This window comes from Micromonospora globbae, assembly GCF_036184225.1.
In the GTDB taxonomy this organism is placed as follows: Bacteria; Actinomycetota; Actinomycetes; order Mycobacteriales; family Micromonosporaceae; genus Micromonospora; species Micromonospora globbae.
The window spans coordinates 230,687-286,706 of record NZ_CP108084.1 but is presented as its reverse complement, the minus strand read 5'-3'; the positions used below and the strand labels follow the sequence as shown (position 1 = coordinate 286,706).

General features: G+C 74.5%; 49 protein-coding genes, 1 tRNA gene, 1 other RNA gene and 3 pseudogenes (2 of these 54 cut by a window edge). 28 read left to right on the top strand and 26 right to left on the bottom strand.

Annotation, left to right across the window (positions count from 1 at the left end):
- Positions 1-264: RNase P RNA component class A (rnpB, locus tag OG994_RS01315), an RNA gene on the bottom strand (it extends 150 nt beyond the left edge of the window).
- A gap of 144 nt (positions 265-408) precedes the next feature.
- On the opposite strand from rnpB, the gene OG994_RS01310 reads away from it, so the two are divergent.
- Positions 409-1,170: a sulfite exporter TauE/SafE family protein gene (locus OG994_RS01310; protein WP_328851952.1), complete on the top strand. Its 762-nt coding sequence runs from the start codon at positions 409-411 to the stop codon at positions 1,168-1,170.
- A 131-nt stretch (positions 1,171-1,301) separates the two neighbouring features.
- Here OG994_RS01310 and OG994_RS01305 read toward each other — a convergent pair whose 3' ends face one another.
- Positions 1,302-2,534, bottom strand: a complete 1,233-nt coding sequence (locus OG994_RS01305; protein WP_328851951.1) for an MFS transporter — start codon at positions 2,532-2,534, stop codon at positions 1,302-1,304.
- Between the two features lie 53 nt (positions 2,535-2,587).
- Between OG994_RS01305 and OG994_RS01300 the strand changes: the two genes are divergently transcribed.
- Positions 2,588-3,055, top strand: coding sequence for a MarR family winged helix-turn-helix transcriptional regulator (locus OG994_RS01300; protein ID WP_120330399.1), 468 nt, complete (start codon positions 2,588-2,590; stop codon positions 3,053-3,055).
- 222 nt (positions 3,056-3,277) lie between these two features.
- Here OG994_RS01300 and mctP read toward each other — a convergent pair whose 3' ends face one another.
- The 7 genes from mctP to OG994_RS01265 form a co-directional block, all read right to left on the bottom strand.
- Positions 3,278-4,927 carry a monocarboxylate uptake permease MctP gene (gene mctP / locus OG994_RS01295; RefSeq protein WP_328851950.1) on the bottom strand — a complete coding sequence of 550 codons (1,650 nt, stop codon included), beginning with the start codon at positions 4,925-4,927 and terminating at the stop codon, positions 3,278-3,280.
- Positions 4,927-5,169, bottom strand: a complete 243-nt coding sequence (locus OG994_RS01290; protein WP_120330397.1) for a DUF3311 domain-containing protein — start codon at positions 5,167-5,169, stop codon at positions 4,927-4,929. The genes mctP and OG994_RS01290 overlap by 1 nt, the downstream gene beginning before the upstream one ends.
- 192 nt (positions 5,170-5,361) lie before the next feature.
- Positions 5,362-6,579: a bifunctional RNase H/acid phosphatase gene (locus OG994_RS01285; RefSeq protein ID WP_328851949.1), complete on the bottom strand. Its 1,218-nt coding sequence runs from the start codon at positions 6,577-6,579 to the stop codon at positions 5,362-5,364.
- A 6-nt stretch (positions 6,580-6,585) separates the two neighbouring features.
- Complete coding sequence (locus tag OG994_RS01280; RefSeq protein WP_328851948.1) at positions 6,586-7,323, bottom strand: zinc ribbon domain-containing protein; 738 nt, start codon at positions 7,321-7,323, stop codon at positions 6,586-6,588.
- The gene (locus OG994_RS01275) at positions 7,313-8,149 is read right to left on the bottom strand and encodes a Nif3-like dinuclear metal center hexameric protein (RefSeq protein WP_407942591.1); all 837 of its coding nucleotides are present in this window, start codon (positions 8,147-8,149) and stop codon (positions 7,313-7,315) included. Before OG994_RS01275 ends, OG994_RS01280 begins: the two co-directional genes overlap by 11 nt.
- 118 nt (positions 8,150-8,267) lie before the next feature.
- Entirely contained in the window at positions 8,268-8,840 is a 573-nt protein-coding gene (locus tag OG994_RS01270) for a flavoprotein (RefSeq protein ID WP_120330426.1), read from the bottom strand.
- Positions 8,841-8,856: 16 nt separating this feature from the next.
- Entirely contained in the window at positions 8,857-10,086 is a 1,230-nt protein-coding gene (locus OG994_RS01265; protein WP_120330393.1) for a helix-turn-helix domain-containing protein, read from the bottom strand.
- 235 nt (positions 10,087-10,321) lie between these two features.
- On the opposite strand from OG994_RS01265, the gene OG994_RS01260 reads away from it, so the two are divergent.
- Both OG994_RS01260 and OG994_RS01255 read left to right on the top strand, forming a co-directional pair.
- A complete protein-coding gene (locus OG994_RS01260) occupies positions 10,322-11,002 on the top strand; it encodes a bifunctional DNA primase/polymerase (protein WP_328851946.1) in 681 nt (226 codons plus the stop codon).
- A gap of 1,658 nt (positions 11,003-12,660) precedes the next feature.
- Positions 12,661-12,918 (top strand): DUF3040 domain-containing protein, encoded by a 258-nt coding sequence (locus OG994_RS01255; protein ID WP_120330391.1) that lies wholly within the window; start codon positions 12,661-12,663, stop codon positions 12,916-12,918.
- A gap of 130 nt (positions 12,919-13,048) precedes the next feature.
- On the opposite strand, the pseudogene OG994_RS31505 reads toward OG994_RS01255, so the two are convergent.
- From OG994_RS31505 to OG994_RS01245, 3 genes and pseudogenes are all read right to left on the bottom strand, one after another.
- Positions 13,049-13,270 (bottom strand): annotated as a pseudogene (locus OG994_RS31505) (SWIM zinc finger family protein); the annotation flags it as partial.
- A 74-nt stretch (positions 13,271-13,344) separates the two neighbouring features.
- Positions 13,345-13,942 (bottom strand): annotated as a pseudogene (locus OG994_RS01250) (SWIM zinc finger family protein); the annotation flags it as partial.
- The gene (locus OG994_RS01245; RefSeq protein ID WP_328851944.1) at positions 13,939-17,076 is read right to left on the bottom strand and encodes a DEAD/DEAH box helicase; all 3,138 of its coding nucleotides are present in this window, start codon (positions 17,074-17,076) and stop codon (positions 13,939-13,941) included. The gene OG994_RS01245 and the pseudogene OG994_RS01250, both read right to left, overlap by 4 nt.
- Positions 17,077-17,139: 63 nt before the next feature.
- Here OG994_RS01245 and OG994_RS01240 point away from each other — a divergent pair, with 63 nt between their 5' ends.
- The gene (locus OG994_RS01240; RefSeq protein WP_328851943.1) at positions 17,140-18,012 is read left to right on the top strand and encodes a carbohydrate kinase family protein; all 873 of its coding nucleotides are present in this window, start codon (positions 17,140-17,142) and stop codon (positions 18,010-18,012) included.
- A gap of 9 nt (positions 18,013-18,021) precedes the next feature.
- Here OG994_RS01240 and OG994_RS01235 read toward each other — a convergent pair whose 3' ends face one another.
- The gene (locus OG994_RS01235) at positions 18,022-18,543 is read right to left on the bottom strand and encodes a DinB family protein (RefSeq protein WP_120330388.1); all 522 of its coding nucleotides are present in this window, start codon (positions 18,541-18,543) and stop codon (positions 18,022-18,024) included.
- 81 nt (positions 18,544-18,624) lie between these two features.
- Here OG994_RS01235 and OG994_RS01230 point away from each other — a divergent pair, with 81 nt between their 5' ends.
- Positions 18,625-18,831, top strand: a complete 207-nt coding sequence (locus OG994_RS01230) for a hypothetical protein (RefSeq protein ID WP_120330387.1) — start codon at positions 18,625-18,627, stop codon at positions 18,829-18,831.
- 41 nt (positions 18,832-18,872) lie between these two features.
- Here OG994_RS01230 and OG994_RS01225 read toward each other — a convergent pair whose 3' ends face one another.
- Entirely contained in the window at positions 18,873-20,015 is a 1,143-nt protein-coding gene (locus tag OG994_RS01225; protein WP_120330386.1) for a polysaccharide pyruvyl transferase family protein, read from the bottom strand.
- 208 nt (positions 20,016-20,223) lie between these two features.
- Here OG994_RS01225 and OG994_RS01220 point away from each other — a divergent pair, with 208 nt between their 5' ends.
- Positions 20,224-21,159, top strand: a complete 936-nt coding sequence (locus OG994_RS01220; protein ID WP_328851942.1) for a phosphotransferase — start codon at positions 20,224-20,226, stop codon at positions 21,157-21,159.
- Between the two features lie 102 nt (positions 21,160-21,261).
- Complete coding sequence (locus OG994_RS01215) at positions 21,262-22,005, top strand: SDR family oxidoreductase (RefSeq protein ID WP_328851941.1); 744 nt, start codon at positions 21,262-21,264, stop codon at positions 22,003-22,005.
- Positions 22,006-22,019: 14 nt separating this feature from the next.
- Here OG994_RS01215 and OG994_RS01210 read toward each other — a convergent pair whose 3' ends face one another.
- Complete coding sequence (locus tag OG994_RS01210; protein ID WP_328851940.1) at positions 22,020-22,811, bottom strand: alpha/beta fold hydrolase; 792 nt, start codon at positions 22,809-22,811, stop codon at positions 22,020-22,022.
- A 164-nt stretch (positions 22,812-22,975) separates the two neighbouring features.
- Here OG994_RS01210 and OG994_RS01205 point away from each other — a divergent pair, with 164 nt between their 5' ends.
- The 4 genes from OG994_RS01205 to OG994_RS01190 all read left to right on the top strand — a co-directional run bounded on the left by OG994_RS01205 (position 22,976) and on the right by OG994_RS01190 (position 27,783).
- Complete coding sequence (locus tag OG994_RS01205) at positions 22,976-24,889, top strand: transketolase (RefSeq protein ID WP_328851939.1); 1,914 nt, start codon at positions 22,976-22,978, stop codon at positions 24,887-24,889.
- A 57-nt stretch (positions 24,890-24,946) separates the two neighbouring features.
- Positions 24,947-25,750, top strand: a complete 804-nt coding sequence (locus tag OG994_RS01200) for an endonuclease/exonuclease/phosphatase family protein (RefSeq protein ID WP_328851938.1) — start codon at positions 24,947-24,949, stop codon at positions 25,748-25,750.
- Positions 25,751-25,981: 231 nt separating this feature from the next.
- Positions 25,982-27,208, top strand: a complete 1,227-nt coding sequence (locus OG994_RS01195; protein ID WP_328851937.1) for an epoxide hydrolase family protein — start codon at positions 25,982-25,984, stop codon at positions 27,206-27,208.
- A gap of 44 nt (positions 27,209-27,252) precedes the next feature.
- A complete protein-coding gene (locus tag OG994_RS01190; protein WP_120330380.1) occupies positions 27,253-27,783 on the top strand; it encodes a DUF4396 domain-containing protein in 531 nt (176 codons plus the stop codon).
- Positions 27,784-27,878: 95 nt separating this feature from the next.
- On the opposite strand, the gene OG994_RS01185 is transcribed toward OG994_RS01190, so the two are convergent.
- Positions 27,879-28,934 (bottom strand): saccharopine dehydrogenase family protein, encoded by a 1,056-nt coding sequence (locus OG994_RS01185; RefSeq protein WP_328851936.1) that lies wholly within the window; start codon positions 28,932-28,934, stop codon positions 27,879-27,881.
- 95 nt (positions 28,935-29,029) lie between these two features.
- Here OG994_RS01185 and OG994_RS01180 point away from each other — a divergent pair, with 95 nt between their 5' ends.
- The 6 genes from OG994_RS01180 (at position 29,030) to OG994_RS01155 (ending at position 33,832) form a co-directional block, all read left to right on the top strand.
- Positions 29,030-29,968, top strand: a complete 939-nt coding sequence (locus tag OG994_RS01180) for a helix-turn-helix domain-containing protein (protein ID WP_328851935.1) — start codon at positions 29,030-29,032, stop codon at positions 29,966-29,968.
- 99 nt (positions 29,969-30,067) lie between these two features.
- A complete protein-coding gene (locus OG994_RS01175) occupies positions 30,068-30,751 on the top strand; it encodes an arsenate reductase/protein-tyrosine-phosphatase family protein (RefSeq protein WP_328851934.1) in 684 nt (227 codons plus the stop codon).
- 59 nt (positions 30,752-30,810) lie between these two features.
- A complete protein-coding gene (locus OG994_RS01170; RefSeq protein WP_328851933.1) occupies positions 30,811-31,563 on the top strand; it encodes an MIP/aquaporin family protein in 753 nt (250 codons plus the stop codon).
- Complete coding sequence (locus OG994_RS01165; RefSeq protein ID WP_328851932.1) at positions 31,560-31,976, top strand: arsenate reductase ArsC; 417 nt, start codon at positions 31,560-31,562, stop codon at positions 31,974-31,976. The genes OG994_RS01170 and OG994_RS01165 overlap by 4 nt, the downstream gene beginning before the upstream one ends.
- Positions 31,977-32,125: 149 nt before the next feature.
- On the top strand, positions 32,126-32,272 hold the full coding sequence (locus OG994_RS01160) for a hypothetical protein (protein ID WP_328851931.1): 147 nt from the start codon (positions 32,126-32,128) through the stop codon (positions 32,270-32,272).
- A gap of 36 nt (positions 32,273-32,308) precedes the next feature.
- Positions 32,309-33,832, top strand: coding sequence for an FAD-dependent oxidoreductase (locus tag OG994_RS01155; protein WP_328851930.1), 1,524 nt, complete (start codon positions 32,309-32,311; stop codon positions 33,830-33,832).
- A 174-nt stretch (positions 33,833-34,006) separates the two neighbouring features.
- Here the strand turns inward: OG994_RS01155 and OG994_RS01150 are convergent.
- The 6 genes and pseudogenes from OG994_RS01150 to OG994_RS01125 form a co-directional block, all read right to left on the bottom strand.
- Positions 34,007-34,078 (bottom strand) — tRNA-Val (locus tag OG994_RS01150).
- Positions 34,079-34,159: 81 nt separating this feature from the next.
- Positions 34,160-34,624, bottom strand: coding sequence for a peroxiredoxin (locus tag OG994_RS01145; protein WP_120330373.1), 465 nt, complete (start codon positions 34,622-34,624; stop codon positions 34,160-34,162).
- A 107-nt stretch (positions 34,625-34,731) separates the two neighbouring features.
- Positions 34,732-35,169 carry a DUF3052 domain-containing protein gene (locus OG994_RS01140; RefSeq protein WP_328851929.1) on the bottom strand — a complete coding sequence of 146 codons (438 nt, stop codon included), beginning with the start codon at positions 35,167-35,169 and terminating at the stop codon, positions 34,732-34,734.
- Positions 35,170-35,281: 112 nt separating this feature from the next.
- Positions 35,282-37,732: pseudogene (locus tag OG994_RS01135) on the bottom strand (thiamine pyrophosphate-dependent enzyme); the annotation flags it as partial.
- A gap of 318 nt (positions 37,733-38,050) precedes the next feature.
- On the bottom strand, positions 38,051-38,530 hold the full coding sequence (locus OG994_RS01130; RefSeq protein WP_328851928.1) for a MarR family winged helix-turn-helix transcriptional regulator: 480 nt from the start codon (positions 38,528-38,530) through the stop codon (positions 38,051-38,053).
- A 33-nt stretch (positions 38,531-38,563) separates the two neighbouring features.
- The gene (locus tag OG994_RS01125) at positions 38,564-40,018 is read right to left on the bottom strand and encodes an MFS transporter (RefSeq protein WP_328851927.1); all 1,455 of its coding nucleotides are present in this window, start codon (positions 40,016-40,018) and stop codon (positions 38,564-38,566) included.
- A gap of 88 nt (positions 40,019-40,106) precedes the next feature.
- Between OG994_RS01125 and OG994_RS01120 the strand changes: the two genes are divergently transcribed.
- Entirely contained in the window at positions 40,107-40,886 is a 780-nt protein-coding gene (locus OG994_RS01120; RefSeq protein ID WP_120330422.1) for an AraC family transcriptional regulator, read from the top strand.
- Between the two features lie 118 nt (positions 40,887-41,004).
- Positions 41,005-42,660 carry an alkaline phosphatase D family protein gene (locus OG994_RS01115; RefSeq protein WP_328851926.1) on the top strand — a complete coding sequence of 552 codons (1,656 nt, stop codon included), beginning with the start codon at positions 41,005-41,007 and terminating at the stop codon, positions 42,658-42,660.
- A 68-nt stretch (positions 42,661-42,728) separates the two neighbouring features.
- On the opposite strand, the gene OG994_RS01110 is transcribed toward OG994_RS01115, so the two are convergent.
- Positions 42,729-43,133 carry a YjbQ family protein gene (locus OG994_RS01110; protein WP_192902225.1) on the bottom strand — a complete coding sequence of 135 codons (405 nt, stop codon included), beginning with the start codon at positions 43,131-43,133 and terminating at the stop codon, positions 42,729-42,731.
- Between the two features lie 189 nt (positions 43,134-43,322).
- Here OG994_RS01110 and aceE point away from each other — a divergent pair, with 189 nt between their 5' ends.
- Positions 43,323-46,067, top strand: coding sequence for a pyruvate dehydrogenase (acetyl-transferring), homodimeric type (aceE, locus tag OG994_RS01105; protein WP_328851925.1), 2,745 nt, complete (start codon positions 43,323-43,325; stop codon positions 46,065-46,067).
- Positions 46,068-46,287: 220 nt separating this feature from the next.
- Here aceE and OG994_RS01100 read toward each other — a convergent pair whose 3' ends face one another.
- Entirely contained in the window at positions 46,288-46,734 is a 447-nt protein-coding gene (locus OG994_RS01100; RefSeq protein ID WP_120330365.1) for an SRPBCC family protein, read from the bottom strand.
- Between the two features lie 187 nt (positions 46,735-46,921).
- On the opposite strand from OG994_RS01100, the gene OG994_RS01095 reads away from it, so the two are divergent.
- From OG994_RS01095 to gltX, 3 genes are read left to right on the top strand one after another with little or no spacing between them, the layout of a single operon-like run.
- Entirely contained in the window at positions 46,922-48,271 is a 1,350-nt protein-coding gene (locus tag OG994_RS01095; protein ID WP_328851924.1) for a GH1 family beta-glucosidase, read from the top strand.
- On the top strand, positions 48,268-49,545 hold the full coding sequence (locus OG994_RS01090; RefSeq protein WP_328851923.1) for an MFS transporter: 1,278 nt from the start codon (positions 48,268-48,270) through the stop codon (positions 49,543-49,545). The genes OG994_RS01095 and OG994_RS01090 overlap by 4 nt, the downstream gene beginning before the upstream one ends.
- Positions 49,546-49,592: 47 nt before the next feature.
- Positions 49,593-51,002, top strand: a complete 1,410-nt coding sequence (gene gltX, locus OG994_RS01085; protein WP_120330362.1) for a glutamate--tRNA ligase — start codon at positions 49,593-49,595, stop codon at positions 51,000-51,002.
- Positions 51,003-51,087: 85 nt separating this feature from the next.
- Here the strand turns inward: gltX and OG994_RS01080 are convergent, their stop codons facing one another.
- A complete protein-coding gene (locus tag OG994_RS01080; protein WP_240033089.1) occupies positions 51,088-51,705 on the bottom strand; it encodes a copper resistance CopC family protein in 618 nt (205 codons plus the stop codon).
- Between the two features lie 246 nt (positions 51,706-51,951).
- On the opposite strand from OG994_RS01080, the gene OG994_RS01075 reads away from it, so the two are divergent.
- Positions 51,952-52,605: a hypothetical protein gene (locus OG994_RS01075; RefSeq protein WP_120330360.1), complete on the top strand. Its 654-nt coding sequence runs from the start codon at positions 51,952-51,954 to the stop codon at positions 52,603-52,605.
- 70 nt (positions 52,606-52,675) lie between these two features.
- On the opposite strand, the gene OG994_RS01070 is transcribed toward OG994_RS01075, so the two are convergent.
- Entirely contained in the window at positions 52,676-53,020 is a 345-nt protein-coding gene (locus OG994_RS01070; RefSeq protein ID WP_120330359.1) for a hypothetical protein, read from the bottom strand.
- A 210-nt stretch (positions 53,021-53,230) separates the two neighbouring features.
- Here OG994_RS01070 and OG994_RS01065 point away from each other — a divergent pair, with 210 nt between their 5' ends.
- The 3 genes from OG994_RS01065 to OG994_RS01055 form a co-directional block, all read left to right on the top strand.
- Positions 53,231-54,427 carry a sensor histidine kinase gene (locus tag OG994_RS01065; RefSeq protein ID WP_120330358.1) on the top strand — a complete coding sequence of 399 codons (1,197 nt, stop codon included), beginning with the start codon at positions 53,231-53,233 and terminating at the stop codon, positions 54,425-54,427.
- Complete coding sequence (locus OG994_RS01060; RefSeq protein WP_328851922.1) at positions 54,424-55,140, top strand: response regulator transcription factor; 717 nt, start codon at positions 54,424-54,426, stop codon at positions 55,138-55,140. The genes OG994_RS01065 and OG994_RS01060 overlap by 4 nt, the downstream gene beginning before the upstream one ends.
- Before the next feature lie 112 nt (positions 55,141-55,252).
- Positions 55,253-56,020, top strand: partial view of a PucR family transcriptional regulator gene (locus tag OG994_RS01055; protein ID WP_120330357.1) — the 5' portion only. 510 nt of this gene lie beyond the right edge of the window; only the first 768 of its 1,278 coding nucleotides appear in the window; the start codon lies at positions 55,253-55,255; the stop codon falls past the right edge of the window.

The window sequence follows — 56,020 nt, the reverse complement described above, 5'->3', positions numbered from 1 at the left end:
GGTCGTCGTCCTGCCGGTCGGCGACCCTTTCTTGGCCTTGCTCCGGGTGGGGTTTACCGAGCCACCCCGGTCACCCGGGGTGCTGGTGGGCTCTTACCCCACCGTTTCACCCTTACCGTCCCCGATGGGGCCGGCGGTCTGTTTTCTGTGGCACTGTCCCGCGGGTCGCCCCGGGTTGCCGTTAGCAACCACCCTGCCCTGTGGAGTCCGGACGTTCCTCGGCGGCGGGCCGGGGCCCGCCGACGCGACCGCCCGGTCGACTCGTCCGTCGCGCTGTTCATCCTAACGACGGCGACCCGCCGGCTATTGCCGGCCCGTCCCGGCCATCGCACCTCGGAAAAGCGGTGCGGAAAGGGCGCTTCGGCCCGGCGGGCGGCCGGGTGGGGCGGGTACTAGCCTCGGGGGACCATGGATCTTCCCCACGCCGCGCTGCTGCTCGCCGCCGGCCTCGCCGCGGGCACGGTCAACGCGGTGGCCGGTGGTGGCTCCCTCATCACCTTTCCCGCGATGATCGCGGTCGGGTTGCCGCCGGTGCCGGCGAACGTCAGCAACTCGGTGGCGGTGTTCCCCGGGTACGTGGCGAGCGTGGCGGGGAGCTGGATGGACCTGCCCAGCCGGCGGGTCCTGGCCCGGCTGGTGCCCACCACCGTGCTCGGCACGATCGCCGGTGCGCTGCTGCTGCTCGGCACGCCGGCGCGGGCGTTCGAGGTGGTCGTACCGTTCCTGGTGCTCGGCGCCACGGCGGTGCTGGCGTTCCAGGATCCGCTGCGCCGGCTCGTCGGCCACCCGCGGGACCTCCCGCCGCGCCGCCGTACGGTCACCGTGCAGACCATGGTCGCGCTCGGCTCGGTGTACGGGGGCTACTTCGGCGCGGCGCTCGGGGTGATGCTGGTGGCCGGGCTGGCGCTGGTGCTGGACGCCACGCTGGCCCGGGTCAGCGCCATCAAGAACCTGCTCTCGGCGGTGGTGGGACTCACCACGCTCGTGGTGTTCGCCCTCTTCGGGCCGGTGAACTGGGCGGCCGTCGGGGTGGTCGCACCGGCGACGCTGCTCGGCGGGTACGTCGGCGCGCGGGTGGTCCGCCGCCTGCCGCCGGTGGTGCTCAAGACCCTGATCGTGGTCTTCGGCACCGTGATCGGCCTCCACCTGCTGTGGCGCGCCCTGGTCTGACCCCCCACTCCCCCGCGATCTTGCACTTTCGGCCCTCGGTTCGGGGCATTTGTACCCTTTGCCGGGGCACAAAGTGCAAGATCGCGGGGGCGGGGGCGGGGCGGGGGCGGGGCGGGGGCGGGGGCAGCGGGTCAGTACGCCTCGCCGACCGGCTCCTCTGGGGCGCCCTCGGCGCGGGCGGCGGCGCGGTTCCAGCGGGACCAGAGCACCCGCTCGCCGTAGCCGGCGGCCATCACGTGCGCGGTGGCGAGGTAGACCAGCACGCCCGCCGCGAGCACCGCGAAGCCGACCCAGTACGGCAGCGCCAGGGAGCGCTCGGCGAGCTTCCCGGCGATGATCGGGGCCGGCGCGGCGGCGCCCCAGCGCACCAGGTTGAACGCCCCGGTGGCGAGCCGGCGGTCGCGGGAGCCGAGGCCGAGCGCCAGGTCGGTGAGGTTGGCGTTGGCCAGGCCCATGCAGAGCCCGGAGAGCACCAGCACGACCAGCGACTCGGTGGTGCCGGACGAGGTGGCGAAGAGCACCATGCAGACCAGGAGCCCGGCGACGGCCACACCGACCGTCTGCACCGCCCCGATCCGGTGGGCGAGCCGGTGGCCGATCACCAGGATGCCGGCCGCCAGGCCGAGACCCCAGCCGGTGAAGGCCAGCCCGAGTGGCACGACGTCCAGGCCGAGGAACAGCGGCGTGTAGCCGAGGACGACGAAGAACACGAAGTTGTACGCCGCGGTGACGGCGCAGAGCGCGACGAACGCGGGCCGCCGGTACGTGGCGAAGATCTGCCCGACGCGCACCGGCGCCTGCCGGTTGGTCGGCTCGCGCAGCTTGCGGGCGGCCACCGCGAGGGCGAGCACCATGAACACGCCGCAGACGAAGAACGGCAGCCGCCAGCTCACCTCGCCGAGCAGGCCGCCGAGCAGCGGGCCGACGGCGAAGCCGAGCCCGAGCGCGGTCTCGAAGAGGCCGACCACCCACTCCCGGTCGAGGGCCAGGTTGACGAGCACCACCATGGCGGTGGCGAAGAACATCGCGTTGCCGAGGCCCCAGACCCCGCGCAGCACGCTGAGCTGGACGATGTTGTTGCTGAACGACGCCAGGATGGCCGCGAGCCCGACCACGGACACGCCGGTGATCAGCACCGGTTTGAACCCGAAGCGGCCGCTGGCGAGGGTCGCCGGGATCATGCCGACGGCCATGACCGCGATGTACGCGGTGAAGAGGAGCTCGACCTGCCAGGCGGTGACCCCGATCGCCTCGCCGATGGCCGGCAGGATCGGGTCCACCACGGCGATGCCGGCGATGGCGAGGAACGCCACCAGCGTGGTGGCGTAGATGGCACTGCGGTTCGGTTCGGCGCGCCGATCCACTCCGCCTCCCAAGTAGCTGTATCGTACAGGTAATTCTCCTGTATCATACAGCTATGGGCGAGGACATCTCCACGGAAGCCGGCGACGTCACTCTGGGCCGGATCGAGACCGAGGTGGCGATGCTGATGCGGCTCGGCGAGGCCACCCGGCGGCGCACCAGCGCCGAGCACCGCGTGCTCGACCGCGCGGCGTACGTCATCCTGCGGCACCTGGCCGACGCCGGCCCGCAGAACGTCTCGGCGCTCGCCGCCCGACTCGACCTGGACGGCTCGACCGTGACCCGGCAGGTCTCGGCGATGCAGCGGGACGGCCTCATCACCCGCGAGCCCGACCCGCACGACGGGCGCGGGATGGTGGTCTCCCCCACTCCGGCCGGCCTGCAGCGCATGGCCGCCGTGCAGGCGGCTCGCACGCGGCTCTACGGCGAGATCCTCGCCGACTGGGCGCCGGAGGACCGGGACACCCTCGCCGAGATGCTGTACCGGCTCAACCAGTCCCTCGAACGCCGCCCCCGCCGCTGAGCCGGCCGGGAAACGCACCGCCAGGCCGCCCGCACAACCGGCCAGCCTGGCCCGTTCCCGGCCAACAGGACCGGCTGGCCGGGAACGGGCCGTCGGCGCGCAGGACCAGCCAGCGGCGACGCCGACCGCAGGACGGCGCCGGCCGCAGGTCCGGCCGACCACCGCCCGCACGAGGACAGGCCCCCGCACGGCGACGGGCGCTCGTGCGGGGGCCGGATTCCGTCAGGCCACCGGTTCGGGGGCGGCGTCGGCGTCCCGGCGGTCGCCGGGGGTCACGCGCGGGTCGCCCTCGTCGGCGAAGTAGTCGTCCGGCCGGGTGCCGTCGACGCCGTCGCGGACCTTGACCGCCCGCAGCAGCAGCGTCACGAGCGCCGCGACGAGCAGGTTGACCAGCACGGCCACGATCCCCACGTAGATCGTCTTCTGGGTGTCGAAGCCGAACTTCTCCAGCGGGAAGGCCGAGCCGGCGAAGTGCTTCCGGGTCGGGCTGGAGATCTGGTAGAGCATCCACATTCCGAGCCCCATGCCGGCCACCCAGCCCGCGACCAGCGCGCCGCGGTGGAACCAGCGGGTGTAGAGGCCGAGGGCCACGGCCGGCAGCGTCTGGAGGATGATCACGCCGCCGATGAGCTGCAGGTCGATGGAGAACTGCGGGTCGAGGAAGACGATGCAGGCCACCGCGCCGATCTTCACGACGAGCGAGGTGATCTTCGAGACGTTCGCCTCCTGCGCCGGGGTGGCGTCGCGCCGCAGGTACTCCTTGTAGATGTTGCGGGTGAACAGGTTCGCCGCCGCGATCGACATGATCGCCGCCGGCACGAGGGCGCCGATGCCGATGGCCGCGTACGCGACGCCGGCGAACCAGTCCGGGAACTGCTGGTCGAACAGCAGCGGCACGATCGTGTTGCTGTCGGTGGTGCCCTCCTTCGCACCCGGCAACGGCGTCACGTCGGCCGCGATCGCCATGTAACCGAGCAGCGCGATGAGCCCGAGCAGCAGGCTGTACGCGGGCAGGGCGGACATGTTCCGCTTGATGACGTCCCGGTTCCGGCTGGCGAGCACACCGGTGAGGCTGTGCGGGTAGAGGAAGAGCGCGAGCGCCGAGCCGAACGCGAGCGTCACGTACTGGAGCTGGTTGTTGGCGTTGAGCAGCACCCCGTCGCCCGGCGCCGGTGAGGCGTCGAACTTCGCGTCCGCCGCGGCGAAGATGTCGTCCCAGCCGCCGAGCTTGTACGGCAGCCAGAAGATCGCCACGAGGATCACGACGTAGATGAGCGAGTCCTTGACGAACGCGATGAGCGCGGGCGCCCGCAACCCGGACTGGTAGGTGTACGCGGCCAGGATGGCGAACGCCACGATGATCGGCAGGTGCCGGGCGATCGTGCTCTCGCCGGTCACCCCCATGGCCTTGAGCACCGACTCGATGCCGACCAGTTGCAGGGCGATGTACGGCATGGTGGCGACGATGCCGGTGATCGCGATCAGCAGCGCCAGCACGGGCGAGTCGAACCGGCTGCGGACGAAGTCGGCCGGGGTGACGAAGCCGTGCCGGTGCGACACCGACCAGAGGCGGACCAGCACCAGGAACACCAGCGGGTAGATGACGATGGTGTACGGCACGGCGAAGAAGCCCATCGCGCCCGCGCCGAAGACGAGCGCCGGCACGGCCACGAACGTGTACGCCGTGTAGAGGTCACCGCCGACGAGGAACCAGGTGATCCAGCCGCCGAAGTTGCGCCCGCCCAGCCCCCACTCGTCGAGGTGGGCCATGTCCCTCGGGGCCCGCCACCGCGCGGCCACGAAGCCCATCGCGCTGACCAGCAGGAACAGCAGCGTGAAGATGATGATCTCGGTGAGGTGGTCGCGCCACATCAGCGGTCACCCCGCCTCTTCGTGAGCTGGTACACCACGGTGGTGGTCGCCACGCCGAGGACGATGTAGGCGAGCTGGAGCCAGTAGAAGCGGGGGAAGCCGAACAGGCGTGGCGAGTCGCCGTTGAAGAACGCGGGCACCAGCGGCACCACGATCGGGACGAGCAGCAGCCAGTTCCAGGGACTCTTGTCCTTCGCCCTGGACGACGCCGTGAGCGGCGCCTCCGGGTCCGGTGCAGCCATGTGACACACCTCCGGGAAGTCATGACTCGCGTTGTGACGGCCGGAGGCTACGACTGTGTGACGGGCGTCACGCTTCCCGTTCCGGTGGTGCTGCGCCGAACGGCGGATCCGCTGCGCCGAATGGTGGGCCACAGGTTGCCGACTGGATCTGGCGCGATGCCCCGATGCCGGCCAGGTTCCTGGCCGGCTGACTCAGACGCTCGACAGGTGGGCGGTGTCGTTGACGGACCGGACCGCGACGCCGCCGTCGGGCCACAGGTCCAGCACGGAGATGCCGGCGGCGTCGAGGTAGAGCCGGTGCAGGAAGGCGTCGCCGGCCGCGAGGGCGTCGCGGAGGATCAGCTTGATCGGCGAGACGTGGGAGACCACCACGACGGTCTCCCGGGGGTACGCGGCGCACAGCGCGGCCACGGCCCGTGTCGCCCGCTCCGCGACCTGCACGAACGACTCCCCCTGCGGCGGCGCCACCGCCGTCGAGGCGAGCCAGGCGTCCAGTTCGCCCGGCCAGCCCTCGCGCACCTCGGCGAACGTCCGCCCCTCCCAGGCGCCGAAGTCGCACTCGATGAGGTCGTCGTCGCGGCGTACCGGCACACCGCCGAGCGCCGCGGCGATGGCCTCGGCGGTCGCCGTGCAGCGGGACAGCGGTGAGGTGACCACGGCGACCGCACCGGGCGCCAGCGCGGCCACCCGGGCGCCCGTGGCCCGCGCCTGTTCCCGCCCCCGGGCGGAGAGCGCGACGTCACCGCGGCCGGAGTAGCGCCGCTGCTCGGTGTACTCGGTCTCGCCGTGGCGGACGAGCAGCAGCCGGGTCGCCGTGAGGCTGGGGCGGGGCTCCCAGGAGGCGGGTGCCGTGGTCGCGTCGCTGCCGGTCGTCCGCGCCGTGGCGGCGTGGGCGGCGACCTCGCGGGCCGCATCCCGGGCCGCCGGGTCGGCGCCGCCGACCTCACGTGGGGGCTCGACGATGCGGGGCCGGTCGACCACCGGCCGGGCCGGCGCGCCGGCCGCCTCGTCCATGGCGGCGTTGGCCAGCGCGTCCGCGTGGCGGTTGCGCTCCCGGGGAACCCACGTGAAGCGCACCGCGGCGAAGCGGCTGACCAGTTCCGCGGCCTGCGCGGCGAGCGGCCGCAGCCCGGCGTTCTTGATCTGCCAGCGGCCGCACATCTGCTCCACCACGAGCTTCGAGTCCATCCGGGCCTCGACCTCCGTGGCGCCGAGGTCGGCGGCGGCCTCCAGCCCGGCGATCAGGCCCCGGTACTCGGCCACGTTGTTGGTGGTCACCCCGATCGACCCGGACCGCTCGGCGAGCACCTCGCCGGTGTCCGCGTCGCGGACCACCGCGCCGTACCCGGCCGGGCCGGGGTTGCCCCGGGACCCGCCGTCCGCCTCGACCAGGACCACCCGTGACGCCATCGCCGCCTACAGACCCGACTCGTTCGTCCGCACCATGATCCGCCGGCACTCCTCGCAGCGGACCACGTCGTCCGGGGCCGCCGCGCGGATCCGGGCCAGGTCGGCGCCGGCCAGCTCCAACCGGCAGCCGCCGCAGCGGCCCGCGGTGAGCAGCGCGGCGCCCAGCCCCGTGTCCTCGCGGATCCGGTCGTAGAGCGCCACCAGGTCGGACGGGAGGTCCGCGGCGAGCGGCGCCCGCACCGACCGCCTGAACTCCTCCTCCTTGGCGATCTCGGCGAGGCTCTCGTCGTGGCGCCGCTCGGTGGCCGCCCGCTTCTCCCGCGCCTCGGCGAGCCGCTGCTCCACGCCGTCGAGGACGCCCTGGGCGGTCTCCCGCTGCTCCATGAGCTCCAGCTCGGCGTCCTCCAGGTCGCTCTGCCGGCGGTTCAGCGACACCAGTTCGTGCTGGAGCGCCTCCAGCTCGCGGGCCGGGCCGCTGCCGGCGGCGAGCCGCGCCTCGTCCTTCTCCTTGCGGGCCCGGACCTGGTCGATGTCCTTCTCCAGCCGGGCGATGTCCCGGTCCAGGTCGTCGACCGCCACCTGGGCGCGTACCCGCTCGTCCTCCAGCGCGGACAGCTCCCGGGCCAGCGCCTCCAGCTCGGCCCGCTCGGGCAGCGTGCGGCGCCGGTGGGCGAGCTGTGCGAGTGCGGTGTCGATCGCCTGGAGGTCGAGCAGGCGGCGCTGGACCTGCGGGTCAGCCTTCACGTCGGGGCTCCTTGTCGTCCACAGCGGGTGCGCAAGCATGCACGGTCCACGGGTCGGTGTCCAGGTCAGACACCAGGGTCTCGACCCCCGGCGCCTCCCGCAGGAGCGCGGCCAGGTCGTCCAGCCACGGCCGCTCGGTCGCCCAGTGGGCGGCGTCGAGCAGGGCGGGCCCCTCGTCGGCGAGGTGCTCCCCGGCCGGGTGGTGCCGCAGGTCGGCGGTGAGGAACGCGTCCACGCCGGCGGCGGTCGCGTCGGTGAGGAAGGCGTCGCCGGAGCCGCCGCTGACCGCGAGCGTACGCACCGTCCGATCCGGGTCCCCGGCGGCGCGTACGCCCCAGGCGGTGGCGGGCAGCACGGCGGCGGCGTGCCGGGTCAGCTCGGCGAGGGTCATGGGGCGGGGCAGTTCACCGATCCGGCCGAAACCGCGCCCGGGGCCGTACGCGGGCGCGCCGGGCGCGGGCGGACGCAGCGGCCTCAGGTCGGTCAGCCCGAACCGGGCGGCGAGCGCGTCGGACACCCCGGGGGCGGCCACGTCGGCGTTGGTGTGCGCCACGTAGAGCGCCATCCCGGCCCGGATCAGCCGGTGGACGATCCGCCCCTTGTACGTGGTCGGCGCGACCGAGGAGACCCCGCGGAGCAGCAGCGGGTGGTGGGCGACGATCAGGTCCACGCCGGCGTCGAGCGCCTCGGCGACGGTCTCGGGCACCACGTCCACCACGCACAGAACCCGGCGAACCGGGGCGGACGGCTCACCGAGCACCAGACCGACCCGGTCCCAGTCCTCGGCCCAGACGGGCGGGTAGCGCCGCTCCAGCTCGGCCACCACGTCGGTCACCGTCGGTCCGGATGCGGTTGTGCTCACGGCGGGCCAGCTTACCGGCGCGGGCGGTGCCCGGCCGCCTCCCCCGCCGGACCGGGCCGATCAGGCTGCGCGTACCGCGCGCTCAGACCAGCGGGCAGAGCCGGGCCCGCAGCGCGGTGAGGCCGATCCCCCAGGGGAACGCGTGCAGGTGCCGCTCTCCGGTCCCGGGTGCGTGCAGCGGGAAGACGTGGTCGCCGAAGAGCACCGTGACCCCCCACTCGTCGAGCCGGGCGAGGCCGGCCCGGAACGCCGGGTGGGCGGCCATCGCCGCGTTCGTGAAGGGCACGGCCACGATGGGTACGCCGAGGCCCTGCGCCTCCACGAGCAACCCGAGCGCAAGGGTGTCGGTGATCCCGGCGGCCCACTTGTTGACCGTGTTGACCGTGGCCGGGCAGACGATCATGGCGTTCGCCGGCGGCAGCAGGTCCGGGTCGCCCGGCTGCTTGTAGTGCGTCCGGACGGGGTGGCCGGTCTGCCGGACCAGGGCGGGCCGGTCGACGAACTTCGCGCCGTCCGGGGTCGTGATCACACACACGTCCCAGCCGTCCTGCTGGGCCAGGTCGACCAGCCGTCCGACGTGCCGGGCCAGCGGCGAGCCGCAGGCGATGACGTAGAGCACCTCGCGGCGCCCGTCGACGGATTGCGGGCCGGACATCATGCCGGCTCCGTGCTCATACTCCTACTCCCATGTGCTCAGCCAACTCCGCAATCGGAGAAGGCGGCGCACCACGTGTGCGACGCAGGATGTCCGACATCACCTCGTGCGCGATCGGCCGGCACCGGATCTCCGACGGCGCGAGCCGGTCGCCGCGCAACAGCATCTCGCCGGCGTTGGCGACGTCGCCCATCTGGGCGAAGCCGCGGGCGATGTCGAGCAGGTGGTGGGCCCGCCGTTCGGGCAGCAGGGCGTTGAACGCGGGCTCCTGGATGTGGAGCTGGTGCACCTCGACCGCCCGGCCGCCGTCACCCAGCTCGACGGCCGCGGCGGCCCGGTGCAGTTCGAGGTTCGTGGGGCCGAACGACGTCCAGTAGTGATTCTGGTCGCTGCCCAGCAGCGTGGCTGCCTCGCGCGCGCCGTTGATCAGGTCGTCGACGGTGGCCGAGTCACCGATCCGCGCGGCGGCCATCGCGCCCTGGAGCAGCAGCATCCCGTAGACGCTGAGCCGCTCCGGCGAGGCGTCGTTCGCGCCGCCGGGCGCCAGCCGGTTGGCGATCGTGACGTTGAGTTCCAGCGCGGGGCGGGGGCGTCCCATGGCGACCAGCGCGTTGCAGACCCGGGTCGTGGCGATCCCGGCCAGCAGCGGGTCGTCGGCCCGCTGGGCGACCGCCATCGACCGGTCGGCGGCGAGCCAGGCCAGGTCGCACTCGCCGAGCTTGCGCAGCACCGAGGAGGCGATCTGGTAGACCTGCCCGAGCAGGTGGGCGGCCTCCCGGGCGTCGTCACCGCCGTAGCCGGCGTCGGCGGCCTGGGCGTCGCGCAGCAGCTTCGGCAGCGCCCGGGTCAGCATCCCGTAGCGGCCGTACTGGTACGTGAGCCAGGCGTGGTTGACCGCCTTGCGCATGTCGGCCAGCGGCGGCGGGTACGGGGCGGCGTCGAAGTAGGCGCTCATCGAGTCGTACCGTTCCAGGGCCGCCCGGATCTCCTCGACCTCGACCTGGTCGATGCAGTTCAGCGCGTCGGTCCGCCGCTCCGGGTCCTTGCCGAGCAGCAGTTGCACGTCGACCTGGAGGATGTCGGCTATCTCGTAGAGGACCGAGAACTTGTCCAGCCGGCGCACGCCGCGCTCGACCTTGTCCACCCAGCTCTTCGACTTGCCCAGCCGGTCGGCGAAGACCTGCTGCGACATCTTGCGCCGGCCTCGCCAGTACGCCACCCGACGACCTATGGGTAGCTCCTCCATCTCCCATCCCTCCCCTGTGTGGTGTGGTCGCCGGTGTGCCGGGCGGCGGCCGTGGAAGCGGCGCTCGTCGTCTTCAGGTTTTCGCTGGTCGCACAGCCAGTGCGTCAGCCGTTGAGCCAGTCCTCGTAGTTTTCGTGCAAGTTGCATCAGCCGTTCGTCAACTCAACGATCGTGGGTTACGGCAGTGACGGCGCTCGACGTGAGAACGCGGAGCGGTCGGGCCCGACGAGGGGAGATGGCACCGATGTGGGGGAATGTCGGCCCGCGGGTCGCGCAACTGTCGCCACTGGAACGGGTACGGCTGCGCCGGGTCGCCGTGCGCTACGCCGTCCACGGCTGGGAGGTGACCCCGGGGGCGTGTCTGGCCCGCAGCCGCTTCGTCTGTGGACGGGCCGGCTGCCCGACGATCGGCTGCCACCCCGCGCTGGAGAACTGGGAGCACGCGGCCAGCGCCGACCCGGCCCGGGTGGCGACCTGGTGGCGGACGCGCCCGCACGGTGTCCTCCTGCCCACCGGGCGGGCGTTCGACGTGCTGGAGGTCCCCGCCCACCTGGGCCGCCGGGTGCTCGACGCGGTGCAGACCCACCCGGCCGGCGCCGGCGTACGCGGGCCGGTGCTGGTGACCCCCACCGGCCGCTGGATGTTCCTGGTACGCCCCGGTGACCCGCTCCGGCCGGAGTTGGAGCACTGCTTCCACGTGGTCCGGCACGGGATCGGCTCGTGGATCCCGGCGCCGCCGACCCGGCTGCCGGAGGGCGCCGTACGCTGGGCGGTCGCGCCCGAGCAGGCCCGCTGGCGGCTGCCCGACTCCTACCTGGTGCAGAACACGCTCATCGACGCCCTGCGGGCGACCGGCGTCACGCTCACCTCGGACCTGCTCCCTGGCCACCTCCCGCTCCCCCGCCGCGGCATGTGACCCGAACCGGGCAGCGACGTCCGGGCGTCCGTCCTCGTTGAGCACGGCGACGGCGCGGACCCGCGCCGGGAGCGGGGAAACCATGTCCACGGACGACACCGCGCCGTACCCGGGCGGCACCGAGCCGCCCTACCGCAGCCGCCCACGCCGGCGCTGGGCCGGCACCCGTCCCTCGGGTTCGCGCCCCGGCCGCCCGCGGCCGATGGGCTCCCGCCCGGCCGGCACCCACCGCCCGGCCCGCTGACCGCCGAGCCCGCCGACACCGGCCAGACGGCCGACACCGCCGAGGTCGCCGGACACCGCTGAGGTCGCCGGACACCCTGAGGTCGCCGGACACCCTGAGGTGGCCGCACACCCTGAGGTGGCCGGACACCTTGAGGTCGCCCGACACCGCTGAGGTCGCCCGACACCGCTGAGGTCGCCGGACACCCTGAGGTCGCCCGACACCGCTGAGGTGGCCGGACACCCTGAGGTCGCCCGACACCGCCGACGCGACCGAGGCCCGCCGACACCGCGAGGGTGCCGAGCCCGCCCGCTGGCGAATCACGCCCGCGTCGGCCCACACCCGCGCCGCCGGCTCGTTCCGGTCGGCGTGGTCGCGCTGCTCGTCGGATGCCGGTCCCGATTGCACGAATTCGTCGATCGCCAGGGCCATCCGGCGGGCGAATCGCACGACGCCCTCCGCGTGCGGGTCACTCGCCAAGATCGCGCAACTTCCTGGATGTTGTCGCATCGAGGAGCGATCGAGGCCACCACTTCCTCGATGTTGTGGCCTCGGCGCGCCCGGCGGTCGCCGGTTCACAGCAGACACATGTGCCGTGTCCTGTCGAGCTGCCCCAGATATGGGGCATGCGCCCCTGACGCGACCCGGGTGCCGTCCCACCCGTCTCGGCCGTCCGGTCAGTGTCGGCCGTCGGTCAGTGTCGGCCGTCGGGAGGCGGTTGCCCCAGATATGGGGCAGGTCGACAGCATCGCCGGGCCGACTGCGGTCCCGGTTGCCCCGGATATGGGGCAGGTCGACAGCATCGCCGGGCCGACTGCGGTCCCGGTTGCCCCAGATATGGGGCAGGTCGACAGCATCGGTTGGGCGAGTGCGGTCCCGGCCCGGGACGTGACGTGGTCGGCGCCGTTGGACGGCTGCACGTGCGTCTGGGTGAGGGCGACGTATGGCGCGGGCCGTTGCCGCATGGCACCGTCCGCTGCCGCATGGAACGCTACCTCGCCGCATGGCACGCTCCCTCGCCGCATGGCACGCTCCGCCGCCGCATGGCGCGGCCCGTTGCCGGCATTGCGCGGGCCGTTGCCGGCATGGCGCGGGGACGGTGGCCCCATTACCCGGCCGCCCCCGCCCCGCGCGGGGTACCTGCCGTGCGCGCGCCCCGACGGCGTCGATGGGGCGTTTCCGCCGTCTCCGGCAAATCTGGGCGCCTCTGGCCGCCGGCGGCCGCGTCGAGGCCCGGGTGGGCCGGTGCCGGAGTGCCCCGCACGGGGCACCCCGCCGCCCCGCACGCCGTACTCCGCAATCGCCGCGCGATGCCCGGCCCGCTGCGCCCATGGCCGGGCCGCAACGGGGAAAAGGACCGGCGACAGGCGGCGTGAGCCGCCGCCGCAACGGGTAAGCCGCCGAACCGCTGAACGCGTGAGGGGAAGGCACCGCCATGCTCAGCAAAGAGGATCAGCGCAGGTTCGAACAGATCACTCGGCAGCTACGGGAGAGCGACCCGGCGTTCTTCGCCCGGCTGGACAACCGGGCACGCGGTCGCCGCGGCCGCTATCTGATGCTGCTGACCATCCTGCTGTGGGCCGCCCTGCCGGCGATGACCGTGCTCGCCGGACGGATGGCCGGCGCGATCTGCGCGGTGGTCCTGGTGGCCAACGCGGTTCTCATGTGGCGCTTCCGCCGCCGCTGGCTATGACCGCCCGTCGCCGGCCGGGCCGGCCCCGTACCCGCCGGTCGCCGGCGATGGCGATCGGCGACGGGGTGCGCGCGGGAAGGTCCGGTGTGGACGCCGGTCCGGCGCGGGCACCGCGGCCGGCTCGCCGGCCTCAGCCGCCGAAGGCGCGGTACGCCCGGCGGAGTCGTTCGAGCAGGCCGGGCCCGCCGATCGCGGGTGCCGGCGGGCCGAGCTGCCGCAGCAGCAGGTCCGGCCCGGTGGCCAGGCTCGGCGGCCGGTCCGGCAGCGGCACCGGCGGCAGCCAGAACCGGTCGACCGCCTCGGCCAGCGGCGCTTGTGGCAGGGCGGCCAGCACGCGCGCGGCCCCGACGGGCGTCAGGTCCGCCGCGTCGGCGTCGGTCGCCGCGTCCTCGGTCGCGGACACCGGCGTGACGCCGGTGGCGGCGGCCCGGAGGGACCGCAGCCGGTCCAGCAGCTCGGCGCGGGCGCGCCCGCGCCAGTGCAGCAGCGCGAACGGGTCGGCGTCGAACGCCTCGGCGAGCAGGTAGAACGTGGCCGCCAGGTGCTTGCACGGCACGGCGAAGTCCGGGCAGCTGCATCGCTGCGTCAACTCGTCGACGGCCGCCGGGAACAGCGGCGCACCCGCCGCGGCGAACAGCTCCTCCAACTCGGCGGGCAGGTCACCGGCGAGCAGCCGGGCGCTGAAGAACGCCTGTGCCGCCAGCTCCGCCTCCACCCGGTCCCACAGCTCCGCCGGGAACGGGGGCAGTCCGATGTGGACGTCGTACGGTCGGGGTCGGGATCCCTGCACCACGGCGGTGACCGCGCCCGGCGCGATGTCCAGCCGCACCACCTGGCCGGCCCGCGCGTACGACCGGCCGCGGGTGAGCCGGGTGCCGAGCGCGAACGACTCGAGCACCTCCAGGAAGCGCCGCGACCACCAGGAACGGCCGATCGCACCGCGGGTGCTGCGCGCCTTCAGCCCACCCTCCACCCGGCGGGGACGGCCGTAGTCGGCGAACCGGCCCGTCGCGCTCTGGCTCACTCGGCCACCGCCCCGGCCTCCAGCGCGAACAGGTCGCGCAGCTGCGCGGTCGACAGCTCGGTGACCCACTGCTCGCCGGTGCCGACGACGCGGGCCGCGAGGCTGCGCTTGTCGGCGATGAGCGCCGCCACCTTCTCCTCGACCGTCCCGGCGCAGACGAACTTGCGTACCTGCACCCGCCGCCGCTGCCCGATGCGGAACGCCCGGTCGGTGGCCTGGTCCTCGACCGCCGGGTTCCACCAGCGGTCGACGTGCACGACGTGGTTCGCCGCCGTGAGGGTGAGCCCGGTGCCGCCGGCCTTCAACGACAGCACGAACACCGACGGGCCGTCGGGAGACTGGAACCGGGTGACCATCGCGTCGCGGTCGGCCTTGCCGACGCCGCCGTGCAGGAACAGCACCTCCCTGCCGAAACGCGCGGAGAGGTGGCCGCGGAGCATGCCGCCGAACTCGGCGTACTGGGTGAAGAGCAGGGCCTTCTCCCCCGCCGCCAGCACCTCCTCCAGGATCTCCTCGAGGCGGGCCAGCTTGCCGGAGCGGCCGGGGAGCGGCGAGCCGTCGCGCAGCAGCTGGGCGGGGTGGTTGCACACCTGCTTGAGGCGGGTCATGGTGGCCAGCACGAGCCCGCGCCGTTCGATGCCCTCACTGGACTCGATCTTGTCGAGCATGTCGTCGACCACCGCCCGGTAGAGCGAGGCCTGCTCGGCCGTCAGGTTGCAGACGACCTCCATCTCCAGCTTCTCGGGCAGGTCCGAGATGATCGAGGCGTCGGTCTTGAGGCGGCGCAGCACGAACGGCCCGGTGATCCGCCGCAGGCGCTCGGCGGCCTCGGTGTCGCCGTGGCGCTCGATCGGCTCGGCGTACCGTTTCTTGAACATGGCCGCCGGGCCGAGCAGCCCGGGGTTGGCGAACTGCATGATGGACCAGAGGTCGGCGAGGCGGTTCTCGACGGGCGTACCGGTGACGGCCACCCGGTGCCGGGCTGGCAGCGCGCGCACGGCCTCGGCCTGCCGGGTGGAGGCGTTCTTGATGGCCTGCGCCTCGTCCACCACGACCCGGTGCCAGTCGATGCCGGCGAGCGCCACCGCGTCGCGGGCCGCCACCGAGTAGGTGGTGAGGACCAGGTCCGCGGCGTGCACGGTCTCGACGAACGCCGCGCCCCGGGCCCGGTCGGCCCCGTGGTGCACGTGTACGCGCAACCGCGGCGCGAACCGGGCCGCCTCCCGCTGCCAGTTCCCGACCAGCGACATCGGGCAGACCAGCAGGGTCGGCCCGGCGTCCGGAGGGTCCCCGGCGAGCAGCGCGAGCAGTTGCACCGTCTTGCCCAGACCCATGTCGTCGGCGAGCACGCCACCGAGGCCGAGCGACTGGAGGAAGGCCAGCCAGGCCAGCCCTCGCCGCTGGTACGGGCGCAGCGTGCCACGGAACGTCGCGGGCGGGTCCAGCGGCGTGAGCCGGCGCTCCACGGCCCCGGCGAGCAGGTCGCCGAGCGCCCCGTCGGCGGTCACCTCCAGCACCGGCAGCGCCGCCCCGTCGTCGCCGGCCGTGAGCCCGAGCCGCAGCAGGTCGGCGACGGTCAGCTCGCCGGCCGAGCGGAGCAGGCGCAGACCGGCGGCGAGCCGCTTCGGGTCCAGCTCGACCCAGCGGCCCCGCAGCCGCACCAGCGGTGTCTTCAGCGCGGCGAGCGCCGCCAGCTCGTCGGCGGTGAGCGGCTCGTCGCCGAGGGACACCTCCCAGCGGTAGTCGACGAGGGCGTCGAGGCCGACCCCACCGGCCGCGCCGGCCACGGTTCCCGGCGCCGTCCGCGACCGGGCCCGCAACCGGGCGCCGAGCCGGGACGACGGGCGGTGCCACCAGGACGGGAGCAGTACGCCGAACCCGGCGGCGTGCAGCACCGGCGCACCCTCCCGCAGGAACCGGTGGGCGCCCTCGACGTCCAGCTCCAGCCCCTCGGGGGCGGCGGTGCGCAGCGCCGCGTCCAGGTCGGGCCAGAGCCGGCTGGCGCGGCCCAGCTCGGCGAGGAGCGTCTCCTGCGGGTTGCCCGACCGGCCGGCCAGCGCGGCCGTCGCCGCCGCGTCCCGCCAGACCCGTGCCGCGTCGACGTGCAGGCTGGGCTCGTCGGCGGCCTGGAGCCCGAACTCCAGCCGCCAGCGGTCCCCCGCCCCCACGACCTCCCCGCGATCTTGCACTTCCGGCCCCTGGATCGCGTCTTTCGTCCCGGATGTCCGGGCAGAAAGTGCAAGATCGTCGAGGGTTGGGTCGGCGGGGGGCTCGGTCAGGCGGAAGCTCGCTCGCACCGCGCCGCCGGCGGCGTCGCGCTGCCACGCGTCCAGCTCGGCCCGGAGCAGCGCCAGCGCCGCCGGCTCGGCGGTGAACTCCCGGTGCGGCCCGGTGAGCGCGCGCAGCCAGGCCGGCACCGGCCCGCCCGGACGCATGCCGCGTGCCAGTGCGGTGTTGGCCAGCGCGGCCCGGGCGGCGGCGTCGGTCAGGGCGTCCAGGGCGTCGGCCAGCAGTACGCCGGGAGGCGCCTCGGGCGCGGCGGCGCGGGCGGCCGGTGGCAGGGCGAGGGCGAGCGACCGCGCCCAGCCGGCGTCGGCGCCGGTGAGCAGCGGTCGCCACACGGCCCGCGCGCCGGACGCCGGGTCACCCGCGACGGCGTCGGCCACGCCGGGCAGGACCCGGCCGCGGGCGACCAGGTCGGCGGCGAAGTCGGCCAGTTCGGCGAGGTGGCGCAGGGTCGCACCGGGCACGGCCGGGAGGTCGTCCAGGGCGCGCAGCAGAGGCAGGGCGGCGTCCGGCGCGTACCGCAGGACGGGGACCCGCCACCCGCCGAGCGTGACCCGCCCGCGGGGCGGGACCGCGACGGCGGTCCGGACCAGTTCCGGCGAGTCCGCGGGTACGCCGCCGCGGGTCGGCAGCGTGAGCAGGGCGGTGTCGAGCCCGGTGGGTTCGGCGGCCTCGGCGAGCGCGGCGGCCAGCGTGGCGTGGTCGGCCGCGAACGGGTGCGGACGTTCCCGGGGCGGGCGGCCCGCGCGCCGCGGCGCCTCGGCCGGCAGCGTGCTCCGCTCACCCCATACCGCGAGCGCCGACTCGCCGGGGTCGCCGGACAGCCACAACCCGTGGATGACCAGCACGTGCTCCCCCTCGTCGACGCCCGGGCCCAGGATAGGCGGCCCCGGCCGGCTACCGTCGTCGCCATGGTCGACCTACTCGTGATCGGCGGTCTCGGGGTGGACGTCCGCGTCCGGGTGCCCGCGCTGCCCCTCCCCGCCGCCGACTCCCTCACCGTCGACCCCGTGGAGCTGCGCATCGGCAACACCGGCGCCGGAGTGGCTCTCGCGGCCCACGCGCTCGGGCTGCGGGTCGCCCTGGTGGACGTGCTCGGCGCCGACCCGGCCGGCGACGTGGTGCGGGCGGCGCTGGCCCGCACCGGCGTGCGTCCGGTGCTCGTGACCGACCCGGCGGGCACCCGCCGCTCCGTGAGCCTCGTGGACCCGTCCGGGGCGCGGATGTCCCTCTACGACCCGCGCCCCTGGCAGGGCCCACCGCCGCTCTGCGCGTCGGACCTGGCCGCGCTGGTCCGCGAGGCGGCGCACGTGCACCTCTCGATCATGGACTGGACGCTCGGCCTGCTGCCCACCCTGCGGGACGGCCTCGCCGACGGCGCACGGGTCAGCACCGACCTGCACGACTGGGACGGCCACAACCCCTACCACCGGCCGTTCGCCGCCGTCGCCGACCTCGTCCTCGTCAGCGGCGTACGCCTCGGGCCGGCCGCGGCGGCGGTCGCCGCCGGGCTCGCGCCCCGCGACGTCGTGGTGACCCGGGGCGCCGACGGCGCCGAGCTGCACCCCGGCGGCGGCGCGCCCGTCCGGGTGCCCGCCGCCGTGCCCGCCGCGCCGGTCGTCGACACCAACGGGGCGGGCGACGCGTTCGCCGCGGGCCTCATCGCCGCCCGGCTGCGCGGCGCCGCGCTCACCGACGCGGCGGCGTACGCGGCGCGGGTCGCGGCGGCCGCCTGCACGCACGACGGCATGGAGTACCCGCCGGGGCTGCTCCCCACCGCCTGAGCGGCCCGGTCAGAGAGCCCCGGTGCTGCCGTCCGTCAGCTCGCGCAGGATGTCGGCGTGGCCGGCGTGCCGGGCCGTCTCCTCGATCATGTGCACCAGGATCCAGCGCAGGGAGACCTCGCCGAGCTGCGGGTGCGGCACCACATGGTCGAGGTCGAACCGCGCGGCGGTCGCCCGGGAGCGCGCGCACGCCCGCTCGTAGCCGGCGGCGAGGCTGTCGACGGTGTCGTCCTCGGCGAGGGCGAAGCTGGCCGCCGCGTCCTCCTCGTCGGTGCGGTAGACGTCGCCGGGGCCGGGCGCCAGCAGGCAGGGGAACCAGTTGTCCTCCACCATCGTGAGGTGCTTGACCAGGCCGGCGACCGTCGTGGCCGAGGGCACCAGCCGCCGGGCCGCGTCGGCGTCGGAGAGCCCGCGCAGCTTGCGCAGCACCACGGCGCGGTGGAAGTCGAGGAAGGCGTCGAGCACCGCGCGCTCGTCCCCCGTACGCGCCAGCACGGGCCCGAGAGTGGGATCGATCGAGATGGTCGCCATCCTCCGACCCTAGTCGGCGGGGCGGCCCGCTGCTGCCCGCTATCCCCTGCGCGGCCCCGTCCGGGCGGGCAGGATGGGCCCATGGCCTCAACGGTAGAGATCCCCCTCGTGGACGGCCCGGCCGACGGGCAGCGCGTCACCGTCGAGCTGGACGTCAACGGCCGCCCGCCGCTCACCCACCACCACCTCGGTCCGCAGGGGCTGGTCGAGGCGCAGATCTACGAGCTGGAGAACACCGGCGACGGGACCGCCGACTGGCGCTACCGCTGGCGCGGCTCGGCCGTCTGACCGGCCGACGCCGGCGGCGGCGCCTCAGCCCGCCGTGCCGGTCAGGCGCGGACGAGCGCGCGGGTCCGCAGGCTCTCCAGCACCGCCCGGGTGACGTGGGACGTGCCACGGGCCTCGTCGCAGACCTGCGCGACCCGGCGGGCGGTGGCCTCGGCGCGCTCCTCCCGCTCGTCCCAGAGCCGGTCGACCTCGGACAGCAGCGGGCCCTCCACCTCCCGCTCCACGCCGCGCAGCGCCGGCACGCCCAGCCGCTGGGCCAGGTCGAAGACCTTGCCGGCGTACGGCAGCGGAAGGAACGGCGTACCCACCATCGCGGCGAAGATCAGGAAGTGCAGCCGCATGCCGACCGCCAGGTCGAAGTGGCGCATGAGGCCGAGCACCTGCTGGGGCGAGTACGTGCCGTGCAGGATCCGGCCCCGCTCCGCGGCGATCATGTGGGACAGCACGCCGTGCGAGTGCCGGATGTCGTCGCGCTCCATGGGCACGAAGAGGACGTACGCGTCGATCCGGTGCACCAGGAAGTCGCCGATCTGGGCCAGCAGCCGGTGGTAGCCGTCGACGTCGAGGCGCTCGGCGGCACGGCCCGGCTCGCGGACGCTCATCCCCACGAGGCGCTTGCCGGCCGGGACCCCCTCCTCCCGCAGCAGGGAGGCGGGGAACTCCTCCGGCTCCAGCAGGAACGCCGGGTCGGCCGTGACCGTGATCGGGTTGACCAGTCCGGCCTCCTCCAGCACCATCCGGGACTCCTGGTCCCGGACGGTCACCTGCGTGGCGCCGGCCAGGGTCTCGCGGACCATGCCGGTGTCCACCCCGTCGCTGAGCGGCCCGACACCCACCGCGTACGTGATGAGCGGCAGGCCGCGCTCCTGGGCGACCCGGACGACCCGCAGGTAGCGGCGCGCCTCGCGGTCGTAGAGGATGCCCCCGCCGCCGAGGATGAGCAGGTCGAGCTGGGCCAGCACGAGCGCGGAGTCGGTGCGGCTGACCCCCTCCCAGGGCACCGCCTCGACGTCCGGGTGCGCGCGTCGGGTGTGTTCCGGGTTGCGGGAGAAGACGATGATCCGGGCGTTCGGCTCCTGTTGCCGCAGATCGGTCAGAAGACCGGTGAGGATCGCCTCGTCACCGAGGTTCCGACCGCCGTACGAGCCCAGCACACCGATGGTCAGTCCGGCGCCATGCCTCATCCGTCGCTCCTCCCCGGGTGCGTCGGGCGCGGTTTTCCCACTGGACGGGTGAACACTCCTGACGCCCCGCCCAGCGCCCCTCGGCGCCAGCGGCCAGGCGGGACAGGCGGCCAGCCGCCCGGACAGACGGGTAGCCCGCGGGACAGGCGGGCGGGACGGGCGGTAATCGGGTTGCCCGGCCGCGCCGGCACGGCGCACCGTGGTCGGCGTGAGCACGCTGACCAGGCAACGGATCGGCTGGACCGACCTGCCCGACCACGTCCGTTCCGCCGTGGAGCGCATCCTCGGCGACCGGGTGGTCGAGGCGGTGTCCCAGTCGGGCGGCTACTCCCCCGGGTCCGCCGACCGCGTCCGCACGGCCACCGGCCGGCGCGCGTTCGTGAAGGCCGTCAGCCCCGCGCAGAACCCGGACAGCCCCCGGTTCCACCGCGCCGAGGCGCGGATCTCCGCGGCCCTTCCGGCGTCCGCCCCGGCGCCCCGGCTGCTGGGCTGCCACGACGACGGGGACTGGGTCGCGCTGGTCTTCGCCGACGTGGACGGCCGGCACCCGGTCACTCCGTGGCGTGACGACGAACTGGCGGCGGTGCTGTCGGCCCTCGAGACGATGGCCGGCGCGCTCACACCGAGCCCGGTGGCGGACGCGCCGGCCGCGGCCGAGACGCTCGGGTACGACTTCGCCGGCTGGGAGCGGATCGCCGCCGACCCGCCCGCCCGGCTCGACCCGTGGGTCGCGGCGCACCTGGACGAGCTGCGGGCCGCCGCCGCGTACGGGATCGCCGCCCTGACCGGCGACACGCTCTGCCACGTGGACATCCGGGCCGACAACCTGCTCGTCGACGCCACCGGCGCGGTCACCGTGGTCGACTGGCCGTGGGCGTGCCGGGGACCGGCCTGGTTGGACACCGCGCTGCTGCTGGTCAACGTGCGGTTGCACGGCGGGCACGACACGGAGGCGCTGCTGCGTCGGCTGCCGCTCACCGCGGACGTCGACCCGGACGCGCTCACCGGCGCGTACGCCGGTCTGGCCGGCTTCTTCACCGACGCGGCCCGGCGCCCCGCGCCCGCGGGGATCCCCACCGTGCGCGCGTTCCAGCAGGCCCAGGCCGACGCCCTGCTCCCCTGGGTGGCCGCGCGCCTGCGCTGACCGCGCGGTGTGACCGGCGGGAATCGGACCTGGCACTCGGTGGGGGACGCGGCGTCCGATCGCCGCCAGACGGGCCGGGGCCGCCGCTTCCATGATCGACACATGACAACGACACTGGACGGAAAGGTCGCCCTGGTCACCGGTGGTGCGCGGGGCATCGGGGCGGGCATCGCGCTGCGCCTCGCCACCGACGGCGCCGACGTGGCGATCACCTACCTGCGCAGCGCCGACCGGGCCGCGGCGGTGGTCAAGGAGATCGAGGCGCTGGGCCGGAGGGCCCTCGCGTTCCCGGCGGACAGCGCCGAGCCGGACGCCCTGCGGGAGGCGGTCGACCGGACCGCCGCCGAGCTGGGGCGGCTGGACATCCTCGTGAACAACGCGGCGGTGTTCCCGGTCGGCGCGCTCGACGAGGTGGACGCGGACGAGCGGGACCGGACGATCGCCGTCAACGTCCGGGGCCCGTACGTCGCCGCGCAGGCGGCGGCGCGGCACCTCGGCGACGGCGGGCGGATCATCAGCATCGGCAGCAACGTCGGCGAGCGGGCCGTGTTCCCCGGGCTGGCGCTGTACGCGATGAGCAAGACGGCCCTGGCCGGGCTCACCCGTGGCCTGGCCCGCGAGCTGGGGCCGCGCGGCATCACCGTGAACCTGGTCAACCCGGGCCCGACGGACACGGACGCGAACCCGGCCCACGGCCCGAACGCCGGGGCCGTCGCCGGCTTCACCGCCCTGGGCCGCTACGCCCGGCCCGCCGACATCGCGGCGACCGTCGCGCACCTCGCCGCCCCCGAGGCGGCGTACGTGACCGGCGCCGTGGTGAACGTGGACGGCGGCTTCACGAGCTGACCCCGCCGGCGGGGTCAACCCGGGCCGGGGACGGGGTGGTCGAGGAACGGAAGCACCACGGCCGGCAGGGCCGGGGAGCCCAGGATGTCGTGATGGGTGAGCCCCGGCAGCACGGCCAGTCGGGACGCCGGACGGGAACCGTTTCCGCCGGCGTCCCGGTGGCCGCCGCCGAGCAGCCCGAAGAACTCGGCCACGTGGGAGGTGGGGACCGAGTCGGCGTCGGCGAAGACCAGCAGGGTCGGCACGGTCAGCCTCGCGACCTCGGCCGACCAGTCGTAGTCGTGGCGCAGCAGTTCGCCCGACCGGGCCCAGAGCCGCGGCCAGTCCTCGGGCCGGGGCGCGAGCCGGGTGTAGAGCCGGTGCGGCGGGCTGCCCCGCATCCGCTCGGCGGTCCGCTCGTCGTGACCGGCCATGGCGGCCAGCACCTCCGGGTACCAGCCGCCGCGCCGGCAGGGCGCCGAGACCACCACCAGCCGGCGGACCAGCCCCGGATGCTGGATCGCGACCCGCAGCGCCACACCGCCGCCGAGCGAGTAGCCGAGCAGGTCGGCGCCCGGCAGGTCGAGGTGGCGCAGCAGCGCGGCCACGTCGTCGGCCATCGACTCGTAGCGCAACGGCCGGCCGGTGTCGGCGGTGTGGCCGTGTCCCGGCAGGTCGACCCCGATCACGCGGTGCCACGCGGTCAGCGCCGGCAGGAGCGGCGCGAACGTCTCCGCGGCCCCGACGGCGCCGTGCAGCAGCACCAGCGGCCGGCCGGACCCGTGCGACTCGTACCACAGCCGCGAACCCACGTCGGCGTAGCCCATGCGCCTCCCCCAGCCCTGATCCAACACCGGCCCGGCGGGGCGCGCCGCCGGCTCGGCGAGGATGGCGAGCCCGCGTCCCGGACGCTCGGCGGGCGAGGTCTGATCCGGGTCGTCCGGGGTAAGCGCGGCGGCAGCATCCGGCCCGCGCAGTCACAGGAGGCACCGTGACCCTCACCGCGCCCACCGCCGCCATCGGCCTCGACACCGCCGCCGAGGTGGCCGCGCAGCTCCGGGTGGACTCGGTCCGGTCCAGCACCAGCGCCGGGTCCGGCCACCCGACGTCCGGCATGTCCGCGGCCGACCTGTTCGCGGTGCTGGTGACCCGGCACCTGCGCTACGACTGGGACGACCCGCGCTCGCCCGCGAACGACCACCTCATCCTGTCCAAGGGGCACGCCTCCCCGCTGCTGTACGCGCTGTTCAAGGCGGTCGGCGTGATCTCCGACGACGAGCTGATGCACGGCTACCGGCGGCTCGGGCAGCGCCTCCAGGGCCACCCGACACCGGCGCTGCCCTGGGTCGACGTCGCCACCGGCTCCCTCGGCCAGGGGCTGCCCGACGGCGTCGGGATCGCCCTGGCCGGGAAGTACCTCGACAAGCTGCCCTACCGGGTGTGGGTGCTCTGCGGCGACAGCGAACTCGCCGAGGGCTCGATCTGGGAGGCGCTCGACAAGGCCTCCTACTACCGGCTGGCAAACCTCGTCACGCTCGTCGACGTGAACCGGCTCGGCCAGCGCGGCCCCACCGACCTGGGCTGGGACGTCGACGCGTACGCCCGGCGGGCCGAGGCGTTCGGCGCCCGCGCGCTGGTCGTCGACGGTCACGACCTGGCCGCCGTGGACGACGCCATGGCCGCCGCGCAGGACCCGGCCGACGAGCGGCCCACGGTGATCCTGGCCCGCACCGTGAAGGGGCGCGGCTTCCGCGAGGTCGAGGACAGCAACGACTGGCACGGCAAACCGTTCCCGCCGGACATGGCCGAGCGGGCCGTCCGCGAGCTGGGCGGCGAGCGGCACCTCACCGTACGGGGGCCGCGGCCCACGGCCGCCCCCACCGACGGCTCCCGTCCCACGAGCGACGTGGCGGCCCGCCCCGTCACCACGGAACCGACCGAGCCGCCCACCCCCGCCCGGTACGACCTGGGCGCCGCCGTGCCCACCCGCAAGGCGTACGGGGACGCGCTGGTCGTCCTCGGCGCGCGGAACCCGCGCGTGGTGGCGCTCGACGGCGAGGTCAGCAACTCGACGTACGCCTTCGAGTTCGCCCGCGCCCACCCCGACCGGTACTTCGAGATGTTCATCGCCGAGCAGCAGATGGTCGCCGCGGCGACCGGCCTGGCGGTACGCGGCTACCGTCCGTTCGCGTCGACGTTCGCGGCGTTCCTCACCCGGGCGTACGACTTCATCCGGATGGGCGCCGTGTCCGGGGTGGACCTGTGCCTGGTCGGCTCCCACGCGGGCGTCGAGATCGGCCCCGACGGCCCGTCCCAGATGGGTCTCGAGGACCTGGCCATGATGCGTGCCGTGCACGGCTCGACGGTGCTGTACCCGAGCGACGCCACCAGCACCGTGGCCCTCACCGACGCCATGGCCACGCTGCCCGGGATCAGCTACCTGCGCACCACCCGCGGCAAGTACCCGGTGCTCTACGCCGACGGCGAGAGCTTCCCCGTCGGCGGCTGCAAGGTGCTGCGCTCCTCCGACGAGGACGCGGTGACGCTGATCGGCGCGGGCGTCACACTGCACGCGTGCCTCGCGGCGGCGGACGCCCTCGCGGGCGAGGGGATCCGGGCGCGGGTCATCGACTGCTACTCGGTCAAGCCGATCGACGACGCCACGATCGCCGACGCGGCCGCCGCCACCGGGCGGATCGTGGTGGCCGAGGACCACCATCCCGAGGGCGGCCTCGGCTCCGCCGTGAAGGACAGCCTCATCGCCGGCGGCCGGGCCACGCCGTCGCTGGTCCACCTCGCCGTACGCGGGATGCCGGGCTCCGGGTCGAGCAAGGAGTTGCTCGCCTGGGCGGGCATCGACGCCGACCACATCGCGTCGGCCGCCCGGCAGCTCGTCCGCGGCTGACGAGCGCCGGACCGCTCGCCACCGGGCGGCGCGCCGCGGATCCGCTTAGGGTCGGTCATGCGCGTGATGACCTGGAACCTGTGGTGGCGGTTCGGCGGCGCGTGGCGCGAGCGCGAGGCCGGCATCGTGGCGACGCTCGAACGGGTCCGGCCGGACGTCGCCGGGCTGGTGGAGGTGTGGGCCGGCGACGGCACGACGCAGGCGCACCTGCTGGCCGACCGGCTCGGCGGCATGGCTGCCGCGTTCGCGCCGACCTCGCTGCCACCGGCGCCCGACCCGCCCGAGGAGCCGTCCCAGGCCGGCATCGAGGTGGGGATCGGCCTGCTGAGCCGGTGGCCCATCGTGGCCACCGAGGTGCACGAGCTGCCCCACCCGCAGCGGGGTGGCCCGCCGCCGACCGCGCTGCTGGCCACGCTCGACCACCCGGCCGGGCCGCTGCGGGTCGTCGTGGCGTGCATCGAGTGGGAGCCCGCGTTCGCGGCCGACCAGCTGGCCCAGAGCAACGCCCTCGCGGCGCTCGCCGCCGATCCGCGGCTGGACGGGGACCTCCCGGTGCTGCTGGTCGGCGACCTCAACGCCGCGTTCGACCAGCCGGACCTGCGGCCGCTGCGCGACGTCATGGTCGACACGTGGACCGCGGGCGGCGGTGACCCGGCCGCCGTCACGCTCAGCTCCGCCGTACCCGAGGCGCCCCTGGAGGCGACGAAGCAGATCGACCGCCGCATCGACCACGTCCTGGCCCGCCCCGGCCGTCCCGGCGGGGTCGTCACCGTACGGCGGGCTTACCTGGCCGGTGACCACCCCGTCGGCGGGCGGTACCCGTCCGACCACTTCGCCGTGGTGGCCGAACTGGAGCCGTGAGACGGGCGCGCCGCCCGGCCGACGGGTGACGGGGTCGGCCCGCCGGGCCCCGGCGGTGGCCCGACGACCGGGCGGGCCGAGTCGATCACCGGCCGTGAGGGATTCTCCGTATGGGCCGCGACCCCCGGTGGCGCGTTCTACGCTCGGCACAGGGCCCCGTCGTTCCGCCGACCGGCACCCGTCCGGCGGCACCGTGAAGATGCCCTCACCAGGCAGGAAGGGTGGCCCACCGTGGCTGTCAGGACGCAAGCGCGGCCGCGCGTGGCCGACATCCGGCCGTTCACCGTGGAGATCCCGGAGGCGGACCTGGAGGCGCTGCGCGCACGCGTCGCGGCCACCCGGTGGCCCGAGAAGGAGACCGTCGCCGACCAGTCGCAGGGCGTCCCGCTCGCCACGATCCAGGCGCTCGCCCGCTACTGGGAGCAGGAGTACGACTGGCGCGCCGTCGAGGCGAGGCTGAACGCCCTGCCGCAGTTCGTCACCGAGATCGACGGGCTGGACATCCACTTCGTCCACGTCCGGTCCCGGCACGAGGACGCGCTGCCGCTCATCGTCACGCACGGGTGGCCCGGATCGGTGATCGAACAGATGAAGATCATCGGGCCGCTCACGGATCCCACGGCACACGGTGCGGACGCCTCGGACGCCTTCCACCTGGTGATCCCGTCCCTGCCCGGTTACGGCTTCTCCGGCAAGCCGTCCACGGCCGACTGGGGTCCGGACCGCATCGCCCGCGCCTGGACGGAGCTGATGACGCGCCTGGGGTACACGCGGTTCGTGGCGCAGGGCGGCGACTGGGGCGCGCTCGTCACGGAGCTGATGGGCGTGCAGGCGCCTCCCGAGCTGCTCGGCATCCACACGAACATGCCCGGCACGGTGCCGCCCGAGATCGACAACCTCGTCCAGTCCGACATCACCGGCGTGAACAATGCTCTCGGCTCGCTGCCCCCGGACCTCTCCGGCGAGGAACGGCGAGCCTGCGAGCAGCTCGACTTCTTCTGGAAGCACGCCGCCTACGCCCTCATCATGGGCACCCGCCCGCAGACGCTGACCGGGCTCACGGACTCACCGGTCGGCCTGGCGGCGTTCATGATCGACCATGACGCGGCCAGTCTGAAGCTGATCTCCGAGACCTTCGCGGGACGACCCACGGGGCTCACGAGGGACGACGTCCTCGACAACATCACGCTCTACTGGCTGACGAACACCGCGATCTCGGCGGCGCGCCTCTACGCCGCGAACGCGTACTCCTTCCTGGTCGTGAAGGGCGTCTCCGTCCCGGTCGCCGTGAGCGTCTTCCCCGACGAGCTCTACCAGGCCCCGCGCAGCTGGGCGGAGCGGGCGTACCCGAACCTCATCCACTACAACCGGCTCGACCGCGGCGGCCACTTCGCGGCCTGGGAGCAGCCGCAACTCTTCTGCGAGGAGGTCCGGGCCGGCTTCCGGTCGCTCCGCTAGGGGCGTCCCGTCAACCCGCACCGGAGCCGCGCCCCGGCCAGCGCATGGACGATCACACCGCTCACCACACCGAGGGCCGTGCCGAGCATCAGGGACACGGCCGGCACGACGTCGACCCGGGCAGCCCGCAGGGCCGAGGTGAGCTGAACCGGCTCGCCGTCTCCGCGACGACGCACTGCCTGACCGGCTGCGCCGCCGGCGAGATCCTCGGTCTGGTCATCGGCACCGCGCTGGGCTGGTCGAACCTGCCCACCATCGTGATCGCCATCGCGTTGGCGTTCGTGTTCGGGTACAGCCTGACGATCATCCCGGTGCTCCGCTCCGGCCTGGCGATCGGTGCGGCCGTCGGCATCGCGCTCGCCGCCGACACCGTCTCCATCGCCGTCATGGAGATCGTCGACAACCTGATCGTGCTGGTCATTCCGGGGGCGATGGACGCCGGCCTGACCTCGTGGCTGTTCTGGGTGTCGCTGGCCGTGGCCCTGGCGGTGGCGTTCGTGGTGGCCGTGCCGGTCAACCGGGCGATGATCCGCCGCGGCAAGGGTCACGCCGTGGCCCATCGCCACCACCACTGACCGGCGTCACCCCCGCTCGACTCGCGCCGGGCTCGACTCGCGCCGGACTCGCGCCAGCCTCGCCCGGCGCCGGTCCGGGCCGCCCCTGCCGCTGGTCAGACGGCCTGCGGCACGCGGGACTCGTGGCGGGGTGTGACCGAGAGGTGCGCGGACAGGGCGCGGAGGAAGTCCGGCGCGTCGAAGATCTCGCCGGCGGAGGCGACCCCGCTCGTCCTCGTCCGGCCGGTGAGGACGCGATGCACCGCCTCCACCGCCAGCGGCGCGCTGACGGCGTAGATGTCCTGGCCGCTCGCGACGACGCGTCGTCGCGTGTCGCCGGAGCGCACGACGACGTCGACGACGAACGTCTGCGCCGAGCGCCCGCGCTCGTCGACCGGCGCGGGTGCGTCCGCGGCGGCCAGGTCCCGGGCGGCGTCGGTGGTCATGTACGTGCGCACCTGGGGGATGGACAGGTGGCTGGGGACGGTCACGACGTCGGCCATCGTGAACTCGGCGAGGACCGTCCGGCGGCCCAGCGGAGCGGGGAAGTCCCAGTCCAGCGTCGGCAGGCCGCCCTCGCCGTCGTAGTACTCCAGCCGGCCACCGGTGTAGCGGACCCGCCGGCCGTCGCGCCGGTCCCGGGAGACGGTGCCGGAGGCGAGGGTCCCGGCCGTGGGGTGCCAGCTGCTCAACCCGTACGCGACGTGTGCCTCGTCGGCCGACGTCCAGTCGCCCATCGCCGTGGTGACCAGCAGGTCGCCGAGCCCGCCGTAGAAGGCCATCGCCGGGACCACCGCGACGCCCGCGGACCGGGCGCGGTCGGTGAAGTGCCGGAACGTGTCGATGTTGGCCTCGATCTCGGCCGCCACGTCGACGTACGGGATCCGGGCGCGCAGGGCGGCCTCGATCACGGGGGCCGCGGTCGAGGCGAACGGGCCGGCGCAGTTGACGACGGCCGCCGCGCCCCGCAACGCCTCGTCGAGCGAGGCCGGGTCGTCGACCGACGCCACCCGGTGTTCGAGCCCCGGATGCGACGCCGCCAGCGCCCGGAGCTTGCCGGCGTCGCGGCCGACGAGGAGCGGGACGAACCCGCGGTCGCGCAACTCCGTGACCACGAACCGCCCGGTGTGTCCGTACGCGCCGAACACCGCCACGACCTGACCCGATTCCATCTGACTTCCTCTCGAAAGATCGACTGAGGAGAGCCTCCCAGCGACGGCAGGACCGGACCAGTGTCGGGAACGCCATGTCCCGTACAGTTTCGGACATGGCCACTGTCGCGCTCGCCGCCACCGACGGGATGCTGCACTTCGAGCTCGCCATGGCCTGCGAGGTCTTCGTCCGGGACCCCTCCGGCCTGGCGGACCCCTGGTACGACCTCGTGGTCTGCGGCCCGGGTCCGGTCCGGGTCGGCAGGTTCGCCGTCGAGCCCGACGACGGGTTGGACCGGCTCGCGCGCGCCGACACCGTGATCGTCCCGTCCGTCGAGGACATCGACGCGGACGTGCCCGCCGACCTGCTCGACGCCGTCCGCGCGGCCCACGAGGCGGGCGCCCGGATGGTCTCGCTGTGCACCGGCGCGTTCGTGCTGGCCGCCGCCGGCGTGCTGGACGGGCTGCGCGCCACCACCCACTGGGCCCACACCGAGGCGCTGGCCGCCCGCTATCCCCGGGTGACGGTCGACCCGGACGTGCTCTACGTCGACAACGGCAACGTCCTCGCCTCGGCCGGCAAGGCCGCCGCGCTCGACCTGTGCCTGCACCTGATCCGCCGCGACCACGGCTCGACGGTCGCCAACGCCGTCGCCCGCCGACTGGTGGTGCCACCGCACCGCGCCGGTGGCCAGGCCCAGTTCGTCTCCACCCCGGTGCCCGCCCGCGACGACCATCCCCTCGCCGACCTGTTCCCCTGGGTCATGGAACGGCTCGACCGGCCGCTGACCGTGGAGCACCTGGCCCGCCAGGCGAACATGAGCTCGCGCAACCTGGCCCGCCACTTCAGGTCGGTGACCGGCACGACACCGCTGCAGTGGTTGTCGACCCAACGGATCCGCCGGGCGCAGGAACTGCTGGAGAACACCGACGACAGCATCGACGTCATCGCGCAGGCGGCCGGTATGGGGACCGCCACGACGCTGCGCCGGCACTTCAACCGCACGGTCGGCGTACCCCCCGACGCCTACCGCCGCACCTTCCGCAGCGCCTGACCCTCGCCAGATCGTGGCCGGCGGCCGGCCGACGCGTGGGAGCCGCGACCCGACCGGCCGTGTTTGACAGGTCACGTTAGCTCAACGATAGTTGAGTCAATGACGGCTGATCTTTCTCCCCTCGCCGCGCGTGCCCGGATCCACGCCGCGCTCGGCGACCCCGCGCGCCTGGCGATCGTGGACGCGCTGACCCTGGGCGACGCCTCGCCGGGAGAGATCGCGCAGACCCTCGACATGCCGACGAACCTGGTCGCCCACCACGTCAAGGTGCTCACCGAAGCCGGCCTCGTCCTGCGCCGCCGGTCCGAGGGCGACCGGCGGCGCACCTACCTCCGCCTCCGGCCGGCCGCACTGGCCACCCTCACGCCGCCGCCACCGGCCCGCGCGGGTCGGGTGGTCTTCGTCTGCACCCACAACTCCGCCCGCTCACAACTGGCCGCGGCGCTGTGGCGACGGCGTACGAGGGGCGACGCCGCCTCGGCCGGAACGAAGCCGGCCCCACGGGTCCATCCCCGCGCTCTCGCCGTGGCCCGCCGTCACGGGCTCCACCTCGAGCCGACCGGCACCGCCCACGTCGAGGACGTCGTCCACGACGACGACCTCGTCATCGCCGTCTGCGACAACGCCCACGAGGAACTGACCGGACCGGTCCGACCCCGCCTGCACTGGTCCGTGCCGGACCCGGTGCGCGTCGGCACCGACGATGCGTTCGAGGCGGCCTACGCCGACCTCGCCGAGCGCGTCGACCGCCTCGCTCCCGCCACGGTGGGAGGCGCCCGATGAGAGCCCCGGATCGTGTGGGTGCCGTGCGGGCCTCCCGGGCACGGGGAGAGGACGAGCTGATGACGGTCACACTCCGGCGGCGCCTGCTGGCCGAGTTCACCGGTACCGCGCTGCTGGTCACCGCCGTGGTCGGCTCCGGCATCATGGCCGCGACCCTCTCCCCCGGCGACGTCGGTCTGCAACTGCTGGCGAACTCCGTCGCCACCGCGTTCGCCCTCGGCGCGCTGATCCTGATCTTCGGCCCGGTCTCCGGCGCCCACCTCAACCCCGTCGTCTCCGCCGCCGACTGGCTCCTCGGCCGCCGCGCCGGCACCGGCCTGACCCTCCGCGACCTGGGCGGATACGTCGCCGCCCAGGTTCTGGGCGCGGTCGCCGGGTCGGCGCTGGCGAACCTGATGTTCGACCTCCCCGCCGTGGACCTCTCCCGCACGGACCGGTCGGCGGGGCACCTGTGGCTCGGCGAGGTCGTCGCCACCACCGGTCTGATCCTGCTGGTCTTCGCCCTCGCCCGTTCCGGCCGAGCCCTGGTCGCGCCCGCCGCCGTCGGCGCCTACATCGGGGCTGCCTACTGGTTCACCTCGTCCACGTCGTTCGCCAACCCGGCCGTCACGATCGGCCGGGCGTTCACCGACACCTTCGCCGGCATCGCCCCCGGCTCGGTGCCCGGCTTCGTCCTGGCGCAGCTCGTCGGCCTCGCCGCCGGCGCGAGCCTGCTCGCCGCGCTCTACCCCGACGCCGGCGAGGCCGCGGACCAGGTGGTCGTACCCGCCGACCGTCCCCACCACCTGGACAACCCGGAAGGCACGTCATGAGCGACAAGCCCAGCGTCCTGTTCGTCTGCGTCCACAACGCCGGCCGCTCCCAGATGGCCGCCGGCTGGCTGCGTCACCTCGCCGGCGACGCCGTCGAGGTCCGCTCCGCCGGCTCCGCACCCGGCGACCAGGTCAATCCCGCCGCCGTCGAGGCCATGCGCGAGGTCGGCATCGACATCGGCAACCAGCGGCCGAAGCTGCTGGAGTACGAGACGGCGGAATCCTCGGACGTCATCGTCACCATGGGCTGCGGTGACGCCTGCCCCGTCTTCCCCGGCAAGCGGTACGAGGACTGGAAGCTGGACGACCCCGCCGGCAAGAGCGTCGAAGCGGTACGGCCGATCCGGGACGAGATCCGCGACCGGGTGCAGCGCCTCGTCGACGACCTCCTGCCCGCCGACCGCGCTCGCTGACCCGAGGCGCCCGCCGCCCGCGCCGACTCTCCGCCGCTGTGCGTGTCAGGGATCACCTCCTGCCTCGACGTGCATCTAACTTGACGCCTGTCGAATCAGAGGGCAGGCTTGTGCCTGGTTAGATATCTGTCTAGACAGAGGTGATCTGAGTGTTCGCCCGCCTGCGCCGGCCCTCCCGGCCCACCGTCTCCTTCTCCGACCGCTGCGGCGAGGTCTGCACCAGCCAGTGCCGCGCTGACGCCCGACGCGAGCGCACCCGCACGAGCGTGCTCGCCGCCACGTCGTTCATCCGCTGATCCGTGAAACGTCGCCCGCGAGGAGAGAGATCGACCATGGACGAGCTGACTTCCGTCGACGAGCTGCCCGTACTCGTCATCGGCGCCGGGCCGGTGGGCCTCGCCGCCGCCGCCCACCTGCACGAGCGCGGACTGCCCTTCACCGTCGTGGAGGCCGGCGAGCAGGCGGGCGCGTCCGTCGGCCAGTGGGGCCACATCCGGCTGTTCTCCCCCTGGCGCTACAACGTCGACGCCGCCGCCCGCCGCCTGCTGGACGCCGCCGGCTGGCCCGCCCCGGACGACGAGCAGCTTCCCACGGGCGCCGAGCTGGTCGAGGGCTACCTTCGACCGCTCGCGGAGCTGCCCGCCCTGGCCCCGCGTGTGCGCTACGGCGCGCGGGTCACCGCGCTGGGCCGCGTCGGCGTCGACCGGGTCCGCACCGCCGGCCGCGAGCAGGCGCCGTTCGTCGCCCGGCTCGCCGGTGGCGAGGAGATCCTCGCGCGCGCCGTCATCGACGCCTCCGGCACCTGGCGGACGCCGAACGTGTTGGGCGCGAACGGCCTGCCCGCCCACGGCGAGGACCAGGCCGCCGCCTTCGTCGACCACGCCCTGCCCGACGTCCTGGGCACCGACCGCGACGCCTACGCCGGCCGGCACACCGTCGTGGTGGGTGCCGGCCACTCCGCCGCCAACACGCTGCTCGCCCTCGCCCAACTCGTCGAGCAGGCACCGGGCACCCGGGTCACCTGGGTGGTGCGCGGTAGCGCGATCGACCGGGCCCTGGGCGGCGGTGAGGCCGACGCCCTGCCGGCCCGCGGCGCCCTCGGGATGGGTCTCAAGCTGCTCGTCGACACCGGGCAGGTCACCCTGCTCACGGGATTCGCCGTCACCGCCGTACGGCCCGGGGCCGGCACCGTGGAGCTGGTCGCCGGTGACGGCCGCACCGTGACCGCCGATCGCGTCGTCTCGGCCACCGGCTTCCGCCCCGACCACACCATCGCCAGCGAACTACGCCTCGACCTGGACCCGGTGCTCGGCTGCACGCGTGCCCTGGCGCCGCTGATCGACCCGAACGAGCACTCCTGCGGAACGGTCCGACCACACGGGATCGACGAGCTGACCCAGCCGGAGCCCGGCTACTACGCGGTCGGCATGAAGAGCTACGGGCGCGCCCCGACGTTCCTCATGGCCACCGGCTACGAGCAGGTCCGCTCGATCGTTGCCGCCCTGGCCGGCGACTGGAGCGCCGCCCGCGACGTCCGGCTCGACCTTCCCGAAACCGGGGTGTGCAGCGCGACCCTCGGCGCCAGGTCCCTGTTCGACGAGGCCGCCGCCCGCTTCGGTCTGCCCGCCGAGGTGCCCGCCCAGCTCATCTCCTCCGCGCTGCGACACCTCCCCGCCGCGGGATCAGTCGCCGACGCGACCCGCGCCGCGGCGGAGGAGCTCGGCATCGATCCGGGCGTCGCTCTCCAACTGGCCGCACTTGCCGGCGACCAGTTCGACGCCCCGCCGGCCACCGCCGACGGCTCACGTTTCCGGCTGGTCACCCTGCCCACCGCCGGCGGCAACTGCTGCGGCTGAGACCAACACCCCGGGGGCACTCGCACCGACCCGGAGCAGCGCCGGGGAGAGGACCCGCGGCGCGATCGCCGGGGTCCGCCGTGACCGCATCGCACAGGCGAGTGCTCGGCGAGCGGCCAAGCACCGGAACGTCCTGGCTGGCAGCGGCGTTTCCGCAGGTGAGGGCTGGTTTTGTGGGCGCGGCAGGTTTCGAACCTGCGACCCCTCGCTTGTAAGGCGAGTGCTCTCCCACTGAGCTACGCGCCCGGAACGCCCGTGCGGCGGGCCGGTGGCTGGCAAGCTTACCTGCTGGCCGCCGGCCCGGTGGCACGGCATGCCCGGTGGGGATCAGTCGGCCAGCTCGGCGAGCGCCTTTCGCCAGGCCAGCTGGTCGCGGGCCTCCCCCGGCAGGTTCATCTCGGCGTACCGGACGACACCGCCCTTGTCGATCACGAACGTGCCGCGGTTCGCGACACCGGCGGCCTCGTTGAAGACGCCGTACGCCTGGGCGACCGCGCCGTGCGGCCAGAAGTCGGCGAGCATCGGGAACCGGTAGCCCTCGCGGTCGGCCCACACCTTGTGGCTGTAGACCGAGTCGACGCTGACCGTGAGCACCTGGACGCGGTCGTTGGCGTACTCGTCGAGGTTGTCCCGGATGTCGCTCAGCTCGCCCTGGCAGACGCCGGTGAAGGCGAGCGGGTAGAACACCAGCAGCACGTTCCGCCTGCCCCGGAAGTCCGAGAGGCGGACCTCCTGGTTGTTCTGGTCCTTCAGCACGAAGTCCGGCGCCTGCGCGCCAACCTCGATGGGCATGCGGAAACTCCTCGAAGGGGGTCGGGACGGCGCTACCGTGCCCGCCCGGCGGTGGCGTCCGCTGGGCGAGCGGACGGCTGCCGCCCACGACGGGTGCGGCGGCCGGCCTACTTCTTGCTCTTGGCCCCGCGGCGCAGGACGAGGCGGGCCGCACTCCAGTCCCGGCCGGCGTTGACCGTCGAGGTCTGCTGGAGCCCGGCGGTCGGGGCCGACTCGGCGATCTCGCTGGGCTCCACGTGCCCCTCACGCCCCGCCTTGGGCGTCAGCAGCCACACGACTCCGTTGTCGGCCAGCGGGCCGAGGGCGTCGACGAGGAGTTCGAAGAGGTCACCGTCGCCGTCGCGGTACCAGACCAGCACCGCGTCGACCACCTCGTCGGTGTCCTCGTCGACCAGCTCCCCACAGCGGTCAGTCAGGGCGTCGCGGAGGTCGTGGTCGACGTCGTCGTCGTACCCCATCTCCATGACGACCATCCCCGGTTCGATCCCGAACCGGTCCGCCAGGCTGCGTACCCCGTCGGCGGCCTGACCTGCGGTCGCGCTCACTGTCGCGTGCCTCCTCATCTCGTCCCTGCTCGCGGCGCCTGCTCGACGCCGTCAGGCAAAGTCCACACAGTTGTGGCCCCCCGCGCAAGTGGCGCACCGGGTGGAACGGAATTTACCGTGCCAGGAGCGTACGGGCACCCTGGGTAATGGCATCCTCCGAGACCAGAACCTGACGCGCGGCCGGACCTAATGGTACAAACGAGTCAACTCCGGCAACCCGCCGCGCCGCACCGACATATCCGGCATCGACCAGTGCGGCGATCACGCCCTCGCCCACCCCGCCGGACCGGCGGGTCTCGTCCACCACCAGCACCCGGCCGGTCGCCGACGCCTCCCGGATGATGTCCGCCACGGGCAGGGGCGCGAGCCAGCGCAGGTCCACCACGCGGGTGCCGACGCCCTCGTCGGCGAGCGCGGCCGCCGCCCGCAGCGACAGGCGTACGCCGTTACCAAAGGTGATGATCGTGAGGTCCTCGGCCGAGCCCACCCCGTAGACCCGGGCGCGACCGATCGGCACGTGGGCGCTCGCCCACGCCCCCGGCTCGGCGTAGGGGGCCGACCACTCGCCGTCGCCGTCGGCGTACAGGTCGCGGGTGTGGTAGAGCGCGATCGGCTCCAGGAACACGCAGACGCTGCCGTCCACGGCGGCGCTGGCCAGGCAGGTCCGCAGCATCGGCGCGGCGTCGTCCGGCCGCGCCGGCACCGCGATGACCAGGCCGGGAACGTCCCGGAGCACGGCCACCGAGTTGTCGTTGTGGAAGTGCCCGCCGAAGCCCTCCTGGTACGCGAGGCCGGCGATGCGCACCACCATGGGGTTTCGGTACGCCCCCTGCGAGAAGAACCGCATCGTGGCCGCCTCGCCGCGCACCTGGTCCTCGGCGTTGTGCAGGTACGCCAGGTACTGGATCTCCGGCACCGGGAGCATCCCGGCCAGCCCGGCTCCCAGCCCGAGCCCGAGCACCGACGTCTCGTCGAGCAGCGTGTCGAAGACCCGGGCCGGCCCGAACCGGTCCCGCAGCCCCTTCGTCACCCCGTACACGCCGCCCTTGGCGGCCACGTCCTCGCCGAACACCGCCATCTCGGGGTGGTCGAGCATCCCGTCGGTGAGCGCCGCGTTGATGCTCTGCGCCAGGGTGAGCGGGCCGGCCAGCTCCGGCGGCTTGCCGCCGAACGCCTCGGCCCGCGCCGCGGCACCGGGACCGGCCGCGCGGGCGCCCGCCTCGGCCACCGCCCGGGCGACGCGTACCGGCCGGCGGGGCGCCAGCGGCGCGACCACCTCGGCCGCGTCGGCGAGCTTCGGCTCCCCGATGACCTCCTCGGCCACCTGGCGCACCCGCCAGCCGATGTCGTCGTACCGGGCCACCAGCTCCTCACCGCTCGCCACGCCCGCCTCGACCAGCAGCCGGGCGGTGGCGGCCACCGGATCCCGCTCCAGGTCCGCGCCGATCTCGGCGGGGCTGCGGTACGCCGTCTCGGCGTCCGCGCCCGCGTGCCCCATCAGCCGGACCGTACGCAGGTGCAGCACCGCCGGGCGGCGGTGCCGGCGCACCCACTCGGCCGCCTCGCCGGCCGCCGCGTACGCCTGCGCCGGGTCGCTGCCGTCGGCGGCGAAGTAGCGGATCCCCGGCCTGGACCGCAGGGCCGTCTCCACCCAGCCCTGCGGCGAGCGGACGCTGATGCCGAGGCCGTTGTCCTCGCAGACGAACAGCACCGGGATGCGCAGGCCCGTGTGGTCGTACCAGCCGGCCGTGTTGAGCGCGGCGGTGGCGCTCGCGTGGTTGATCGAGGCGTCGCCGAACGAGCAGACCACGATCGAGTCCGGCGGCCAGGGGGCGGCCGGCAGGTCACCCTCGCCGAGCCGCACCCCACCCCCGGCCCGGCGGGTCTCCAGCCGGCGCCGCCCCTCGATGGCGAGCCCCATGCCGACGGCCCGGGGCAGGTGCGAGGCGATGGTGGAGGTGGTCGGCACGACGGCCAGGTCGGGGTGGCCGAAGACCTTGTGCCGCCCCCCGGCGATCGGCTCGCGGGACGATGCGACCACGCCGCGCAGGACGTCCCGGGCGGCCTCGGCGTACGGCCAGGGGCGCTGGACCGCCACGGCCACGTCGTCGGAGGCGCCGGCGGCTGCGGCATCGGAGGCGCCGGCGGCGACCGGGCCGGCGTCGGACGGGCCCGGCCCGTCGGGGGTCGCCTGGACCGGGGCGTCCTCGCCCGGGGTGGCCGGGGCGGCGTCGCGGTCCGGGACGGCCACCCCCTCGGCACCATCACCGTCCGGCCCGTCGGCACCATCGGCGGCCGGCCCCTCGGCACCGTCACCGGCCGGGGCGACGGCCCGATCGGCTCCTTCCGCCTGGATGGCCGGTCCGGCGGCGCCATGGCCAACCGGTCCCTCGACAGGCTCGGCGACCGGTCCGGCGGCGCGCTCGGCGACCGGTCCCCCCGCCTCGCCGGCCGGTGCGACGCCGCCACCGGGAACGAACCCGGCCGCCTGCGCCGAGCGGACGCAGTAGAACGCGCCGGAGCGGTAGTGCAGCAGGGCCGGATCGGTGGGTCGCAGGACGGCGGCCACCAGGGCGTTGCTCTCGTGGCCGGCGGAGCCGATGGTGTAGAAGCCCTCGCCGAAGCTGCGCAGCCACCGCGCCGCGAGGTCCAGCTGCCGGCTGGTGACCTGCGCGTCGAAGAGGTCGAGGGCCTGCGCGCCGGTCAGCGCCGCGCCGTCGGTGACCGGGCCGGCCGGGTCACGGCGTCGCCGCGGCGCGCCCAGGGCAGCGAGGGTCTCCCGGAACCGGTCGTCGAGATCGTGCGGGGTGGTCACGTCCGACAGCATTACCGACGCACGCCCGCAACGCCCACCCGGACACACACCGCCCGGGCGGTGCCCCTACGCCCCGCAGTCCTGCGGGTGGCCGCCGTCGGAGACCTTCCACACCAGCTCGCGCAGCACGGCCAGCTCGCCGGTCGTGAGCCGGTCGAGCAGCCGGGAGTCGGACATCACCTCGTGGACCCGCTGCCGCATCCGGCGTCCGGCCTCGGTGACCACCAGGGTCTTCTGCCGGCGGTCGGTGGGGTCGACCCGGCGCTGCACCAGGCCGGCCTGCTCCAGCTTGTCGACGAGCGCCGTCACGTTGGACCGGTCGCACCGCAACTGCTCCGCGAGGTCGCGGGCCGGCAGCGGCCGGTCCGGGTCGAGCTCGTGCAGCGCGCGGGCGACGGCCGGGGTGAGGCCCAGATCGGCGATCTCGACGTCCTGCTCGTGACGGATGGCGGAGGCGACGTGCACGAGCCGGCGTATGGCGTCACCCGCCAGCCCCGGGCGGTCGCCCGGCGGGGGTTCGACGGCCGGTGGGGCGTACGGGCTCATGCGTCGAGTCTACGTGCGGAAAGAGTGAGTTGATCACCTTCCCGGACGGACCGCCCGCGACGACCGGCCCGGACGATCGGGCGGCCTCGGCACCGACGGTCGGCCAGCCGGTGGGATCCCGGCCGGCGGGGACGCCCGGCGGGAGGCCGCGGCGGCGCCGGCGCCGGCGAGGAGCACGAGGACGGTCGCGGCGGGCGCCACCGCCAGCGGGAGGCTCAGGTGGAGCCCGCCGAGGCCCGCCACACCGAGCACGGAGGCCAGCAGCGTGCCGGTGGAGACCAGCGCGGAGAGGGCGGCCGCGGAGGCCGCCGGCACCGTGGCGGCCAGGCGCGTGACCAGCGGGCTGAACGACGCCGCGTGCGCCGCCCCGCCCACCAGCAGCAGCGCGCCGCCGGGCAGGGCGGGCCAGCGGTGCGACCAGAGCAACGCGGTCGCCGCGACCACCGCCGCGAGCACCGGGGGGCCGGCGAGCGGCAGCGCGTCCCGCAGCCGCACCGGCAGGCGCGGCACGACCAGGCCGCAGAGGGCGAACCCGACCGCGTACGGCAGGAAGGCCAGCCCGGCGGCCAGCGCGCTGAACCCGAGGCCGTCCTGGAGCCGCAGCGTGAGGGTGAACAGGAAGCCGGCGTAGCACCCCATCACGACGCAGGCCGTCAGCAGCCCGGTGGGCACCCCCGGGCGGGCGAGCACCGTCACGTCGAGCAGGGGTGCGCCGCCCCGCCGGGCCAGCCGCCCCTCGTACCGCAGGAAGAGGGCGAGCCCGGCGGCGCCCGCGGCGGCCGGCGCCACCCGCCACCCGAGCGGCCAGGCCAGGTCGCGGCCGAGCACCAGCGGCAGCACGAGGGCCAGCATCGCCGCCGACAGCAACACCACGCCGGCCAGGTCGAGCCGCTCCCGCTCCCGGGCGGCCGGCGCGCCGCCGCCCAGCACCCGCCGGCCGACCGGCAGCAGCACCAGCCCGACCGGCACGTTGACGAGGAACGCCGTACGCCACGTGAGCCCGGCGAGGTCGAGGGTCACGAGCAGGCCGCCGGCCACCTGCCCGGCGGCCACGCCGAGGGCCAGCACCATGGCGTACGCGCCGAGCGCGCGGGCCCGGGCCGCGCCGGTGAGCCGCGACTGGATGAGGGAGAGCACCTGCGGCACCATGAGCGCGCCGGCCGCGCCCTGCGCGATCCGGGCCAGCACCAGGGCGTACGGGCCGGGGGCGAGGCCGCACGCCAGCGACGCGGCCGTGAATCCGGCGAGGCCGACGAGGAAGACCCGCCCGTAGCCGTGGCGGGCGCCCAGCCGCGCGCCGGTCACCACGAGCACGGCGAAGGAGAGCGTGTAGGCGGCGAGCACGAGCTGGGCCAGCGCTGGAGGCCCGGCCAGGTCGGCCCGGACGGCCGGGGCGGCCACCGCCGCGATCGACGTGTCCATGGAGGCCATCGCCTGGCCGGCCAGTACGACGGCGAGCAGCGCCGCCCGCCGGTTCGGTTCGCTCATGGCCGCCACCCTGCCGCCGCGCCGCCGCTCCGGTCTTGACGATCCTTGCGGCCGGCCCGGCGGCGCGTCGCCGCCTACGCTGGCGGTCATGCGGACGGCCGTCATCCTCGCCCGCCACCCGGACTTCCGGGTCCAGGCGGTCAGCTGCCGCGACGACCACACCGGCTGGTCGGCACCCGAGCCGAGCCGGACGTACGAGATGGTGCTCCCCCGGCGCGGCGGCTTCCGCCGGCTCGGTCGCGGTGGCGCGGAGTTCGTCGACCCGACGCTCGGCTACCTGGCGGTGCCCGGTGAGGAGCAGCGGTTCGCCCACCCCGCCGGCGGTGACGAGTGCACCTCCGTACACCTGTCGGCCCGGCTGTGGCGGGACCTGTTCGCGCAGCGGCCGGCGCCGGCCGTCGTGCACCTGGACGCCCGGATCGACCTGGCGCACCGGCTGCTGCTGGCCGCGGCCGCCCGCCCCGACCCGGACTTCGCCGCCGCCGAGCGGCTGGTCCGCCTGGTCGGGGTGGCCGCCGCCCCGGCGCCGGGCGCGCCGGATCGCGATCGCCGGCTGGTCGAGGCGGCCCGCGCGGCGCTGCACGACGGCGGCCCGGAGGCGGGCGGCCTGCTACCGCTGGCCCGCGCGCTGGGCGTGTCGCCGTACCGGTTGAGCCGGTCGTTCCAGGCCCTGCTCGGGGTGCCGCTGACCCGCTACCGCAACCGGCTGCGCGTGGGCCGGGCGCTGGACCTGCTGGCGGCGGGAGCGGGCCCGGCCGCCGTGGCGGCGGAGCTGGGTTTCGCCGACCAGGCGCACCTGACCCGGACGGTCCGCGCCCACGTCGGGCACACCCCGGGCGAACTGCGCCGCCTGCTGCGGCCCGCCTGACGGCCCCGGCGTCCTTGTCGGACAGAAGTCGACGGCAGGGAGCCCGTCGGCCACCTTCCGGTCACCCGTGGTCGCGACGCTTCCCCGGTCGGCACAACCGGACTCTGGGGAGGATTTCGTGTCACTGTCCCGACGGACCATCCTGCTGACCGGCGCGGCGGCGGGCGCCGCCGGCGCCCTCACCACCCTGCCCGGCGTGGCCGCCGCGACCACCACCGGCCGCCGGCTGGCCTACCCGTTCACCCTCGGGGTGGCCTCCGGCGACCCCGACCACGACGGGTTCGTGCTCTGGACCCGGCTGGCCCCGCAACCGCTGGCCGAGGACGGCCTCGGCGGGATGCCCACCCGGCCCGTCGCCGTGGAGTGGGAACTGGCCGCCGACGAGCGGTTCCGGCACGTCGTACGGCGCGGGGTGGCGGTGGCCCGGCCGGAGTCGGCGCACAGCGTCCACGTCGAGCTGGACGGGCTGCTGCCCGGCCGGGAGTACTTCTACCGGTTCCGGGCCGAGCGGCACGTCTCGCCGGTCGGTCGCACCCGCACCGCCCCGGCGCCGTGGACGATGCCGGCCGCGCTCGCCATGGGCTTCGTGTCCTGCTCGCAGTACGAGCACGGCTACTTCACCGCGTACCGGCGGCTCGCCGAGACCGAGCCGGAGCTGATCCTGCACCTCGGCGACTACCAGTACGAGTACGTCAAGGGCGCGTACGTCGCGCCGGGCGGCAACCCGCGCGACCACGAGGGCCCGGAGACCCGGACGCTGGCGAACTACCGGCAGCGGCACGCCCAGTACAAGACCGACGCCGACCTCCAGGCCGCCCACGCGGTCGCGCCGTGGGTGGTGGTGTTCGACGACCACGAGGTCGAGAACAACTGGGCCGGTGAGACGCCGGAGGCGCCGGACCCGGACTTCCCGGCCCGGCGGGCCGCGGCGTTCCAGGCGTACTACGAGAACATGCCGCTGCGCCGCACCTCCATCCCGCGCGGCGTCGACATGCAGCTCTACCGGCGGGTGCGGTGGGGCCGGCTGGCCACGTTCCACATGCTCGACACCCGGCAGTACCGCGACGACCAGGCCTGCGGCGACGGCTACAAGGACTGCGCGGCGGCGTACGACCCGAACCGGTCGATTACCGGCGCCGCGCAGGAGGCCTGGCTGCTGGACGGCTTCCGCCGCTCCGACGCCCGCTGGGACATCCTCGGGCAGCAGGTCTTCTTCGCGCAGCGGGACAACAACTCCGGCCCGCTCACCGTGACGAGCATGGACGCCTGGGACGGCTACGTCGCCTCCCGCGACCGGATCACCCGCGGCTGGCTGGCCGCCGGGGTCCGCAACCCGGTGGTGCTCACCGGTGACGTGCACGCCCACTGGGCCAGCGACCTCAAGCTGGACTACGCCGACCCGACGTCCCGGACCGTCGGCACCGAGCTGGTGTGCTCCTCGATCACCTCGGGCGGGGACGGCGCGGACTCGCCGTCCGGGTCGCACCCGTGGCTGGCGTTCAACCCGCACCTGCGGTTCCAGAACAACCTGCGCGGCTACGTGCGCACGACCATCACGCCGAAGCAGCTGGCGGCCGACTTCGACGTGCTGCCGTACGTGAGCCGGCCGGGCGCGCCGGCGCACACGCGGGCCACGTTCGTGATCGAGGACCGGGTGCCCGGCCTGCACCTGACCGCCGACAACCCGCTGCCCTCGGCCGCCCGGACCACCGCACCGCAGGTCGCGGCTGACGAGGGCCGCCGCACGGTGGAACAGGAGACCGTGCGTCCCTGACGCGGGACACCGCTCGCCCACGACGACGTGGCCGGCCGGCCCGGGCCGGCCACGTCGCGGGACGGGTCTCAGCCGGCGAGGAAGGAGAAGCGGACCTGGCGGGTGGGGTTGTCGCCGTTGGTGTCGACCAGGCAGAGCGACTGCCAGGTGCCGAGGGCGAGCCGGCCGTCGAGCACCGGCAGCGTGGCGTACGGCGGGAGGAGGGCGGGCAGCACGTGGTCCCGGCCGTGCCCGCGCGACCCGTGCCGGTGCCGCCAGCGGTCGTCGGCGGGCAGCAGCGCGTCCAGCGCGGTGAGCAGGTCGTCGTCGGAGCCGGAGCCGGTCTCGATGATCGCCAGGCCGGCGGTGGCGTGGGGCACGAAGACGTGCAGCAGCCCGTCCCCCTGGCCGGACACGAAGCTCTGCGCCTCGGCCGTGATGTCGCGCACGGCGGGACGGGAGCCGGTCTGGACGGTGATCACGTCACTACGCATACGGCGCATTCTGCCGCAGCGGCCCGCCGCGCCCGGCGCTACCGTCGTCCGGGGGCGGTCGTCGCACAAAGTTACCGGCGGGTACCTGTGTTGAGCGTCGCGTCCGGGGCACCTAGGCGTGACGCCGGGTGCCACCAGGGGGCAGGATGGCGCTAGAGACCTATCCCACACACAACCGAGGGACCGCCTGTGGCTACGGAACGCAAGCGCCCGGTGATCACCGCCGGCCTGCCGAGCCAGCTTCCGGACATCGACCCAGAAGAGACCAGCGAATGGGTCGAGTCGCTCGACGGGGTCATCGACGAGCGCGGAACCAAGCGCGCCCGCTACGTCATGCTGCGCCTGCTGGAGCGGGCCCGGGAGCGCCAGGTCGGGGTGCCGTCCCTGACCACCACCGACTACATCAACACCATCCCGCCGGAGCGCGAGCCGTGGTTCCCGGGTGACGAGCACGTGGAGCGGCGGATCCGGGCCTACATCCGGTGGAACGCCGCCATGCTCGTGCACCGGGCGCAGCGCCCCGAGATCGGCGTCGGCGGGCACATCTCCACGTTCGCCAGCTCGGCGTCGCTCTACGAGGTGGGTTTCAACCACTTCTTCCGTGGCAAGAACCACCCCGGTGGCGGGGACCACATCTTCTACCAGGGCCACGCGTCCCCCGGCATGTACGCCCGCGCGTTCCTCGAGGGGCGGCTCACCGAGGACCAGCTCGACGGGTTCCGGCAGGAGCTGTCGCACCCCGGTGGCGGGCTGCCGTCGTACCCGCACCCGCGCCTCATGCCGGACTTCTGGGAGTTCCCGACCGTCTCCATGGGGCTCGGTGGCCTGAACGCGATCTACCAGGCCCGGTTCAACCGCTACCTGCACCACCGCGGCATCAAGGACACGTCCGACCAGCACGTCTGGGCGTTCCTCGGCGACGGTGAGATGGACGAGCCGGAGACCCTCGGCGCGATCGGCGTGGCCGCCCGCGAGGAGCTGGACAACCTCACCTTCGTGATCAACTGCAACCTCCAGCGGTTGGACGGCCCGGTCCGCGGCAACGGCAAGGTGATCCAGGAGCTGGAGGCGTTCTTCCGGGGCGCCGGCTGGAACGTCATCAAGGTGGTCTGGGGCCGCGAGTGGGATCCGCTGCTCGCCGCGGACACCGACGGCGCGCTGGTGAACCTCATGAACACCACGCCCGACGGCGACTACCAGACCTACAAGGCGGAGTCCGGCGCGTACGTCCGGGAGCACTTCTTCGGCCGCGACCCGCGGACCCGCAAGATGGTCGAGCACCTCAGCGACGACGAGATCTGGAACCTCAAGCGGGGCGGCCACGACTACCGGAAGCTCTACGCGGCCTACAAGGCGGCGCTGGAGCACACCGGCCAGCCGACCGTGATCCTCGCCAAGACGATCAAGGGCTGGACGCTCGGGTCGCACTTCGAGGCCCGCAACGCCACCCACCAGATGAAGAAGCTGACGCTGGAGGACCTGAAGACCTTCCGCGACCGGCTCTTCCTCGACATCCCGGACTCGGCGCTGGAGGAGAACCCGTACCTGCCGCCGTACTACCACCCGGGCGAGAAGTCCGACGAGATCCAGTACCTCAAGGAGCGGCGGGCGCAGCTCGGCGGCTACCTGCCGACGCGGCGCACGAGCGCCAAGAAGCTGACCATCCCCGGCCCGGAGCGCTTCGCCGACGTCAAGCGCGGCTCGGGCAAGCAGAAGGTCGCCACGACCATGGCCTTCGTCCGTCTGCTCAAGGACCTGATGAAGGACAAGGAGTTCGGCAAGCGCTGGGTGCCGATCATCCCGGACGAGGCCCGCACCTTCGGCATGGACTCGCTCTTCCCGACGGCGAAGATCTACTCGCCGCACGGCCAGCGGTACACGTCGGTGGACCGGGAGCTGTTCCTGTCGTACAAGGAGGCGACCGTCGGTCAGATCCTCCACGAGGGCATCAACGAGGCCGGCTCGGTCGCCTCGTTCACCGCGGCGGGTTCGTCGTACGCCACGCACGACGAGCCGATGATCCCGATGTACATCTTCTACTCGATGTTCGGGTTCCAGCGCACCGCCGACGGGCTCTGGGCGGCCGCCGACCAGATGGCCCGGGGCTTCCTGCTCGGCGCCACGGCCGGGCGGACCACGCTCAACGGTGAGGGTCTTCAGCACGAGGACGGCCACTCGCACCTGATCGCCGCCACGAACCCGGCGGTGGTCGCGTACGACCCGGCGTTCGCGTTCGAGATCGCGCACATCGTCGAGGACGGCCTGCACCGGATGTACGGCGAGGGCCAGGAGAACGTCTTCTACTACCTGACGGTCTACAACGAGCCGATCGTGCAGCCCGCCGAGCCGGCCGGGGTGGACGTGGAGGGCCTGCTCAAGGGCATCTACCGCTACGCGCCGGCGCCGTCGGTAAGCGGGGACGCGCCCAGGGCCAACCTGCTGGCCTCCGGCACCGGGATGCAGTGGGCGCTGCGGGCGCAGCAGCTCCTCGCCCAGGACTGGGGGGTCGCCGCCGACGTCTGGTCGGTGACCTCGTGGACCGAGCTGCGCCGCGACGCGGTGCAGTGCGAGGAGTACAACCTGCTCAACCCGGGCACCGAGCAGCGGGTGCCGTACGTGACGCGGAAGCTCGCCGACGCCGACGGGCCGAAGATCGCGGTCAGCGACTTCATGCGCGCGGTACCGGACCTGATCTCCCGCTGGGTACCGGGGGACTTCACCTCGCTCGGCACCGACGGGTTCGGCCTGTCGGACACCCGGCACGCGCTGCGCCGGCACTTCCACGTCGACGCCGAGTCGGTGGTGGTGGCCACGCTGCGGCAGCTCGCGCTCCGCGGCGCGGTGCCGGCCAACGTGCCGGCCGAGGCGGCCAAGAAGTACGCGATCGACGACGTCAACGCGGCCCCGGTCGGCGAGACCGGCGGCGACAGCTGACCCGTTCGGCGTGAGAGGGGCCCGGCGCCGGTGGCGCCGGGCCCCTTCGTCGTCTCGCGGGGTCACCCGGGTCCCGGGGGCGCGCTCACGCGACGGTCAGCGTGGACGCGGCGCGCGCGGACGCGCGCCGGCGACCTGTGCCGGAGTCGACGATGGTCCGGCGTCCCTGGCGGGGACGCCGGACCATCACCATCGCGGGCGACGCCGGGGACGGGCCCGGTCAGCCGACGGCGGCCAGGTCGGTGAGCCGGGCCAACGACTCCTCCAGGTCGGCGCCGACCCGGCGCAGACCGAGCCGGAGCAGGGCGGCCTTGACCGGACCGGCCGGCCAGCGTACGACGATCAGCCGCACGATCGTGCCACCCTCCTCCTCGTCGGGAGTGAGTTGGACGTAGATCTCGGTGCGCGCCTCCGCCCGGGCGCCGGCGCCCTTGGCGCGCTCGCGCCACCCGATGAGGGTCGGCTCCTGATAGGCGATCACCTCGGCCTCGTGCGCCGCGCCACGCCCGGCCTGGACCAGCTGCCGCCGCCCGAAGCCCTCTCCCGAGAGCACCTCGGCCGCGCGGACCCCCGCCAGCCAGGCCGGCAGCTGCTCGGCCCGCTGCACGACGTCCCAGACCGCTTCCACCGGCGCCGCCACGTGCGCACTGCGTTCCACGAGGATCATTTCCGTCTTCCTCCAGTGAGGACATCCGCGATATTCCGCACTCTATGCGCAAGATTGGACGTACCTGGACGGGTTTGGAAAAAGACACGCCGAAAACCATTGCGCAGGCAGCCATGACGGCCTATGGCGCAATCGCCGGCCGCACCCTAGAGTCCCGAGCACGTTTCACGTTGTTCGGGAGGGCGCCATGCCGACCGCACCGCCGCCGCAGTTCCCCGCCGGCTTCCGCTGGGGCGTCTCGACCTCCGCGTACCAGATCGAGGGGGCGGTCGCCGAGGACGGCCGGGGAACGTCCATCTGGGACACCTTCGCCCACTCCCCCGGCCGCGTCGCCGACGGCAGCACCGGCGACGTGGCCTGCGACCACTACCACCGCCACCGTGAGGACGTCGCGCTGCTGGCCGGGCTGGGCGTGACGGCGTACCGCTTCTCCGTCGCCTGGCCGAGGATCCAGCCGGCCGGGACCGGGCCGGCCAACCCCGCCGGGCTCGACTTCTACGACCGGCTCGTGGACGACCTGCTCGCCGCCGGCGTCGACCCGGTGGCCACCCTCTACCACTGGGACCTGCCGCAGCCGCTGGAGGACGCCGGGGGCTGGCTGGCGCGCGACACCGCGGAGCGCTTCGCGGCGTACGCCGACCTGGTCGCCGCCCGGCTCGGCGACCGCGTGAAGCTGTGGATCACGCTGAACGAACCGTTCGTCCACATGAGCCTCGGCTACGGGACGGGCGAGCACGCGCCCGGCCGGACGCTGCTCTTCGACGCGTTCCCGGTGGCCCACCACCAACTCCTCGGGCACGGCCTGGCGGTCGCCGCGCTGCGGGCCCGCACCGCCGGCCCGGTCGCCATCGCCAACAACTACTCGCCGGTGCGGGTGCTCGGCGACACCGACGCGGACCGGGCGGCCGGCGCCGCGTACGAGGCGCTGCACAACCGGCTCTTCACCGATCCGCTGCTCGGACGCGGCTACCCGGACGGCACGCTCGCCGACCCGTCCGTGGTCCGCGACGGCGACCTCGCGACCATCGCCGCCCCGATCGACGTGCTCGGGGTCAACTACTACAACCCCACGGGCGTACGCGCGCCCGCGGAGGGCTCGCCGCTGCCGTTCGAACTGGCGCCGGTCGAGGGGTACCCGCGGACCGCGTTCGACTGGCCGGTGGCCCCGGACGGGTTGCGCGAGCTGCTCGGCTGGCTGCGCGGCACGTACGGCGACGCGCTGCCGCCCGTCGAGATCACCGAGAGCGGCTGCGCGTACGACGACCGGCCCGGACCGGACGGGCGGGTGCACGACCCGGAACGGATCGCGTACCTGGACGGGCACCTGCGCGCGGTCCGGGCGGCGCTCGACGACGGCGTCGACGTGCGCGGCTACTTCGTCTGGTCCCTGCTGGACAACTGGGAGTGGGCCGAGGGCTTCACGAAGCGCTTCGGCCTGGTGCACGTCGACTACGCCACGCAGGCGCGTACCCCGAAGTCCTCGTACGCCTGGCTGCGCGACACGATCGCGGCCACGCGCGGGGAGCCGGCGCGGTGACCACCGTCGACCCGGCGTCGGCCGCGCCGCCGGCGGCGCTCGCCGAGCCGACTGCGCCGGTCCGGCGCGGCTGGATCGCGTTGGTCTTCGCGGCGAACCTCGGGGTGTGGATGGCCTTCTTCACCCCCATCCAGGTGCTGCTGCCGCAGCAGATCGAGGGCATCGCTCCGGGCGACAAGGAGGAGATGCTGGCCGTGGTCACCGGGCTCGGCGCGCTCGCCGCGGTGGTCGCCAACCCGCTCGCGGGCGCGCTGTCCGACCGGACCTGCCTGCGGCTGGCCGGCCGCGAACTCGGCCGCCGGCACGTCTGGACCGCGGGCGGGGCGGTGCTCGGCGCGGCGGCCCTCGCGCTGCTCGCCCAGCAGCGCACCGTGCTCGGCGTGACGCTCGCCTGGGTCGCGGCGCAGGTCTGCTTCAACGCGATGCTGGCCAGCCTCACGGCGGCGATCCCCGACCGGGTGCCGGTGGCCCAGCGCGGCGGCGTCTCCGGCTGGGTGGGCATCCCGCAGGCGCTCGGGCTGGTGGCCGGCGCGGTGCTGGTCACCGCCGTGGTGACCGGCAACGCCGCCGGCTACCGGGCGGTCGCGCTCGCCGTGCTCGTGCTGGCGCTGCCGTTCGCCCTGCTCACCCCGGACGATCCGCTGCCGCGGGCGCACCGGTCGGCGCTGCGGCCGCGCGCCCTGCTCGCGTCGATGTGGGTGAGCCCCCGCCGGCACCCGGACTTCGCGTGGGCGTGGTTCACCCGGTTCCTCGTGCAGACGGGCAACGCCCTGGGCACCCTCTACCTGCTCTACTTCCTCACCGACGGTGTGCGGGTGGCTGACCCGGAGGGCGCCCTGCTGGTACTGATCCTGCTCTACACGCTCGGCATGATGCTCACGGCGGTCGTCGCCGGCCGCATCTCCGACCGTTCCGGCCGCCGGAAGGTCTTCGTGGTCGTCTCCGGGCTCGTGATGGCGGTGGCGGCCACGCTGCTCGCCGTCGCCCCGGTCTGGCCGATGGCCGTGGTCGCCGCCGTGCTGCTCGGCGCCGGCTACGGGGTCTACCTCTCCGTCGACGCGGCCCTCATCACCCAGGTGCTGCCGCGCGCCACCGACCGGGCCAAGGATCTCGGCGTGATCAACATCGCGAACTCGGCGCCCCAGGTGCTCGGCCCGGCACTCTCCGCGCCCATCGTGGTCCACCTGGGCGGTTACCCGACCCTCTACGCGGTGACCGCCGCCGTCACCCTGCTCGGCAGCGCGCTGGTCGTGAAGATCCGCTCGGTCCCCTGACCGGCCCCCTGGCCGAATACGCTGGCGCCGCGCCGTAGGCTGGAGGCGTGACGGTACGTGTACGCTTCGCCCCCTCTCCGACCGGTATGTTCCACGTCGGCGGCGCCCGCTCGGCCCTGCAGAACTGGATCTTCGCCAAGCAGCAGGGCGGGGTGTTCGTGCTCCGCATCGAGGACACCGACGCGGCCCGCAACAAGCCCGAGTGGACCGAGGGCATCCTCTCCGCGCTGGAGTGGATCGGCATCGCCCGGGGCAGCTACGAGGGCCCGTACTTCCAGTCGTCGTACGCGGGCGAGCACCGCGCCGCCGCGCAGCGGCTCTACGAGTCGGGCCGGGCGTACTACTGCGACTGCACGCGGGAGGACGTGCAGGCCCGCACCGGATCCCAGTACGCCGGCTACGACGGCTACTGCCGCGACCGGGGTCTCGGCCCGGGCGAGGGCCGGGCGCTGCGCTTCCGTACGCCGGACGAGGGCGAGACCGTGGTGGTCGACCTCATCCGGGGCGAGCCGACCTTCGAGAACAAGCTGATCGAGGACTTCGTCATCGCCCGCGGCGACGGCTCCCCGGTGTTCCTGCTGGCCAACGTGGTCGACGACATGACCATGGGGATCACCCACGTGATCCGGGCCGAGGAGCACCTGCCGAACACGCCGAAGCAGCAGCTGCTCTGGGACGCCCTGGGCGTCAAGCCGCCCGTCTGGGCCCACGTGCCGGTGGTCGTCAACGAGAAGCGGCAGAAGCTCTCCAAGCGGCGGGACAAGGTCGCCCTCGAGGCGTACCGGGACGAGGGCTACCTCGCCGACGCCATGCGCAACTACCTGATGCTGCTCGGGTGGGCACCCTCCGGCGACCGGGAGATCGTCCCGTGGTCGGTCATCGAGGAGGAGTACCGGCTCGAGGACGTCAACCCTTCGCCGGCGTTCTTCGACGAGAAGAAGCTGCGGGCCTTCAACGGGGAGTACATCCGGGCGCTGCCGGTCGAGGAGTTCATCGCCGCGTGCGAGCCGTGGCTGACCGGCACCGACACGATCGCCCCGCCGCCGTGGCAGCCGGAGGAGTTCGACCCGGCCGCGTTCGCCGCGGTGGCGCCGCTGGCCCAGACCCGCATCGCGGTGCTCAGCGAGATCGTGCCGAACGTCGACTTCCTGTTCCTGGCCGACCCGCTCATCGACGAGGCGGCCTGGACAAAGGCCATGAAGGAGGGCTCGGCGGAGCTGCTGGACGCCGCCATCGCCGCCTTCGACGCCCTGGAGTCGTGGGACGCCGAGTCGCTGAAGTCGACGCTGGAGGCGGTCGGCGCCGAGCGCGGGCTCAAGCTCGGCAAGGCGCAGGCGCCGGTCCGGGTCGCGGTCACCGGCCGGACGGTGGGCCTGCCGCTGTTCGAGTCGTTGCAGGTGCTCGGCCGGGAGCGCACGCTCACCCGGCTGCGCGCCGCCCGCGTCCGCCTCGTCTGACGGCTCGCCCGCCCGGGCCGGGCGCTCCGGCGGGTGCCGGTCCACGGATCGGGCCTGCCTACGCCGCCGGCCCGGTCGTGCGCGCTCAGCGGCGGGCGGCGCGGCGGCGGAGCAGGAGCCCGGCCGCCAGGGCGGCGAGCAGCACCAGGGCGCCGAGCGCCCACAGCCAGCCGCTGACCTCGTCGCGTTCGTCCGCGGTGGGCACCACCGCGCCGCTCGGGCTGGCGGCGTCCGGGCCGGCCGTGGCCGGTGGCGGCGTGCTCGTGGGCGTGGCGGCCGGGGACGACGGCGTCGGCGCCGCGCCGGTGGTCGCCGACGCCGACGGGTCGGCCGGCGTGCCGGTGGTGAGGGTGAAGCGGACCTCGCCGGTCACCGGGTGCCCGTCGCCGGAGGCCACCCGGTAGCCGACGGTGTAGAGCCCGGCCTTCCCCGGCTTGAACGGCACGCTCACCCGGCTGCCGGAGAAGCGCGGCTCCCCGCCCGCGGCGGCCACATTGTCCGGACCGGTCACGGTGACGGTGGTCGTGGCGGGGTCCAGCCGGGACAGGAACCGCAGTTCGATCCGGACCGGGGCGGTGGCGATCCGCGCCCCGTCGCGGGGATCACTGCCGGTCAACGAGTTGTGGGCGGCCGCCGGCGACGCCGGCAGCGCCAACGACGCACCGAGCGCCACGCCGGACACGGCTAGCACGAGGCGCGCCACACGTGCGACCCTGCACCCCATGAACCCCTCCGCAAAGGTACGATCCGCCCGCTGATCAACGGCTGCTCAATTGGTCGCGCCGAGATCGCAGATAGTTCCAATTACTGTTCCACGAGCTGCAACCGCGAGACGTTCCACGGAGTCTTTCAGTGGACGCCCGGCGCACCGGCCGGGTCGTCGTCGCTGGTAGGGGCACGGGGCACGGGCACGACAGAGCCATCCATCGAACGGGGCGAGGAGGCGGCGATGGTCCGACGGGTGAGACGACTGGTCGCCGTACTGGCCGCCACGGTGGCGGGGGCGCTGTCCCTCGGCCTCGCCGGCCCGGGGCACGCCGCGCCGAAACCGCCTCCGCCGCCGGCCGGCGTGGACATCACCGGGGCCGGGCTGTCGGAGCCGCTGCGACTGCGCGCGGACACGCAGCCGCAGCACGTGAACGCCGTGATCGACCAGGTCAGCTTCCTCGGCCGCACCGGCGCGGCCAGCGGGCCGAAGCCCGCCGACCTGGGTCCGAAGTACACGATCGTCGTGCTGGCCGGCGAGACGCCGAAGCAGACGTACGACCTGTACCCGAAGGCCGTCGGCGGCCCGCGCATCTTCCGGCCCGCCAAGCAGCCGGACTCCCGCAAGACGAAGGCCGGCTGGTTCCTCGGCCGGCTGTCGATGTCCGAGACGCTGCGCACCGCCGGCGTGCCGCTGGAGCGCGAGTACGACGCCGTGGGCGGCGGCATCGGCGGCGGCGAGCGGGTCATCCCGGAGGACTCGCTGAACCCGGCCCGGGACATCGACGAGGCGCTGGGCGAGCTTCAGCGGCTGCTGCTGCTCAACGTGGCCGTGGTGCTCGTCATCACGTCGGGGCTGGCCGGGATCGCGCTGCTCGTCCGCCGCCGCACCCGCTGACCGTCGGTCGCCGGCGGCACACCCACCCGCCGCCGGCCGCGGTGATCCACTGACCGTCAGCGGCCGGGCGTCAGCACCACCGGCCCGGTGGGCGTTCGCGGCGGCCGCCACGGTGCGGAGGCCGGACCGCGCCGTGCCGGTGCGCACCGGCCCAGCCCGGCAGGTCGCTGCGGCAGGCCGAGCCGGACCGGACCGGTTCCGCGTCGACCGGCAGGGCCGGCTCCCCGGCGCGCTGGCGCGGCACCGGGGCGTCCTCGTCGACCCGCTCCCCCGGCCAACCCCCGGCCGGGTCCGGCGGGAACGACGGCAGCCCGCCCACCGGGCGACGGTGCTTCGCGGCCGCCTGCTGGTCGTTGTGGCCCGGCCGGCAGGGCTCCCCCTGGGCGCAGCCGTGTTCGGCCTCCCCCTGCGCCATCCCGGTCTCCTCACACTCGCCATCACCCGTCGGCTCCCGCCGACGTGCCCTGCCACCGTACTGGCCGGCTCCGACGGCCCGCGCAGGCGTACCCGGGTCGGGCACGCGGCGGGACGGCTCCGGCGCGTACCTCCTTCGGTGGAGCCCACCGCGCGGAGCCTCCGCCCGTGGGCGGAGGGTGACCGGCCGCCGGTGTGGTGAGATCGGGCCATGCGACTGCCCCCGTGGCTCCGTTCCGGCACCCGGGGCCGGGACCTCGCCCTCGCCGGCGCGTCGCTCGTCGGCGGGCTGGTCCTGTTCGGTCTCGGCGTCCAACCGCAGTTGTCCTGGCGCCCGGACCTGCCGGAGGCGCTGTTCCTGCCGCCGCTGCTCGCCGCGAGCGTGGCCGTGGGTCTGCGGCGGTTGGCCAGCCGCGCCAGCCTCACCGTCGGCACCGTCGCGGTCGTGGCCGACCTGCTGCTCGGCGCCTCGCTCGGCACCGTGCTGGTCTACACCCAGGTCCTGTACGACGCGTGCGTCTACGGTTCGCCCCGCACCTGGCGGCGCCTGCTGGCGGTCACCGTGACGTTGAGCGCGGTGGCCATCCTGGTCGGCGTGTTCGTCGTCGGAAGCTGGCGCGGAGTGGGGATGGGCGCTCCGGTGGTGCTGGCCGGGGTGATGCCGGTGCTCACCGGGATCAGCGTGCGGCAGTACCGCGACCAGGCGGCGGCCGAGCGGGCCCGCGCCGAGCAGACGGCACGCCTCGCGGAGCTGGACCGGCGGCAGGCGGTCGGCGCGGAACGCGCCCGCATGGCCCGGGAGCTGCACGACGTGATCGCCAACCACCTCAGCGCCGTGGCCATCCACGCCACCGCCGCCCTGTCCGTCCCCGGGCTGGAACGGGCGCAGGTCGAGGCGGCGCTGCGGGTCATCCGCGAGAACAGCGTGCAGGGCCTGGCCGAGATGCGGCAGATGATCGGCGTGCTGCGCGCGCCGGCCGAGCCGGCCGGGTCCGGGGGTGACGATCCCGACGGCGCCGTGCCGGCCCGGCTCGCCGAACTGGACCGACTGGTGCAGCGGGCGCGGGCCGCCGGGCTCGCCGTCCGGGTCAGCACCGACGGGGAGCCGGACGGGCTGCCCGTGGGCGTCGACCTCGCCGCCTACCGGATCGTGCAGGAGTCACTGACGAACGCCCTCAAGCACGGCGGCGGCGAGGCCGACGTGGACATCGCGTACCGGCCGGCGGAGGTGGTCGTCACCGTCGAGAACCCGCTCTGCGCGGGCCGGGCTCCGCTGCCCGGCGCGGGCGCCGGCCTGATCGGCATGCGGGAACGCGCGGTGCTCCTCGACGGCCGGTTCACCGCCGGCCCGCAGGACGGTCGTTGGCGCGTCCGGGCCGCCCTGCCGACCGCCCGGCAGCCGTCGTGAGCGCCCCGCCGGTCTCCCCGCCGGACGGGGACGCGACGACCGCCGGCGCCGGCACCATCCGGGTGGTGCTGGCCGACGACCAGCCGGCCGTCCGCGCCGGGCTGGGACTGATCCTCGACGCCGCGCCGGACGTCGAGGTGGTCGGCGAGGCCGGCGACGGCGACGAGGCGGTACGCCTCTGCCGCGAGCTGTGCCCGGACGTCGCCGTGCTCGACGTGCGGATGCCCCGCCGGGACGGGGTCGCGGCCACCCGGGAGATCGTCGCCGAGGGCCTCGCCGACGTGCTGGTGCTCACCACCTTCGACCTGGACGAGTACGTGTTCGGGGCGCTGCGCGCGGGCGCCGCCGGCTTCCTGCTCAAGGACACCGACGCGGACGGTCTGCTCGCCGCGGTGCGGGCGGTGGCCCGGGGCGAGGGGATGATCGCCCCCGCGGTGACCCGCCGGCTCATCCGGGCGTTCGCGGCCACCGCGCCGGCCGGTCCGGGCGTGCCGGAGGCGGGTGTGGACGCGCTCACGCCGCGGGAGCGGGACGTGCTGGCCTGCCTCGGACTCGGCCTGTCCAACCAGCAGATCGCCGACCGGCTCGCGATGGCGGAGAGCACCACGAAGACCCACGTCAGCCGGATCCTCGGCAAGCTGGAGCTGCGCAGCCGGGTACAGGCGGCGATCCTGGCCCAGGAGCTGGGCCTGCCCGCTCCCCCGCCGGCCTGAGCGGCGCCGCCGGCCTGAGCGGCCCCCGCCGGCCTGAGCGGCGCCGCCGGCCCTGCCGCCCGGCGGCCGCGCACCCGCCGGTGGCGACGTGCCTGGTGGTGCTGGTCAGGGCATGTGTCAGGCTGGTGCCGTGGAGAACGGACCGGGCGACGGGGAGCTGAGCGCGACGCTGCGCCGCATCGAGCGGGCGGCCGGCACGCTGGCCACCGCGAGCGTGGCCCGGATGGACGAGACGCTGCCCTGGTTCCGCGCTCTCCCGGCCGACCAGCGTTCCTGGGTCATGCTGGTGGCCCAGGCCGGCGTCCGGTCGCTCGTCCAGTGGCTGGGTTCCGGTGGTGGCAGCGCCGACAGCACGCAGGAGGTCTCCGACGAGGTCTTCGCGGCCGCGCCGCAGGCGCTGGCCCGGTCGATCACGCTCCAGCAGACGGTCGCGCTCATCAAGGTGACCATCGACGTGGTCGAGGAGCAGGTCCCCCACCTGGCCGCCGACGGCGAGGAGCAGCGGCTGCGCGACGCCGTGCTGCGCTTCTCCCGGGAGATCGCCTTCGCGGCCGCCCGGGTGTACGCGCGGGCCGCCGAGTCGCGCGGCGCGTGGGACGCCCGGCTCCAGGCGCTGCTCGTGGACGCGCTGCTGCGCGGCGACTCCCCGGACGTACTGGCCAGCCGGGCGGCGGCGCTGGGCTGGGCGGACGCCCCGCCCGTCGCGGTGGCGGTCGGGCGCTCGCCGGGCGGGGAGGTCTCCGCCGTGCTGCACACCGTCTACCGGCAGGCGCGGCGGATCGGCGTCGAGGTGATCGGCGGCGTGCACGGCGACCGGCTCGTGATCGTGCTCGGTGGCGCGCCCGACCCGGTCGCCGCCACCGGGAAGCTGCTCGGCGCG

Excerpts from the sequence above, each read along its gene's own strand:
- OG994_RS01125 (WP_328851927.1), bottom strand. The coding sequence starts at position 40,018 with ATGAGCGAACCGAACCGGCGGGCGGCGCTGCTCGCCGTCGTACTGGCC.
- OG994_RS01170 (WP_328851933.1), top strand. The coding sequence starts at position 30,811 with ATGACGGTCACACTCCGGCGGCGCCTGCTGGCCGAGTTCACCGGTACC.
- OG994_RS01290 (WP_120330397.1), bottom strand. The coding sequence starts at position 5,169 with ATGGCTGCACCGGACCCGGAGGCGCCGCTCACGGCGTCGTCCAGGGCG.
- OG994_RS01255 (WP_120330391.1), top strand. The coding sequence starts at position 12,661 with ATGCTCAGCAAAGAGGATCAGCGCAGGTTCGAACAGATCACTCGGCAG.
- OG994_RS01120 (WP_120330422.1), top strand. The coding sequence starts at position 40,107 with ATGCGGACGGCCGTCATCCTCGCCCGCCACCCGGACTTCCGGGTCCAG.
- mctP (WP_328851950.1), bottom strand. The coding sequence starts at position 4,927 with ATGTGGCGCGACCACCTCACCGAGATCATCATCTTCACGCTGCTGTTC.
- OG994_RS01300 (WP_120330399.1), top strand. The coding sequence starts at position 2,588 with ATGGGCGAGGACATCTCCACGGAAGCCGGCGACGTCACTCTGGGCCGG.
- OG994_RS01185 (WP_328851936.1), bottom strand. The coding sequence starts at position 28,934 with ATGGAATCGGGTCAGGTCGTGGCGGTGTTCGGCGCGTACGGACACACC.
- OG994_RS01065 (WP_120330358.1), top strand. The coding sequence starts at position 53,231 with ATGCGACTGCCCCCGTGGCTCCGTTCCGGCACCCGGGGCCGGGACCTC.
- OG994_RS01110 (WP_192902225.1), bottom strand. The coding sequence starts at position 43,133 with ATGCGTAGTGACGTGATCACCGTCCAGACCGGCTCCCGTCCCGCCGTG.
- OG994_RS01285 (WP_328851949.1), bottom strand. The coding sequence starts at position 6,579 with ATGGCGTCACGGGTGGTCCTGGTCGAGGCGGACGGCGGGTCCCGGGGC.
- OG994_RS01180 (WP_328851935.1), top strand. The coding sequence starts at position 29,030 with ATGGCCACTGTCGCGCTCGCCGCCACCGACGGGATGCTGCACTTCGAG.
- OG994_RS01200 (WP_328851938.1), top strand. The coding sequence starts at position 24,947 with ATGCGCGTGATGACCTGGAACCTGTGGTGGCGGTTCGGCGGCGCGTGG.
- OG994_RS01145 (WP_120330373.1), bottom strand. The coding sequence starts at position 34,624 with ATGCCCATCGAGGTTGGCGCGCAGGCGCCGGACTTCGTGCTGAAGGAC.
- OG994_RS01215 (WP_328851941.1), top strand. The coding sequence starts at position 21,262 with ATGACAACGACACTGGACGGAAAGGTCGCCCTGGTCACCGGTGGTGCG.
- OG994_RS01190 (WP_120330380.1), top strand. The coding sequence starts at position 27,253 with ATGGACGATCACACCGCTCACCACACCGAGGGCCGTGCCGAGCATCAG.
- OG994_RS01210 (WP_328851940.1), bottom strand. The coding sequence starts at position 22,811 with ATGGGCTACGCCGACGTGGGTTCGCGGCTGTGGTACGAGTCGCACGGG.
- OG994_RS01095 (WP_328851924.1), top strand. The coding sequence starts at position 46,922 with ATGCCGACCGCACCGCCGCCGCAGTTCCCCGCCGGCTTCCGCTGGGGC.
- OG994_RS01270 (WP_120330426.1), bottom strand. The coding sequence starts at position 8,840 with ATGTCCGGCCCGCAATCCGTCGACGGGCGCCGCGAGGTGCTCTACGTC.
- OG994_RS01265 (WP_120330393.1), bottom strand. The coding sequence starts at position 10,086 with ATGGAGGAGCTACCCATAGGTCGTCGGGTGGCGTACTGGCGAGGCCGG.
- OG994_RS01070 (WP_120330359.1), bottom strand. The coding sequence starts at position 53,020 with ATGGCGCAGGGGGAGGCCGAACACGGCTGCGCCCAGGGGGAGCCCTGC.
- OG994_RS01225 (WP_120330386.1), bottom strand. The coding sequence starts at position 20,015 with ATGAGGCATGGCGCCGGACTGACCATCGGTGTGCTGGGCTCGTACGGC.
- OG994_RS01130 (WP_328851928.1), bottom strand. The coding sequence starts at position 38,530 with ATGAGCCCGTACGCCCCACCGGCCGTCGAACCCCCGCCGGGCGACCGC.
- OG994_RS01175 (WP_328851934.1), top strand. The coding sequence starts at position 30,068 with ATGACGGCTGATCTTTCTCCCCTCGCCGCGCGTGCCCGGATCCACGCC.
- OG994_RS01310 (WP_328851952.1), top strand. The coding sequence starts at position 409 with ATGGATCTTCCCCACGCCGCGCTGCTGCTCGCCGCCGGCCTCGCCGCG.
- OG994_RS01230 (WP_120330387.1), top strand. The coding sequence starts at position 18,625 with ATGGCCTCAACGGTAGAGATCCCCCTCGTGGACGGCCCGGCCGACGGG.
- OG994_RS01260 (WP_328851946.1), top strand. The coding sequence starts at position 10,322 with ATGGCACCGATGTGGGGGAATGTCGGCCCGCGGGTCGCGCAACTGTCG.
- OG994_RS01165 (WP_328851932.1), top strand. The coding sequence starts at position 31,560 with ATGAGCGACAAGCCCAGCGTCCTGTTCGTCTGCGTCCACAACGCCGGC.
- OG994_RS01155 (WP_328851930.1), top strand. The coding sequence starts at position 32,309 with ATGGACGAGCTGACTTCCGTCGACGAGCTGCCCGTACTCGTCATCGGC.
- OG994_RS01240 (WP_328851943.1), top strand. The coding sequence starts at position 17,140 with ATGGTCGACCTACTCGTGATCGGCGGTCTCGGGGTGGACGTCCGCGTC.
- OG994_RS01100 (WP_120330365.1), bottom strand. The coding sequence starts at position 46,734 with ATGATCCTCGTGGAACGCAGTGCGCACGTGGCGGCGCCGGTGGAAGCG.
- OG994_RS01235 (WP_120330388.1), bottom strand. The coding sequence starts at position 18,543 with ATGGCGACCATCTCGATCGATCCCACTCTCGGGCCCGTGCTGGCGCGT.
- OG994_RS01075 (WP_120330360.1), top strand. The coding sequence starts at position 51,952 with ATGGTCCGACGGGTGAGACGACTGGTCGCCGTACTGGCCGCCACGGTG.